The 56,701-nt window shown below is 67.6% G+C and carries 51 protein-coding genes (2 of these 51 only partly in view); 26 read left to right on the top strand and 25 right to left on the bottom strand.

Annotated features, from left to right (window positions below):
- From ACSSVZ_RS21225 to ACSSVZ_RS21200, 6 genes are all read right to left on the bottom strand, one after another.
- Positions 1 to 632, bottom strand: the 5' portion of a protein-coding gene (locus ACSSVZ_RS21225; RefSeq protein WP_453972750.1) for an enoyl-CoA hydratase/isomerase family protein. Its footprint begins 127 nt before the window's first position; the window shows 632 of its 759 coding nt (coding positions 1–632); the start codon lies at positions 630 to 632; its stop codon lies off the left edge, out of view.
- A gap of 106 nt (positions 633 to 738) precedes the next feature.
- Positions 739 to 1,494 carry an ABC transporter ATP-binding protein gene (locus tag ACSSVZ_RS21220; RefSeq protein ID WP_453972749.1) on the bottom strand — a complete coding sequence of 252 codons (756 nt, stop codon included), beginning with the start codon at positions 1,492 to 1,494 and terminating at the stop codon, positions 739 to 741.
- A 1-nt stretch (position 1,495) separates the two neighbouring features.
- Positions 1,496 to 2,713: an ABC transporter substrate-binding protein gene (locus tag ACSSVZ_RS21215; protein WP_453972748.1), complete on the bottom strand. Its 1,218-nt coding sequence runs from the start codon at positions 2,711 to 2,713 to the stop codon at positions 1,496 to 1,498.
- A gap of 40 nt (positions 2,714 to 2,753) precedes the next feature.
- On the bottom strand, positions 2,754 to 3,797 hold the full coding sequence (locus tag ACSSVZ_RS21210) for a branched-chain amino acid ABC transporter permease (RefSeq protein WP_453972747.1): 1,044 nt from the start codon (positions 3,795 to 3,797) through the stop codon (positions 2,754 to 2,756).
- Positions 3,794 to 4,666, bottom strand: a complete 873-nt coding sequence (locus ACSSVZ_RS21205) for a branched-chain amino acid ABC transporter permease (protein WP_453972746.1) — start codon at positions 4,664 to 4,666, stop codon at positions 3,794 to 3,796. Before ACSSVZ_RS21205 ends, ACSSVZ_RS21210 begins: the two co-directional genes overlap by 4 nt.
- A gap of 4 nt (positions 4,667 to 4,670) precedes the next feature.
- Positions 4,671 to 5,444 (bottom strand): ABC transporter ATP-binding protein, encoded by a 774-nt coding sequence (locus tag ACSSVZ_RS21200; protein WP_453972745.1) that lies wholly within the window; start codon positions 5,442 to 5,444, stop codon positions 4,671 to 4,673.
- Between the two features lie 265 nt (positions 5,445 to 5,709).
- Here ACSSVZ_RS21200 and ACSSVZ_RS21195 point away from each other — a divergent pair, with 265 nt between their 5' ends.
- The gene (locus ACSSVZ_RS21195; RefSeq protein WP_453972744.1) at positions 5,710 to 6,588 is read left to right on the top strand and encodes an MBL fold metallo-hydrolase; all 879 of its coding nucleotides are present in this window, start codon (positions 5,710 to 5,712) and stop codon (positions 6,586 to 6,588) included.
- A gap of 14 nt (positions 6,589 to 6,602) precedes the next feature.
- Complete coding sequence (locus tag ACSSVZ_RS21190) at positions 6,603 to 7,370, top strand: alpha/beta fold hydrolase (protein WP_453972743.1); 768 nt, start codon at positions 6,603 to 6,605, stop codon at positions 7,368 to 7,370.
- A 13-nt stretch (positions 7,371 to 7,383) separates the two neighbouring features.
- Here ACSSVZ_RS21190 and ACSSVZ_RS21185 read toward each other — a convergent pair whose 3' ends face one another.
- Positions 7,384 to 8,301 (bottom strand): LysR family transcriptional regulator, encoded by a 918-nt coding sequence (locus ACSSVZ_RS21185; protein ID WP_453972742.1) that lies wholly within the window; start codon positions 8,299 to 8,301, stop codon positions 7,384 to 7,386.
- A 201-nt stretch (positions 8,302 to 8,502) separates the two neighbouring features.
- Here ACSSVZ_RS21185 and ACSSVZ_RS21180 point away from each other — a divergent pair, with 201 nt between their 5' ends.
- The 14 genes from ACSSVZ_RS21180 (at position 8,503) to ACSSVZ_RS21115 (ending at position 24,176) form a co-directional block, all read left to right on the top strand.
- Complete coding sequence (locus ACSSVZ_RS21180) at positions 8,503 to 8,949, top strand: FAS1-like dehydratase domain-containing protein (RefSeq protein ID WP_453972741.1); 447 nt, start codon at positions 8,503 to 8,505, stop codon at positions 8,947 to 8,949.
- A 14-nt stretch (positions 8,950 to 8,963) separates the two neighbouring features.
- Positions 8,964 to 9,419, top strand: a complete 456-nt coding sequence (locus tag ACSSVZ_RS21175; protein WP_453972740.1) for a MaoC family dehydratase — start codon at positions 8,964 to 8,966, stop codon at positions 9,417 to 9,419.
- 37 nt (positions 9,420 to 9,456) lie between these two features.
- Positions 9,457 to 10,677: a CaiB/BaiF CoA transferase family protein gene (locus ACSSVZ_RS21170; protein WP_453972739.1), complete on the top strand. Its 1,221-nt coding sequence runs from the start codon at positions 9,457 to 9,459 to the stop codon at positions 10,675 to 10,677.
- 117 nt (positions 10,678 to 10,794) lie between these two features.
- A complete protein-coding gene (locus tag ACSSVZ_RS21165; protein WP_453972738.1) occupies positions 10,795 to 11,958 on the top strand; it encodes an acyl-CoA dehydrogenase family protein in 1,164 nt (387 codons plus the stop codon).
- Between the two features lie 15 nt (positions 11,959 to 11,973).
- Positions 11,974 to 12,987, top strand: coding sequence for an acyl-CoA dehydrogenase family protein (locus ACSSVZ_RS21160; protein WP_453972737.1), 1,014 nt, complete (start codon positions 11,974 to 11,976; stop codon positions 12,985 to 12,987).
- A gap of 22 nt (positions 12,988 to 13,009) precedes the next feature.
- A complete protein-coding gene (locus ACSSVZ_RS21155; RefSeq protein ID WP_453972736.1) occupies positions 13,010 to 13,762 on the top strand; it encodes a carboxymuconolactone decarboxylase family protein in 753 nt (250 codons plus the stop codon).
- Between the two features lie 7 nt (positions 13,763 to 13,769).
- Complete coding sequence (locus ACSSVZ_RS21150; protein WP_453972735.1) at positions 13,770 to 14,573, top strand: alpha/beta fold hydrolase; 804 nt, start codon at positions 13,770 to 13,772, stop codon at positions 14,571 to 14,573.
- Positions 14,570 to 16,231 carry a GMC family oxidoreductase gene (locus ACSSVZ_RS21145; RefSeq protein ID WP_453972734.1) on the top strand — a complete coding sequence of 554 codons (1,662 nt, stop codon included), beginning with the start codon at positions 14,570 to 14,572 and terminating at the stop codon, positions 16,229 to 16,231. Before ACSSVZ_RS21150 ends, ACSSVZ_RS21145 begins: the two co-directional genes overlap by 4 nt.
- 376 nt (positions 16,232 to 16,607) lie before the next feature.
- On the top strand, positions 16,608 to 16,799 hold the full coding sequence (locus tag ACSSVZ_RS21140; RefSeq protein ID WP_453972733.1) for a hypothetical protein: 192 nt from the start codon (positions 16,608 to 16,610) through the stop codon (positions 16,797 to 16,799).
- 12 nt (positions 16,800 to 16,811) lie between these two features.
- On the top strand, positions 16,812 to 17,987 hold the full coding sequence (locus tag ACSSVZ_RS21135) for a TolC family protein (RefSeq protein WP_453972732.1): 1,176 nt from the start codon (positions 16,812 to 16,814) through the stop codon (positions 17,985 to 17,987).
- Positions 17,988 to 18,024: 37 nt separating this feature from the next.
- Entirely contained in the window at positions 18,025 to 19,206 is a 1,182-nt protein-coding gene (locus ACSSVZ_RS21130) for an efflux RND transporter periplasmic adaptor subunit (protein ID WP_453972731.1), read from the top strand.
- A gap of 15 nt (positions 19,207 to 19,221) precedes the next feature.
- Positions 19,222 to 22,359, top strand: coding sequence for a multidrug efflux RND transporter permease subunit (locus ACSSVZ_RS21125; RefSeq protein ID WP_453972730.1), 3,138 nt, complete (start codon positions 19,222 to 19,224; stop codon positions 22,357 to 22,359).
- 76 nt (positions 22,360 to 22,435) lie between these two features.
- The gene (locus tag ACSSVZ_RS21120; RefSeq protein ID WP_453972729.1) at positions 22,436 to 23,119 is read left to right on the top strand and encodes a response regulator; all 684 of its coding nucleotides are present in this window, start codon (positions 22,436 to 22,438) and stop codon (positions 23,117 to 23,119) included.
- Positions 23,112 to 24,176, top strand: coding sequence for an ATP-binding protein (locus ACSSVZ_RS21115; protein WP_453972728.1), 1,065 nt, complete (start codon positions 23,112 to 23,114; stop codon positions 24,174 to 24,176). The genes ACSSVZ_RS21120 and ACSSVZ_RS21115 overlap by 8 nt, the downstream gene beginning before the upstream one ends.
- A gap of 227 nt (positions 24,177 to 24,403) precedes the next feature.
- On the opposite strand, the gene ACSSVZ_RS21110 is transcribed toward ACSSVZ_RS21115, so the two are convergent.
- The 13 genes from ACSSVZ_RS21110 to ACSSVZ_RS21050 form a co-directional block, all read right to left on the bottom strand.
- On the bottom strand, positions 24,404 to 30,358 hold the full coding sequence (locus tag ACSSVZ_RS21110) for a hypothetical protein (protein WP_453972727.1): 5,955 nt from the start codon (positions 30,356 to 30,358) through the stop codon (positions 24,404 to 24,406).
- A 228-nt stretch (positions 30,359 to 30,586) separates the two neighbouring features.
- Entirely contained in the window at positions 30,587 to 31,036 is a 450-nt protein-coding gene (locus ACSSVZ_RS21105) for a tetratricopeptide repeat protein (RefSeq protein ID WP_453972726.1), read from the bottom strand.
- 107 nt (positions 31,037 to 31,143) lie between these two features.
- A complete protein-coding gene (locus tag ACSSVZ_RS21100; protein WP_453972725.1) occupies positions 31,144 to 32,055 on the bottom strand; it encodes a type II secretion system F family protein in 912 nt (303 codons plus the stop codon).
- A gap of 12 nt (positions 32,056 to 32,067) precedes the next feature.
- On the bottom strand, positions 32,068 to 33,033 hold the full coding sequence (locus tag ACSSVZ_RS21095; RefSeq protein WP_453972724.1) for a type II secretion system F family protein: 966 nt from the start codon (positions 33,031 to 33,033) through the stop codon (positions 32,068 to 32,070).
- Between the two features lie 3 nt (positions 33,034 to 33,036).
- On the bottom strand, positions 33,037 to 34,464 hold the full coding sequence (locus ACSSVZ_RS21090; protein WP_453972723.1) for a CpaF family protein: 1,428 nt from the start codon (positions 34,462 to 34,464) through the stop codon (positions 33,037 to 33,039).
- The gene (locus ACSSVZ_RS21085; protein ID WP_453972722.1) at positions 34,461 to 35,615 is read right to left on the bottom strand and encodes an AAA family ATPase; all 1,155 of its coding nucleotides are present in this window, start codon (positions 35,613 to 35,615) and stop codon (positions 34,461 to 34,463) included. The genes ACSSVZ_RS21090 and ACSSVZ_RS21085 overlap by 4 nt, the downstream gene beginning before the upstream one ends.
- Positions 35,615 to 35,974 (bottom strand): hypothetical protein, encoded by a 360-nt coding sequence (locus ACSSVZ_RS21080; RefSeq protein WP_453972721.1) that lies wholly within the window; start codon positions 35,972 to 35,974, stop codon positions 35,615 to 35,617. The genes ACSSVZ_RS21085 and ACSSVZ_RS21080 overlap by 1 nt, the downstream gene beginning before the upstream one ends.
- A 4-nt stretch (positions 35,975 to 35,978) precedes the next feature.
- The gene (locus tag ACSSVZ_RS21075) at positions 35,979 to 37,523 is read right to left on the bottom strand and encodes a type II and III secretion system protein family protein (protein ID WP_453972770.1); all 1,545 of its coding nucleotides are present in this window, start codon (positions 37,521 to 37,523) and stop codon (positions 35,979 to 35,981) included.
- A 5-nt stretch (positions 37,524 to 37,528) separates the two neighbouring features.
- A complete protein-coding gene (gene cpaB / locus ACSSVZ_RS21070; RefSeq protein ID WP_453972720.1) occupies positions 37,529 to 38,374 on the bottom strand; it encodes a Flp pilus assembly protein CpaB in 846 nt (281 codons plus the stop codon).
- 340 nt (positions 38,375 to 38,714) lie between these two features.
- On the bottom strand, positions 38,715 to 38,963 hold the full coding sequence (locus tag ACSSVZ_RS21065) for a Flp family type IVb pilin (RefSeq protein ID WP_453972719.1): 249 nt from the start codon (positions 38,961 to 38,963) through the stop codon (positions 38,715 to 38,717).
- A 51-nt stretch (positions 38,964 to 39,014) separates the two neighbouring features.
- Positions 39,015 to 39,209, bottom strand: coding sequence for a Flp family type IVb pilin (locus tag ACSSVZ_RS21060; RefSeq protein WP_453972718.1), 195 nt, complete (start codon positions 39,207 to 39,209; stop codon positions 39,015 to 39,017).
- A 488-nt stretch (positions 39,210 to 39,697) separates the two neighbouring features.
- The gene (locus tag ACSSVZ_RS21055; protein WP_453972717.1) at positions 39,698 to 40,231 is read right to left on the bottom strand and encodes a pilus assembly protein TadG-related protein; all 534 of its coding nucleotides are present in this window, start codon (positions 40,229 to 40,231) and stop codon (positions 39,698 to 39,700) included.
- The gene (locus ACSSVZ_RS21050; RefSeq protein WP_453972716.1) at positions 40,228 to 40,650 is read right to left on the bottom strand and encodes a TadE/TadG family type IV pilus assembly protein; all 423 of its coding nucleotides are present in this window, start codon (positions 40,648 to 40,650) and stop codon (positions 40,228 to 40,230) included. The genes ACSSVZ_RS21055 and ACSSVZ_RS21050 overlap by 4 nt, the downstream gene beginning before the upstream one ends.
- A 53-nt stretch (positions 40,651 to 40,703) precedes the next feature.
- Between ACSSVZ_RS21050 and ACSSVZ_RS21045 the strand changes: the two genes are divergently transcribed.
- Together ACSSVZ_RS21045 and ACSSVZ_RS21040 are read left to right on the top strand one after the other, a co-directional pair.
- Entirely contained in the window at positions 40,704 to 41,270 is a 567-nt protein-coding gene (locus tag ACSSVZ_RS21045) for an A24 family peptidase (RefSeq protein ID WP_453972715.1), read from the top strand.
- Positions 41,271 to 41,768: 498 nt separating this feature from the next.
- Positions 41,769 to 43,076, top strand: a complete 1,308-nt coding sequence (locus ACSSVZ_RS21040; RefSeq protein ID WP_453972714.1) for a putative bifunctional diguanylate cyclase/phosphodiesterase — start codon at positions 41,769 to 41,771, stop codon at positions 43,074 to 43,076.
- A 178-nt stretch (positions 43,077 to 43,254) separates the two neighbouring features.
- Here the strand turns inward: ACSSVZ_RS21040 and ACSSVZ_RS21035 are convergent, their stop codons facing one another.
- Both ACSSVZ_RS21035 and ACSSVZ_RS21030 read right to left on the bottom strand, forming a co-directional pair.
- Positions 43,255 to 44,055, bottom strand: a complete 801-nt coding sequence (locus ACSSVZ_RS21035; protein WP_453972713.1) for an IclR family transcriptional regulator — start codon at positions 44,053 to 44,055, stop codon at positions 43,255 to 43,257.
- Positions 44,056 to 44,366: 311 nt separating this feature from the next.
- Complete coding sequence (locus ACSSVZ_RS21030) at positions 44,367 to 45,281, bottom strand: hypothetical protein (protein ID WP_453972712.1); 915 nt, start codon at positions 45,279 to 45,281, stop codon at positions 44,367 to 44,369.
- Between the two features lie 207 nt (positions 45,282 to 45,488).
- Between ACSSVZ_RS21030 and ACSSVZ_RS21025 the strand changes: the two genes are divergently transcribed.
- From ACSSVZ_RS21025 to ACSSVZ_RS20990, 8 genes are all read left to right on the top strand, one after another.
- Positions 45,489 to 46,487: a TRAP transporter substrate-binding protein gene (locus ACSSVZ_RS21025; RefSeq protein ID WP_453972710.1), complete on the top strand. Its 999-nt coding sequence runs from the start codon at positions 45,489 to 45,491 to the stop codon at positions 46,485 to 46,487.
- A 73-nt stretch (positions 46,488 to 46,560) separates the two neighbouring features.
- Positions 46,561 to 47,142 (top strand): TRAP transporter small permease, encoded by a 582-nt coding sequence (locus ACSSVZ_RS21020; protein ID WP_453972709.1) that lies wholly within the window; start codon positions 46,561 to 46,563, stop codon positions 47,140 to 47,142.
- A 4-nt stretch (positions 47,143 to 47,146) separates the two neighbouring features.
- Entirely contained in the window at positions 47,147 to 48,427 is a 1,281-nt protein-coding gene (locus tag ACSSVZ_RS21015; protein WP_453972707.1) for a TRAP transporter large permease, read from the top strand.
- Between the two features lie 44 nt (positions 48,428 to 48,471).
- Complete coding sequence (locus ACSSVZ_RS21010) at positions 48,472 to 49,269, top strand: HpcH/HpaI aldolase family protein (RefSeq protein WP_453972706.1); 798 nt, start codon at positions 48,472 to 48,474, stop codon at positions 49,267 to 49,269.
- Positions 49,270 to 49,282: 13 nt separating this feature from the next.
- Complete coding sequence (locus ACSSVZ_RS21005; RefSeq protein WP_453972705.1) at positions 49,283 to 50,227, top strand: DUF6282 family protein; 945 nt, start codon at positions 49,283 to 49,285, stop codon at positions 50,225 to 50,227.
- A 35-nt stretch (positions 50,228 to 50,262) separates the two neighbouring features.
- Positions 50,263 to 51,189 (top strand): 3-keto-5-aminohexanoate cleavage protein, encoded by a 927-nt coding sequence (locus ACSSVZ_RS21000; protein WP_453972704.1) that lies wholly within the window; start codon positions 50,263 to 50,265, stop codon positions 51,187 to 51,189.
- A complete protein-coding gene (locus tag ACSSVZ_RS20995) occupies positions 51,189 to 51,929 on the top strand; it encodes an NAD(P)H-dependent oxidoreductase (protein WP_453972703.1) in 741 nt (246 codons plus the stop codon). Before ACSSVZ_RS21000 ends, ACSSVZ_RS20995 begins: the two co-directional genes overlap by 1 nt.
- Before the next feature lie 26 nt (positions 51,930 to 51,955).
- On the top strand, positions 51,956 to 52,702 hold the full coding sequence (locus ACSSVZ_RS20990; RefSeq protein ID WP_453972702.1) for an SDR family NAD(P)-dependent oxidoreductase: 747 nt from the start codon (positions 51,956 to 51,958) through the stop codon (positions 52,700 to 52,702).
- Positions 52,703 to 52,797: 95 nt separating this feature from the next.
- Here the strand turns inward: ACSSVZ_RS20990 and cofH are convergent, their stop codons facing one another.
- The 3 genes in view from cofH to cofD are tightly spaced (each overlapping or abutting the next) and all read right to left on the bottom strand, a layout consistent with a single transcriptional unit that may run on beyond the window.
- Positions 52,798 to 55,251 (bottom strand): 5-amino-6-(D-ribitylamino)uracil--L-tyrosine 4-hydroxyphenyl transferase CofH, encoded by a 2,454-nt coding sequence (gene cofH / locus ACSSVZ_RS20985; RefSeq protein ID WP_453972701.1) that lies wholly within the window; start codon positions 55,249 to 55,251, stop codon positions 52,798 to 52,800.
- Positions 55,251 to 55,865 (bottom strand): 2-phospho-L-lactate guanylyltransferase, encoded by a 615-nt coding sequence (cofC, locus tag ACSSVZ_RS20980; RefSeq protein WP_453972700.1) that lies wholly within the window; start codon positions 55,863 to 55,865, stop codon positions 55,251 to 55,253. The genes cofH and cofC overlap by 1 nt, the downstream gene beginning before the upstream one ends.
- Positions 55,862 to 56,701, bottom strand: partial view of a 2-phospho-L-lactate transferase gene (cofD, locus tag ACSSVZ_RS20975; RefSeq protein WP_453972699.1) — the 3' portion only. The gene runs 129 nt beyond the window's last position; 840 of the gene's 969 nt are visible here — the last part of the coding sequence; its start codon lies beyond the right edge, outside the window; its stop codon occupies positions 55,862 to 55,864. Before cofD ends, cofC begins: the two co-directional genes overlap by 4 nt.

Genomic DNA, 56,701 nt, shown 5'->3' with positions numbered 1-56,701 from the left:
AGCGAGCGCTTGATCCAGCGCACCGCCTGCGGGTTCTTCGCGGCGATCCCGCGGGCGATCTGCATCGCCTCGTCCATCAGCTGCTCGCGCGGCACGCAGGCGGTGATGATGCCGAGCCGATGGAGCTCGGCGGCCGGCACGTCGCGGCCGGTGAAATAGATGTAGCGCGCGTTGGAGCGGCCGAAATGGTCCATGATAAGGCGCCCGCCGCCCGCCAGCCCCACGTCGATCTCCGGCATGCGGATGTAGGCGTCGTCGCTGCAGATCATGATGTCGCAGTAGAGCATCAGGGCGCATCCGGCGCCGATCGCCGCGCCGTGGACGGCGGCGATGACCGGCTTGGTGCAGTCGGCGACGGCGTAGAAGAACTCCCGAGTCACCCGGTTGTGGCTGACGTAGTCGCCGGGCTCCTGGACCAGGGTCCGCCGTTCTTTGATGTCGGCGCCGGCGGAGAAGACCTTGCCTTCGGCCGTCAGGATGACGACGCGGACGTCGTCGCGGTCGCTCAGGGCATCGAACACGCGGATGATCTCGTCGCGCATCTGCCGGTTCTGCGCGTTGACCGGTGGGCGCGCCAGCGTGACGGTGGCAATGCCGTCCGACACCTCCAGGCGGCAGGTCTCCAGATCCATGTCTCGTTTCCTTCCATGTGGCTTGGGGACGGGCGCAGACCGATCAACCGCGGCCGACGACGGACCGCCGGTCAGGTGCCGCAAGCCATCCGTGCCGCCCGGTTCCTCAGTGCGTGCGGTCGCCGCCGCCCAGATAGCGCTTGGAGAGGCTTTCCCGGTTGGTGAGGGCTTCGGCGCTGCCTTCCTCGACGATCCGGCCAGCCTCCAGCACGTAGCCGTAGTCGGCGCGGCGCAGCGCCAACGCGACGTTCTGCTCCACCACCAGGATCGACAGGCCCCGCTCTTCGTTGATCTGCCGCAGGATCGTGAAGATGTCCGCCGCGATCTTCGGCGCCAGGCCGAGCGAGGCCTCGTCGACCATCAGGAGTTCGGGCTGGGCGAACAGCGCGCGGCCGATCGCCAGCATCTGCTGCTCGCCGCCGGAGAGATAGCCGGCGGCGGAGTGCCGGCGCTCTTTCAGCGCCGGGAAGTAGTGGAAGATCTCGTCGTAGGTGCGCCGCGCCACCGCCGGGCCGCGCTTGCCGCGGGCGAACAGCGCCGCCTCGAGATTCTCCTCCACCGTCATGGTGGGAAACACGCACCGCCCTTCGCGCACGTGCAGGATGCCCCGACGGGCGCGGCGGTAGGAGGGCATCGCGCCGATGTCCTCCCCCATGTAGCGGATGGTGCCCCGCCGCACCGAGCCGTTCTCGAAGCGGAGCAGCCCGGAGATCGCCTTCAGCGTCGTGGACTTGCCGGCGCCGTTGGTGCCGAGCAGCGCGACGAAGCCGCCCTGGGGCACACTGAGGCTGACGCCGTCCAGCGCTTCGTTGGACCCGCCGTAGACGACGCTCAGATCAGCGAGCTCCAGGGCTGCGGTCATCTCAGTCGACCTTCATCCAGGGCGCCGCCTCCGACACCGTCAGCTTGCCGTCCTTGATGGTGTAGCGGTAGATCACGCCGTAGGGGATGCGGTTGTCGACGAAGCTGATCGGCATGCCGAAGATGCCGCCGGCGTCGAAGTCCTTGATCGCGGAAATCTCCTTGATCAGGGTGTCGCCGTTCAGCTCCTCGCCGTTGCGGATCGCCGCGCCGATCGCCTCGCGCAGCACCATCGCCGTGGCCCAGCTCTGCATGTAGCCGATGTTGGCGTAGCCGGTGTACGGCTTGTCGGTCCACGTCTTCAGATACCCGTCGATGGTCTTCATCATCGGCGTATCCGCCTCGCCGACCAGCAAGTTGACCGACACGGTGCCGAGGTAGTCGTTGGCCGCGTCGCCGATGGTGCCGACCACGTCCGGATGCGACCCGAACAGGGTGCCCATGAACTGGGTCTCGACCCCGTAGTCGCGCACCAGCTTGACGATTTCCGGCCAGACGTTGGCGGCGTAGCCGTGAAAGATCACGTAGTCGGGCTTGGCCTGGCGGATGCGGATGGCGTGCGAGGTCACGTCGACCTCCACCCACTTGGTCTCCTGCTCGAGGACGATCTCGATACCCATCTCGTCGGCGAGCTTGCGGGCGTTCTCCAGCGGATCGCGGCCGAACTCCGACGCCGAGTAGACCAGCGCCACCTTCGGCTTGGCGTCGCCCTTCTGGTGGTCCTTGATGTAGTTGAACAGCATGTGGACCTGGTCGGTGTAGGTCGGCCCGACGAGGAAGTGATACTTGTACTTGTCGGTGTCGACGAGGTCCGACGCGGCCCCGGTGTTCGACATCAGCGTCTTGAAGGACTCGTTGTTCTCCGGCGAGATCGCGCGGACGAACGGGGTGCCGTCGCCGCCGGAGAAAACGACGTCGCCGCCGGAGACCGCCTTCTTGAAGCCGGCCACGCCGAGCTCGACCTTGTACTCGTCATCGTAGAACTCGATGTCGATCGGCCGGCCCTCGATGCCGCCTTCCTTGTTGATCCAGTCGACCGCGTGCTCCCAGCCGACCTGCTGGGCCTGGCCGGTGACCGCGAGCGGTCCGGTCAGGGGCAGCGGCACCCAGAACTTGAGCGCCTCGCTGCCCTGGGCCGCGGCTGGTCCGGCGCCGGCGGCCATCGCGAACGCGAGACCGGCCGCACCGGCGATGAAGCTTCTCCGATTCAAGTCGAACATGAGCGTTTCCTCCCGCTTCAGTCGTGATTTGTCGTTGTCGTCAGTGTTCCGTCTTGGCGTCGACCTCTTCGACCTGACCGAGAGCCCGGCGGAACAGCCCCACCAGCCCGCGCGGCTCGAAGATCAGGAAGCCGATGATGAGGGCGCCGAAAATGATCTCGCGCAGCGGCGACAGGAGCCCGGCGAGGTCCGCGCCGGGGCCCGCGGCGGTCTCCAGGCCGAAGCGCAGGAACTCCGGCATCAGCGTCATGAACAGCGCGCCGAGGATCGAGCCCAGCATGGAGGCCCGCCCGCCCACGACCACCGCGGCGAGGAAGAAGATCGACACCTGCAGGGTGAACTGGTCGGGATTGACGATCCGCAGGAAGACGGCGAGCAGCGCGCCGGCCGCCCCGGCATAGGCGGCGCCAAGGCCGAACGCCACGAGCTTGGTGGCGACGACGTTGATGCCCAGCACCTCGGAGGCGTAGTCCTTCTCGCGCACCGCGATGAACGACCGGCCGACCCGGGTGCGGAACAGGTTGCGCGCCGCCAGCGTGGTCAGCAGGGCGACGCCCGCGACCACGTAGTAGAAGCCGTCGTCGCCCATGCCGAAGACGTCGATCTTCGGCAGCGACAGGCCGCGGTCGCCACCCGTGACCGGCGTCCACTGCTGGAACACGAAATAGAGCATGTACTGGGCGGCGAGCGTCGCGATGGCGAGATAGACGCCCTTGATGCGCAGCGCCGGGATGCCGAAGACGAGCCCGACCAGGAAGGCCGCCACGGCCCCGCCGACGATGTTGAGGGCGAGCGGGGTCCCGAGGTGGAGCCACATGAGCGCGCTGACATAGGCGCCGACGCCCAGGAAGGCGGAATGGCCGACCGACAGGAGCCCGGTATAGCCGACCGTGATGTTGAGCCCCACGGTGGCGATGACGTTGATGCCGATCAGGCAGGCCATGTAGAGCGTGTAGACCGAGCCGAAGAACGGCAGGCCGACGATCGCCAGCGCCAGCAGGACCCAGCTGACGGCCTCCACCTTGCCCGCAAGGGCGGCGCGCGGCGCCGGGGCACGATCGATCGTGGTGGCGTGCTCGCTCATATGCGCTGCACCCGATTTTCGCCGAACAGGCCGGTGGGCCGCACGAACATGACGAGAAGGACGATCAGGTAGGGAATGAAGCTCTGCCAGGCCGCGCCCAGATAGGCGCCGACGATGGTCTCCAGCCAGCCGATGAAGAGCCCGCCGATCACCACCCCGCCGACGCTGGTGAGACCGCCGAGCATGACCACGGCCAGCACGTTGAGGGCGACCAGACCGAGCTGCGGCGTCACCCCGTTGACCGAGCCGGCGAGGATGCCGGACGTCGCGGCGAGCACGCCCGCCAGGCCCCACGACAGCAGGAACACGAAGCCGATGTTGATGCCGAGGCTTTCGGCGGTCACCTGGTCGGTGGACGTCGCCCGGATGGCGGTGCCGGCCCGGGAGAAGCGGTAGTAGGCAATGAACAGGGCGGCCACGACGCCCGCCGCGACGAAGCCCCAGGCGAGCTTGCCGGGGATCAGCACGTCGCCGAGGAACAGGGGCGTGCGTGGCAGCAGTTCGGTGAGCAGCTGGTTGTTCGGACCCCAGATCAGGCCCGCGATCCCCCGGAAGACGCTCGCCACGCCGAAGGTCACCATGACCAGCACGATGTGCGGCCGTCCGACCAGCGGCCGGAGCACGATGCGTTCCGTCAGCATCGCCACCAGCGCGGAGGCGATCAGCGCCAGCACCAGCCCGCCGGCCCAGCCGAGCCCGAGCTGGCGGTCGAAGAGGAAGAAGAGATAGGCGCCGAGCATCATCATTTCGCCGGTGGCGAAGTTGAAGACGTTGGTCGCCTTGAAGACGATGACGAAGCTGAGCGCCGCCAGGACGTAGATGCCGCCGGAGGCCAGCCCGACGAGGCTGAATTCGAGGAACAGGCTCACCGGCTCATTCCTCCTTGCCGAGATAGGCTTCGATGACCGCCGGATCGGCCTGGACCTCGGCCGGCGTACACGCGGCGATGACGCGGCCGAAGTTCAGGACCACCACGTGGTTCGACATCGTCATGATCGATTCCATGTCGTGGTCGATCAGGATCACCGTCAGGTCGGTCTGGGTGACGATCTGGGCGATGTACTTGGACATCCGTGCCTTCTCGCCGGTGTTCATGCCGGCGAACGGCTCGTCGAGCATCAACAGCTTCGGCTTGCTCACCAGGGCCCGCGCGAGCTCGATCCGCTTCTGGACGCCGTAGGGCAGGCCCGAGACCGAGCGGTCCCGCACGTCCTGGAGGTCGAGAAGCGGCAGGATCTCCTCGTCGATGCGCCGGTCCAGCGCCCGCTCCTCGCGCCGGGCCCGCCCCAGATAGAGGGCGGCGGAGGCAAGCCCGGTCCTGAGCTGGTGATGGGCGCCGAGCTTGATGTTCTCCGCGACCGTCATGCCGGGAAAGAGGGCGATGTTCTGAAACGTGCGGGCGATGCCCACGTCGCAGCGCTTGTGCGCGGAGAGCCTCAGAAGGTCGTGGCCGTCAAACGCCACCGAGCCTTCCCGGGCGGGATAGAAGCCGGATATCACGTTGAAGAGCGTGGTCTTGCCCGCGCCGTTCGGCCCGATCACGGCCGTCACAGCGTTCGCGGCGGCGGACAGGGACACCTCGCTGAGCGCGCGAATGCCCCCGAACGTGATACCCACCCCTGAGATGTCCAGAAGGCTCGTGCTCATGCGGCGTTTCAGATGACAGCCTCGCCGGATCCCGGTCTCGCCCAAAGCCACGTCCCGGTTCGCGGAGCGAACGGTCGGCGGCCGGAAAGGCCGGATCGTCGAAAGGCATCTCCCTATGGCTGATCTTGTTGTCGTTGCGGCAACACTAGCCAAGCGCGGGAGGCCGGATAAGCGTCCCGACTGCAAACCTTCGTTGCGGGATTTGCAATGATCCCCCCTCCTTTGGGCGATATACTCCCTCGAAACGAAACAATGGAGGAAGCACTTGATCGAGATCGGTGACTTCAGGATTTCGCGCGTCGAGGAGCTCGTCCTCGACGAGGACGTGAGCCTGCTGAAGCACTTCGGGGAGGCGACGGTCGCCGAACACGGCGACTGGCTGATCCCGGATTTCTACAACCCCGAGCGCAACTGCTTCTACTCGATGATCCACAGCTGGATCCTGCGCACGCCGGACAAGACGATCGTCATCGATACGGCCGGCGGCGACGACAAGGATCGGCCGCTGTCCCCGCGCTTCCATCACAACAAGACGGGCTTCCTGGAGCGGCTTGCGGCGGCCGGCGTCGAACCCGACGACGTCGACATGGTGCTGCTGACTCATCTCCACGTGGACCATGTGGGCTGGAACACCTGCCTGCAGGACGGCGCCTGGGTGCCGACCTTCCCCAACGCCGAATATGTCGCGACGGCGACCGAGCTCGAGGTGCGCGACCCCAAGCGGGGCGCTGCGGAGAAGCCGCCCCAGGCCTGGACCACCTACCTGGACAGCGTGCAGCCCATCGTCGATGCCGGCCAGATGCGCGTCGTGGAGGGCACCGAGACGATCGTGCCGGGCGTCGATCTCGTTCCGCTTCCCGGGCACGCGCCCGGCATGGTCGGGATCCGCGTGCGCAGCGGCGGCAAGGAAGCCCTGTTCATCGCCGACGCGATGCACCAGCCGATCCAGATCTCCCACCCGGAATGGAGCAGCAAATACTGCGAGAATCCGGACCTCGCCAACGAGACCCGGGCGAAGATGCTGAAGCACGCCGCCGACGAGGGCGCGCTGATCCTGCCGGCGCACTTCGTCGCGCCCTATTGCGGCTACGTGCGCAGCGGCCCGAACGGCTACGTCTTCGAGCGTCCCTCGGAAACGCCATAGGCGAGGCCCCGACCATGGCCCGTCTTCACGTCGTCACGCACGGCGACCGGTCGGCTCCGGCGATCGTGTTCGTCCATGCGCTCGGAACCGATCATCGCTTCTGGGACGAGGCGGTGGCGGACCTGTCGCGGGACTTCTTCTGCGTCACGCCGGACCTTCAGGGCGCCGGCGAAACGCCGCTGCCGGCCGAGCCGGTCGACGCGGAAGGTCATGCCGCCGATCTGGCGGCGATGATCGAAAACCTCGACCTCGGACCGGTCACGCTCGCCGGGTGCGCAATCGGCGGCATGGTCGCGGCCATCCTCGCGGCAAGGGAGCCGACGCTCTGCTCGGGCCTGGTGATGACCAACCCCGGGCTGCGCAACCTGTCGCACGTGAAGGAGATGCTCCGGGCGCGCACCGAGGAGGTGCGCAGGCACGGCATGGCGGTCCTGATGCCCAAGGCACCGGAGACCTCGTTCCACGAGATGCCGCGCGACGCGCGCTACGCGCGGTTCGCCGAACGCTACGCCGCCCAGTCGGCGGAAGGCTACGCCCTGTCCGTCCTCGGCTTTCTCGACATCGACATCCGGCCGATCCTGCCGCAGCTGACGTGTCCCGTGATCCTGATGCCGGGCGGCAAGGACGTCCTGATGCCCCCGGACGGGGCGCGGGAGATTGTCGAACTCGTGCCGCAGGCCGAGATCGTGCCGGTGCCCGAGGCAGCCCACTTCGTGCCCTATCAGGCGCCGGAGCGGTTCGTGGCCGAACTGCGACGCTTCATGGCCGCGACCGGGTCCTAGGACCCGGTCTCGATCAACCGGTGGATTCCAGCTCGCGCTTGAAGACCCCGGCGATGAAATCGATGAACAGGCGCAGCTTCACCGACGTCTGCCGCGCCGCGGGAAACACGGCGTAGACCCCGTTGTCGAAGTCGATGTGGCTCACCTTGTAGTCCGGCAGCAGCCGGACCAGCCGGCCGCGCTTCAGGTCCTCGTGGACCGACCAGTCCGGCAGCAGGCCGATGCCGACCCCGTCGCGCACCATGGTCACCAGCGCGAAGCCGAAATCCGTGCGCACGTTGCCGCGGATCGGCACCTCCTCGATCCGGTCGGCCGCGTCCAGGAACCGCCAGACCGGCGTTCCGAGATTGATCCGGTAGGTCAGGCAGTTGTGGTGCCTGAGATCCGCCGGTTCGGCGATCGCCGGCCGCTCCGCGAGATAGCCGGGACTGGCGCAGACGACCCGCTCGCTGGAGGTCAGCTTGCGGGCGATCAGCGCGGAGTCCTCCAGCCGGCCGATGCGGATGTCCACGTCGGTTCCCTGGTCCATCACCGGGGCGATGGAGTTGGACATCATCAGATCGACGGTGATGTCGGGATAGATCGACAGGAATTCCGGGAGGTAGGGCAGGATCATCAGCTGCCCGACCAGCATGCGCGAATGCACGCGCAGCACCCCCTGGGGCTTGGCCTGCAACTGGCTGACAGAGCGGTTGGCCTCTTCCAGCTGCGCCAGGATCTGCTCGACGCGGGAGTAGTAGATCTCGCCGGCTTCCGTCAGCGCCAGGTGACGGCTCGAGCGCTTGAGGAGCTGCGTCTCCAGACGGTCCTCAAGCGACGAGATGTGCCGCGAGATGGAGGCGGGGGACAGGCCGAGCAGGCGTCCGGCGCCGGACAGGCTGCCCTCCTGCACGGCCGTGGTGAAGGACCGCAGCGTCTGGACCCACTCCAACTCACCCTCCCGGGAACCGCCTGATTCTGAGGACTTTGGTAGCTCAAAGCCGCCACCTTTACAAATTCTGCAAAGAAGGCCCTTGCCTCATCGCCGTTCAGGCGCCCCGCGCCCCGTGCTAACTCGACTGTCAAGACAAAACGCGGGGTGCGCGGCGCGGACGGTTCAGGCGCCGACCGGCCCCCAGGGAGTAAACGGTTCATGGCGGTCGGCGGCTACGTATCCGATCTCGACACCGGCGACGTGCTCGGACCGGTGGATTACACGCTGAGCTCCTTCGTCGTCCGCGAGTACAGCCACGCAGTCGAGATGCACCATCCCTGCTTCCAGGGAAGCGAGGGGCAGGTGATGCCCCCAACGCTGATCCACCTCGACAAGCTGCGGCTCTACCGCCACGCCTGCCCGAAGGGCACCGGCCCCTCCGCCCGCATCCATTTCGAGTACGACGCGGAGGTCTTCGCCCCGGTCCGCGTCGGCGACCGGCTGACCGTCTCCGGGCTCATCACCGAGCGCTACCAGAAGAACGGCCGCGACTACGTGGTGCTGAAGATGGAGCTGCGCCGGACCGACACGGACGAGCTGCTGGTGCGCTATTTCGATCGGGTGATCCTCTCCTACGCGCAGTCCGACGACAGCGAAGCATCGTGAGCGAGGGCGCGACCATGACCCCTTTCCAGCCGTCCGTTGGCACCGAGTTCCGCCTTCCGCCCCGCCCGATGACCCGCGAGCGCATGCGCTGGTACGTCGATGCCCAGCCGACCATCGCGGCTGACGACGGGCGCATCCACACCCAGGAACCGACCATCCACGACGACGACGCCTATGCCCGCTCGCAGGGGCTGCCCGGCATCATCGCCGACGGCATGGTGTCCACCAACTGGATCCTGTCGCTGCTGATCGACCTGTTCGGGCGCAGCGTCGCGGAACGCTGCAGGCTGCGCACGAAATATGTCGCTCCGATCTACGAGGACCAGGTGGTCATCACCTGCGCGCGGATCGCCCATGTCGCGCCGGTGGCCGGCCAGCGGACCGAGATCACGCTGGACGTGTGGTGCGAGGACGACGGCGGCACCCGGCTGACGATCGGCGAAGCCACCGTCTTCGTTTCCGAGTCCTGAGCCGGCTCATCGACGGACGCAAACCGACGGGTAGGAAATGACCGCCGTACTGGAAGGCATCAAGGTCCTCGACTTCTCCCGCGTCTTCGCCGCGCCGGATTCCGCCCAGCTCTTCGGGGATCTCGGCGCCGACGTCGTGAAGATCGAGAACCCGGTCAAGGGCGACGACTGCCGCTATCTGGGCGCCACCACCCAGGAACTGCAGGCCCTCGGCGGGCCGAGCCCGTCCTTCCGCGCCTTCAACCGCAACAAGCGCTCGATGGAGCTCGACCTCGCCAGCGAGGCGGGCCGCGACGTGGCGCGGCGGCTGATCGCCTCCACCGACATCCTGGTGAACAACTTCCGGCCCGGGACGATGGCGCGCTGGGGCCTCGGCTACGAGGACCTGCGCGAGACCCACCCGCGCCTGATCTACTGTGATTTCCACGCCTACGGGGGCAAGGGCCCGCTCGCCGGCGTCGGCGCCAACGATCTGGCGCTGCAGGCCCATTCGGGCTTGATGAGCATCACCGGCGAGGAAGGCGGCGAACCGGTGCGCGCCGGCTCGGCGATCATCGACCTGCACGCCAGCCTCGCCATCGTCAGCGGCGTGCTGGCGGCGCTCTATCACCGCGAGCGCACCGGCAAAGGCCAGAAGGTCGAGACCTCGCTGCTGATGAGTTCGGCCCATCTGATGAGCTACTTCTACCAGGACTACTGGCTGACCGGACACAAGCACCGCCCGATGGGCACGGCGAACCATCTGAGCGTGCCCAACCAGGCCTTTCCGGCGAGCGACGGCCACGTGGTCATCATCGCGCCGAGCGACGAGATGTGGCAGCGCTTGACCCATGCACTCGACCCTGAGGCGCTCGACCGGCCGGAGTTCAGGACCGCCTCGGAACGCCTGCGCCTGCGCCACGACGTGGTCGCCGCGATCTCCGACGTCACCCGGTCGCTCTCCAAGCACGAGATCCACGCGCGCCTGAGCGCGGTGAAGGTGAACGTGTCGATCGTCCAGGATGTCGGCGAAGCGGCCGAAGATCCCCAGCTTGCGGCGATCGGCGGCATCTTCGCGTTCGACGGCGACGAAGGCCCGGCGCGCTACGTCGCCACGCCGTTCCACCTCTCCGACACGCCGGGCGAGATGCGCACGCCGCCGCCGGCGCTCGGCGCCCACACCGACGCGGTGCTGCGCGACTCCGGGTTCGCAGAGGATGAAGTCTCGGACCTGCGCGCGCGCGGTGCGTTCGGCAAGGCGCGCAAAACGCCGCAATAAGCGCAGATGCGCACCCAAAATGCGCACTTTGGTCCGCGCACGCGCCGCCTGGTGCGCAGACCCGGCGCGCGCGCGGGGCGACTTGAACCACCCGGACCACCGGGGAGAGGGCACGCCATGGACGTTTCCTTCACCGCCGAGCAGGAGGCCTTCCGGCTCCGCCTGCGCGACTGGATCGGCCGGGAGCTGCCGGCCGACTGGGCGGGCCCGCGCTTCACCGGCCCCGCCGACGAGGACGAGAACGCGCGCTTCCAGACGTGGTGGGAGCGCAGGCTCTACGACGCGGGCTACCAGGGCATCCATTGGCCGACCGCCTATGGCGGCCAGGGTCTCGGCATCGTCGAGCAGCTGATTGCCGCGGAGGAGTTCGGCCGCGCCTCGGCGCCGGAAGGCATCAACACCATCGGCAAGGAGCTGGTCGGGCCGATCGTGCTCGCGGTCGGCTCTGAGAAGCAGAAGCGCGAGCTGATCCCGCGCCTCCTGCGCCTCGACGACATCTGGTGCCAGGGCTTTTCCGAGCCCGAGGCGGGCTCCGATCTCGCCGGGCTGCGCACCCGCGCCGTGCTTGAGGGCGACCATTGGGTCGTCAACGGCCAGAAGCTGTGGACCAGCTTCGCGCGCTTCGCCAACAAGTGCATCCTGCTGGCCCGCACCGACCCCGATGCGCCGAGGCACAAGGGGCTGACCCTCTTCGTCCTCGACATGCAGACCCCCGGCATCACCGTGCGGCCGGTGCGGCAGATGACGGATCGCCGGGAGTTCAACGAGGTTTTCCTGGACAATGTCCGCATTCCGGCCGGCATGCATCTCGGCGGCATCAACGAAGGCTGGCATGCCGCCGTCGGCGTGCTCGGCTTCGAGCGCGCCACGGCGCGGCTCTACCGTCAGGCCCGCTTTCAGGCCGAGTTCTCGGAGCTCCTGAGGTTGCTGGCGGTGCAGCCGGAGAAGGCCCGCGACGGCTGGTTCCGCCAGACGGTGGGCACGCTCGCCGCGGAGCTTCGCATGCTGCGGCTCCTCAACCTGAAGACGGCGAGCCGCATCGCGACCGGCAGGGAGATCGGCTCGGAGGCGAGCATCGTGAAGCTGTTCTGGAGCGAGCTGCATCAGCGCATCACCGCGTTCGCGCTGGAGGTGCTGGGCGAGGACTTCGCCGCCGGTGCGCCGGGGGTGGAACGCTTCCGCTACCTCTATCTGCAGGCGCGCGCGGAGACGCTCTACGCCGGCACCTCGGAGATCCAGCGTAGCATTATCGCCGAGCGGATGCTCGGCCTGCCACGCTGAGCGGAGGGCGACACGGTGGATTTCGACTTCTCCTTCGAGCAGCGCCTTCTCGGCGAAAGCGTCGGCCGGATGCTCGCTGCCTTTCCCGTTGCCGAGGAGCCTCCTTTTCCCTACCCGGCGTCGGAGGCGACCCGGGCGGCGGCGGATCTCGGCCTGTTCGCCAGCGAGGGCGGCGCCCCAATGCTGAGTGCCGTGAACGCCGTGGCGGCGGCGCTGGAGATCGGCCGTGCGCTGCCCGCCGCACCGCTGACGGAGATGCTGGCGGCAAGCCTCGCCCTGGCGGGCTCGCCGGCCCTCGCCGACGCCCTTGCCACCGGCGAGCCGGTCGGCGTGGCGGTGGCCGGAGCGCTCGCGCCGAACGGCGGACGCGCCCTCGTCCCGTTCGCCGACGAGGCACGGCTGTTCGCCCTGCCGGCGGTATCGGAGGGACGCCGCACCTGGCACGTGGTGGAGCGATCCGGCGTCACGCTTGCCCCCGCCGATATCTTCGACGTCGCCAGCACGGCAGCCTGGGTCGAGGCTTCCGCCGTGCCGGCCGGCGGGCTTCCCACGTCCGCTGGCCCCCGCCTAGACGACCTGCTCGCGCTGCTGGCGCTCGCCGAGATGACCGACGCCGCGGCGCATGCCCTCGATCTCACGGTGGGCTATGCGAAGGAGCGCCGGCAGTTCGGCCGGCCGATCGGCCAGAACCAGGCGATCAAGCACATGGCGGCCGACGCCGCCGTTTCGCTGGAGACCATGAAGGCGGCCGTCGAGTATGCCGCCTGGTGCATCGACACGGCGCCGGAGGGGCTGGACGAGCCGGCGGGCGAGGCGCACCTGGCGCTGCTTTCGGCCCGGTCTCATGTCGGCGACCACGCCAGACGCGTCGCAGAGGCCTGCACCCAGATGCACGGCGGGATCGCCTTCACCTGGGACTACGGCCTGCACCGCACTCTCAAGCGCATCGTCTATCGCCAGACCACGCTCGCCGCGCCGCATCCGGCCCGGGAGGCGCTGGCCGACGTGTTGATGGCGGCGGACGCATGAGGCGAGGAGGGAGGCACCGGAGATGACCGAGGACGAGAAGGCGGAGCTGAAGTCCGAGATCCTGCGGGCGCGGGGCTACTGGTCGCGCTTCCATGAGGTGCTGCTGGAGCGCTCGCCCGCGTTCCTGAAAGCCTATCTGGCGTTCCAGTCGGCGCCGTCGCAGTCGGGCGAGCTTCCCCAGAAGCTCTGCGAGTTCGTCTACATCGCCATCGATATCTCGGTGAACCACATGTACGAGCGCGGCGGGCGGCGGCACATGGAGTACGCCCTCAAGGCCGGCGCCAGCCCGGAGGAGGTGCTGCAGGTCATCCTCCTGACGACGGCGGTCGCCGCCCAGCAGCCGCTCGCCATGGGGATGCGGGTCCTTGCGGAGGAACTGGGCGAGGCGGCGGACCGGTCGCCACTCCCGCCGGCGTTGAGCGAGGCGATCGAGGACTACCGGGGCCTCACCGGCGCCTGGCCGGAAGCCGGCGACTTCATGGCCCGCACCGCGCCGGAGATCGCCACGGCCTACATGGACTACGGCCGGGCTGCCTGGGAGGCGGGCCCGCTGTCGCGCAAGCACAAGGAGCTGATCGCGCTGGCGATCTCGGCCGCCCCCACCTGCCTGTTCGAGGAAGGCGTGCGCCGCCACGTCCGCGGCGCCCGCGCCGCCGGCGCGACGCCGCGCGAGATCGCCATGGTGATCCAGCTCTCCGCTGCGCTCGCCGTCCACACCTGCACTATCGGCGTTCCGGGCTTCGACGACGTGATGAACGGCATCTACGTGGAGTGACCCGACGATGAAACCCGCCTTCGCCGTCCTCAACGGGGCCGCCTGCCGCTATGCCGTCGACCGGCGCGGCCCGCGCACGCTCGTGCTGATCCACGAGCTCGCCGGCTGCCTGGAAAGCTGGGACGATCTCGTGCCGCTGCTTGCGCCCGATCTCGGCATCCTGCGCCACGACCTGCGCGGGGCCGGCCTGTCGCAGAAGGTGCGGGGCCGCCTGGACCTCGACGTTCTCGCCGACGACGTCGCCGCCCTGCTGGACCATGTCGGCGAAGCCCATGCCGTGGATGTGACGGGAGCGGCAGCCGGGGCTGCGGTCGCGGTGCGGTTCGCGACCCGCCATACCGCGCGCTGCCGCCGCCTCGTCCTGCTGGCGCCGGCGCTGGGCGTTCCGGCGGAGCGCCGTGAGGCGGCGATGGCGACCGCCGACCTCCTCGACCGCGACGGCATGAAGGCGATCGCCGGTGCCGTGCTGCCGAAGGCGTTTCCCGAGGCGCTCTGGACGGACGAGACGGCCAAGGCACGGGCCATCGCCCGCTGGTACGGCGCCGACCCGGAGGGCTACGCCGCCATGTACCGCGCGATCGCCGAGACCGGCGTGCTGGACGAGATCGACGCCATTGCGCAGCCGACGCTGCTGATCGCCGGAGCGCAGGACCCGTTCAATCCGACGGAGCGGCTGCGCGCCATCGCCGCGACGATCCCCGGCTGCCGCTTCGAAATCGCCGAGGCGGGCCATTTTCCGGCGGTCCAGTCGCCGCAGGCGGTGGCGCCCCTGGTGACGGCCTTCCTCGACGCACCGGAGGCCGGGTCATGAGCGACCAGGGCGAGACCTACGACTACATCGTCGTCGGGGCAGGATCGGCCGGCTGCGTGCTCGCCAACCGGCTGTCGGCGGACCCGGACACCCGCGTGCTGGTGCTGGAGGCCGGCGGCAAGGACGACTGGATCTGGTTCCACATCCCCGTCGGCTACCTGTACGCCATCGGCAATCCGCGCTCCGACTGGTGCTTCCGCACGGCGGAGGAAAAGGGCCTCAACGGGCGCGCGCTCGCCTATCCGCGCGGCAAGGTGATCGGCGGGTCGTCGGCCATCAACGCCATGATCTACATGCGCGGCCAGGCGGCCGACTACGACCACTGGCGCCAGCTTGGCCTCGAGGGCTGGGGCTGGGACGACGTGCTGCCGGTCTTCAAGCGCCACGAGGACCATTTCGCCGGCGCCTCGCCGTTCCACGGGTCGGGCGGCGAATGGCGCGTCGAGGAGCCGCGGATCTCCTGGCCGATCCTCGACGCCTTCCGCGAGGCCGCCGAGGAGCTGGGGGTCGCGAGGATCCCGGACTTCAACCGCGGGGACAACGAGGGGTCCTCCTATTTCCAGGTGAACCAGAAGCGCGGGGTACGCTGGTCGGCGGCGCGGGGCTTCCTGAAGCCGGTGCTGAACCGCAAGAACCTGACGCTTGCAACCGGCTGCACGGTCGAGCGGCTGGTCGTCGCGGAGGGCCGCGCCACGGCGGTCGAATGGCTGCAGGACGGCGTCCGCCGCCGCGCCAGCGCCAAGGCTGAGATCGTCCTCGCGTCCGGGTCGATCGGATCGGTCCAGGTGCTGATGCGCTCGGGGATCGGTCCGGGCGAAACGCTGCAGGTGCTTGGTCTGCCCGTGCTGGCGGACCGGCCAGGGGTCGGCGAGAACCTGCAGGACCATCTGCAGCTCAGGACCATCTACCGGGTGCACGGCGCACGCACGCTGAACCAGGACTACGCCAACCTCTTCAAGCGGGCCTGGATGGGGGTCGACTACGCCCTGTTCCGCCGGGGCCCGCTGACCATGGCGCCCTCCCAGCTCGGCATCTTCGCGAAGTCCGCTCCCGGCGTGGAGCGCGCCGACCTGGAGTATCACGTCCAGCCGCTCTCGCTGGACAAGTTCGGCGAGCCGCTGCACGCCTTCCCGGCCGTCACCGCCAGCGTCTGCAACCTGCGGCCCTCCAGCCGGGGTCACGTGCGCATCACGTCGCCGGAGCCGGGCGCGGCACCCGACATCGCGCCGAACTATCTTTCCACCGACGACGACCGGGTGACCGCCGCCAACGCGATCCGGCTGACGCGGCGGCTCGTCGCCGCCAACGCGCTGGCGCGCTACCGGCCGGAGGAAATGCTGCCCGGCCCGGAGGTCGGCGACGACGACGCGGCGCTGGCCCGTGCCGCCGGCGACATCGGCACGACCATCTTCCATCCCGTCGGGACGGCGAAGATGGGCCTCGCCTCCGATCCGATGGCGGTGGTCGATGCGCGCCTGCGCGTCTTCGGGGTCGAGGGCCTCCGGGTCGCGGACGCCTCGGTGATGCCGACGATCCCCTCCGGCAACACCAACTCCCCCACCATCATGATCGCCGAGAAGGCCGCGGAAATGATGCTGGCCGACCGGAGATCGCCCCCGTCGGCTCCGAGCTCGGCGATGAGCTGCTCGGCGGCATAGGCCTTCTGGCCGAAGCAGGTCTTGAGGGCGCGGTCCGGACGACGGGATGCACCCGCTCCAGCGGATCAGCCCGGATATCGGCATCGGTGGCGGTGCCGAAGGTAGCCGAAGGGGGCTCCATGCCAGTTTACCCCGGCCTTCTTTGCGGGCTCAGGTGGCAAAGACCGGTGGCGGACTGGCAAGAGTTGGCTCCCGTCGCCAGAGCGCGAGCATCTGAACTTAGGTTCAAATGCAGGGCGTGCCCCAACCGGACTGGCCCGCTTTTCGGCTTTCTGCACGCAATCTGCACGCTTCATCGACGCTGGCTGCACTCGTGCCGGGTGGGTAGCGCTTGGACCTGAGATCGGTTCCGCGCCCTCACCCCGCATAGCGATGCATGACCTTGTTCCGCGTTGGTATCCTTCTTCCCGCCGTTGCTGTCCTTCTGGCGAGCTGTTCAAGCCTCACCACGCAATATGTGCGGGCCCCCCTTCCCAACGCGCCGGCCTGGCAGGAAGACAGGGCGACGAGCACGCCGGCCGCTGCGGCCAAGTGGTGGCAAAGCTTCGGCGATACCAAGCTCGATTAGCTGGTTGAAGCCGTGCTGCAGAACAACAACGACATCCTGGCCGCAACCTTGCGAGCCAGGAGAGCCCTGTTGCAGGCGGATCTGGCCGGCGTAGCCAGAATCCCGGTCCTCAGCGGCGACAGCAACGCCCAGACAGGCGTGGCTCTGGGCGAGGGCACATCGAGCAACAGCTTCACTCCGGGCTTGGGTGCCGCCTATGAGCTCGATCTCTGGGGGCGGCTGGCCAGCGCACACGACATCGCAGTGCTCGAAGCGGAGGCGACTGCCGAGGAGGTGGAAAGTGCGCGAACCACGATCATAGCTTCGACCATCGAAGCTTACTGGCGCCTTGCCTTTACGAGTGAGGACCGGGCGATCGCGCAGGCCGGCCTCGATGCGGCTCGGGAGATTGAGAGGCTGGTCAAGAGCCAGGCAGCGGTCGGCGCCGCAACGGATCTCGAGCTGGCGGAGGTGCGTCAGTCGGTGGAAAGCCAGGCGGCGCAACTGTCAGACTTCGAGCAAAACCGTGTGGTCCTGCGCAATGCGCTGGCTGTGCTGCTCAATGGATTACCGAACCCCGTTCCCGAACCGCAGCGTCTGCCGCGGCGTACTCCAGTTGAGATCACCGCCGGGCTGCCCGCCGAACTCCTGGCCCGTCGTCCGGACCTTCGGGCCGCTGAACAGCGCCTGCGCGCCAGTCTGCGCAAGATCGACAACACGCGCGCCAGCCTCTACCCGCAGATCAGTCTCACCGGCAATCTCGGCGCAAGCAGCGCGGATCTGTTGAGCATCCTGGCCAATCCCGCCGCCACCTTGGGCGTCGGGCTGGTGCTGAACTTCCTCAATTTCAAGGAAGGCCAGCTCCGCGTGAAAGTGTCCCAGGCCGACTATCAGATTGCAGTCTCAGAGTTCCGCGCGTCGCTGCTGACCGCCTTCAGCGACACCAGCAGCGCGCTGAGCGCACGGAGCACGCTCAATGAAAAGTCCCGTCGGCTGCGCGCTGCGCTCGAAGCGGCGCGGGCTGCCGATCGGCTGACGGAAGAACGGTATCGCGCCGGGACCGTGGCCCTACGCGTCTGGCTCGACACCAAGGAGCGGAGTCGCCTCGCCGAGCGGACACTGGTCGCCAACCGGCTGCAGCAATTGCTGACCGAGGTGCAGATCTTCCGCGTACTCGGCGGCGCGCCGAGCCCTTCCAAAGCGCCTTAACCGCCTGCCTTCCAGCGTTGGCTCTCAGGATCACCCGATGTGTTTTCGTATTCCTCCCGTCCTTTCGGTCGTCCTCGTCGCGGCACTGCTCGCCGGTTGCTCCGATACTTCTGAGCCTGCCGCCACGGAAAGTGCTGAGGCCGTGACCCAACCCCCCCTCGTGTCGGTCATGATCGTCGAGGCCAAATCTGTGACGGTCTGGGACGAACTCCCCGGCCGCGTATCGGCATTTCGTACCGCCGAAATCCGGCCCCAGGTCAGCGGCCTCATCATTGAACGGTTGTTCGAGGAGGGCAGCAACGTCACTCGGGGACAGGCCCTGTTCCAGATCGACACGGCGTCCTTTGCCGCCGATGTGGCCAGCGCCGAGGCGATGCTGCAGAAATCCGAGGCCGCGCTGGCACAGGCTGTTGCCGAATTAGAACGCGCAAAGGGCCTGCGGAAGAGCAACAACATCAGCGACCAGACCTACGATCAGATCGCCTCGCAGAGGGCCCAGGCGGAGGCCGACGTCGCGCAAGCAAAAGCGGGGATGAAAAAGGCGCGCCTGTCGCTCGATTTCGCCACCGTCAGGGCGCCGATCGATGGGAAAATCGGGGCTGCCAAGGTTGGAGAAGGCGCGCTGGCGGACGCCACCAGCACCACCAGCCTTGCCACCGTCCAACAGATCGACAAGGTCCATATCGATATCCGGCAGCCGGCGTCCCGGCTCGACCACCTGCGGGCCCTGGCTCGCACCGGGGGGCTCCAGCAGGCGGGCACCATCCCGATCGAGGTGGTTCTCGGTGACGGCGACGATGATGTTCTCGCCGCCAGGGCGTTGTTCTCCGACATCAGCGTGGATGAAGGCACGGGCAATGTGCGTTTGCGGGCCCTGGCCGACAACCCCGATCGCCGTCTGCTGCCCGGCATGTATGTGCGCGCGCGGGTGCCGCGCGGCACCTATCCCGATGCCATCAGCGTGCCGCAACAGGCCGTGGTGCGCGACGCGCTCGGCGCCCCCAGCCTGTATCTCGTGGATGCTGAGGGCAACGCGGCCGCCAAGTCCGTGCAACTGGGCGAACTGGTGGAGGGGAAATACATCATCCGCGAGGGCTTGGCGGCCGGTGATCGCATCGTCGTCGAGGGGCAGGAGAGACTGGTCGCGCCCGGACCGGTGCGCACCGTGGAATTCGGCACCAATCCCGCCGAACCGTCTTCCGCCGCGCAAAAAACCTAATCGGAGCGACAGGGCATGCCCCAGTTTTTCATAGATCGCCCCGTTTTCGCGTGGGTTGTCGCGGCGTTCATCACGCTTTTCGGCGTTATCGCCATCCCGCAGCTGCCGGTTGCGCGCTTTCCCTCCATCGCGCCGCCGAGCGTCAGCGTCTTTGCCAGCTATCCCGGCGCTTCGGCCGCGACGGTCAGTGAGAGCGTCGTCATTCCGATCGAGCGCGAACTGACCGGCGTCAAAAATCTGCTCTACTTCAGCTCGAGCGCCGACAGCACGGGCAGTGCCAACGTCACCCTGACCTTCGCCCCGGGCACCAATCCGGAGTTGGCCATGGTGGATGTTCAAAACCGCCTCAAGAGCGTCGAACCGCGGCTGCCTGCACTCGTTCGCCAGGGTGGTCTGTCGGTTGAATCGGCTTCGGCGGGATTTCTCGCCATCGTGACGCTGACCGCCGAGGGAAACCGGTTTTCGGCGCTCGATCTCGAGGACTATCTCTCCAAGTACATCGTGCCCGAGCTGAAGCGCATCAAAGGCGTGGGGCGCCTGCAGTCCTTCGGCACCGAGAAGGCGATGCGGATATGGGTCGATCCGCTGAAGCTCGAAATGCTCAATCTCAGCATTGCCGACGTGACCGCAGCCATCCAGGGGCAGAACCTGCAAATTGCGCCGGGACAATTGGGGGCGGGCCCCACCGTGCCCGGTCAGGCAATCACCGTGCCTCTGTCGGTAAGCGGTGCGCTTTCGACGCCAGAGCAATTCGGCAAGATCGTGGTCAAGGGCGACCGCAACGGCGCCATGGTGCTGCTGAGCGATGTGGCGCGGGTTGAAATCGGCGCGCAGACCAGCGCATTCGCGATGCTGCAGAACGGCAATCCGGCGACGGGGGCGGCAATCCAGCTGTCGCCCGGAGCAAATGCCGTGGCAACTGCGGACGCGATCAAGGCGCGCCTTGCCGAACTCAAACTCTCCATGCCCGAGAGCATGTCCTATTCGCTGCCCTTCGACACCTCACCGTTCGTCAAGGTATCCATCGAAAAAGTCATCCAGACCCTCCTCGAGGCCATGGCTCTCGTCTTCCTGGTGATGTTCATCTTCCTGCAGAATATTCGCTACACCATCATTCCCGCGGTCGTGGCGCCGGTCGCCCTGCTCGGCACTTTCGCGGTGATGTACCTGGCGGGCTATTCCATCAACGTGCTCACAATGTTCGGCATGGTGCTCGCCATTGGTATCATCGTCGACGATGCTATCGTGGTCGTCGAGAATGTTGAGCGCCTGATGGCGACCGAAGGGCTCTCGCCCAAGGAAGCGACGCGCAAGGCCATGAAGGAGATCACCGGTGCGGTGATCGGCATCACGGCCGTGCTGGTGGCGGTGTTCATTCCGATGGGCCTGGCCAGTGGCTCGGTGGGGGCGATCTATCGGCAGTTCACCCTCTCCATGGCTGTTTCGATCCTGTTTTCGGCCTTCCTGGCTCTCTCATTGACGCCGGCGCTCTGCGCCAGCCTGCTCAAACCTATCCAGCACGGAAAGAAGAAATGGGCACCGTTTGCCCTCTTCGACGAGGCCGTCGACAAGATAACGCATGGCTATGGCAAGATAGTCGGAGCACTGCTGCGGCGTGGCGGCCGCATGATGGCGCTTTATGTCGTGCTCGTTGGCGCTCTGACCTACTGGTTTCCGCTCATTCCCACCGCCTTCATGCCGGACGAAGACCAGGGGAATTACACGGTGTCCTTCACCCTGCCGGCGGACGCCACCGAGGAACGCACGGCCAAGATTACGGATGTGTTCAACACCGCGGTGGCCAAGCGGCCGGCGACCGAGGACAACCTTCTCGTCAATGGCTTCAGCGCGATGGGTTCGGGCGCCAATGCAGCCATGGCCTTCGTAACCCTCAAAAACTGGAAAGACCGGGCGGAGCTTCCCGCGAATGAGGAAGTTGCCGCGATGACCGAGGCGATGGCCGATGTGCCGGAAGGCTCGATCATGGTCTCACTACCGGCCGCGATCGAGGAACTCGGCGGCGGGTCGGGCTTCAGCTTCGTGCTGCAGGACCGCGGCGGCAAGGGGCTGGATGCACTGATGGCGGCTCAGAAGCAGTTGCTCGAAGCCGCCGCGCGCAGTCCCAAGCTCTCCAATCTCTACCGGAACAGTCTGCCGAACGGTCCCAATGTGGAACTTGAGGTCGATCGCAACAAGGCGCAGGCGCTTGGTGTCTCGTTGCAGGCGATCAGCGACACGCTGAGCACGGCGATCAGCTCGAGCTATATCGGGGATTTCCCCAACGCCGGTAAATTGCAGCAGGTGATCGTACAGGCCGAGGCACGCTACCGCATGCAGGTCGATGACGTGCTCAAGCTCTTCGTGCGCAATGACCAGGGCGGCATGGTCGCCCTGGGTGAAGTGGTGACGGCCAAGTGGAACAGTGCGCCACGTCAGATCTTCCGCCACAACGGCTATCTCGCCGAGAACCTGGGTGGTGAGGCGGCAAAGGGTGTGGCCAGTGGCGACGCCATGGCCGAGGTCGAGCGGCTGGTGCAGCAATTGCCGGATGGTTTCGGTTTGGAGTGGACCGGCGAATCGCTCCAGGAGCGCCAGGCCGGCGCGCAGATGCCGAAGCTCCTCGCGCTGTCCATGCTGGTCGTCTTTCTGGTGCTCGCCGCACTCTATGAGAGCTGGACCGTGCCCATCGCCGTCTTGCTGGTGGCGCCGCTCGCTATCATCGGATCTGTCGCCGCCGTATCGCTCGGCGGACAGTCCAACGACGTCTTCTTCAAGGTCGGCTTGATTACGGTTATCGGACTCTCCGCCAAGAACGCCATCCTGATCGTCGAATTTGCCAAGGCGAAGCTCCACGAAGGTTGGGCCTTGCGCGACGCCATCATCGAAGCCGGACGGTTGCGTATCCGCCCGATCGTCATGACCTCGTTGGCCTTCGCGCTGGGCGTCATGCCGCTCGTCTATGCTCAGGGGGCCAGCGCGGAAACGCAAAAGGCCCTGGGCACCGGTGTCTTGGGCGGGGTGATCGCCGCAACGCTCTTCGCTCTGCTCTTCGTGCCGATTTTCTACCATGTCGTGATGTCGATCTTCGGCCCGAGCAGAGCTGCGCCAACCGGCGACGTCATCGCCACACCAACGAATCCCGACCATGTGTGATCCCCGATCGGATAAGGGCTTTATTGACGTATCAAGCCGGCGTTGATGATTTTCAGATCCAAAGCGTGCAGCGAATATGACCAATCAACTCATTCTGATCATCGAAGACGACATCGAAATCGTGCGCATTCTCCAAGCCTATTTTGAGCGGGAAGGTTATCGCGTCGTCGCCGCGACCGATCCGCTGACGGGCCTTGCGCATCATCAGAGCCTCAAGCCGGACCTCGTCGTGCTCGACGTCAAGATGCCCAAGATGGACGGGTACGAGACGCTCGCCACTCTGCGAAGGACAGATGACACGCCGGTGATCATGGTGACCGCGTTGGCGGAAGATCTCGACAAGCTCCAGGCGTTGCGCCTGGGCGCGGACGATTATGTCGTCAAGCCTTTCAACCCGCTTGAGGTCGTGGCGCGCGCGCGCGCCATACTCCGACGGGTGCACGGCGGCCAACAGAGTTCGGTCTTGCGAGCAGGGCGTCTGAGCATTGATACCGAGGCGTATGTGGTCCTCGTCGACAAAGAGCCTCTGGCGGTGACGCGCACGGAATTCCGCCTCCTGGTCCATATGGTCAGGTCACCCAATCGGGTATTTGAAAGGGGAGAGTTGATCGACACCTGCCTGCCAGAGGGTGAAGCGATGAACCGGACGGTCGACAGCCACATGAGCAATCTTCGGCGCAAGCTGACGACGGCGGGGTTGCCAGACTTGCTCGTCGGTGTGCGCGGGGTGGGCTACCGTCTGGATGTGCCGCATGGCTAGAGAGGCCGGCACGGCGTTGCAGATCGTCCTCGTGGCGGTCGCGCTCGCCGCGGCCGTTGCTGTAATCGCCTATTTCGGCTTTCCCGCCTATTACGATCTGGCGGTCCGCATCTGGCCGACCGTGCCAGAGAACGACGCACTCTGGACCTGGGTAGACTGGGGCTTTCTGCTCCTCACCCTGATTATCAGCATCCCACTTGCGGTCTTGGGGGGCTGGTGGCTGTCCCAGCGTATCGTTGTGCCGCTGCTTGAAGTCGCCGCAGCAATCCGCGCCATTGCCTCGGGTGATCTGAAGGCCCGGGCCAATCCGAGCATCCGTGGCTTCGGCGAATCGGCGCGGCTGGTGGAGGACTTCAACTTTATGGCCGCGCGCCTGGAGCGAGCGGAGGCCGAACTGCGCTACTCCAATTCCGCCGCAGCCCATGAATTGCGCACGCCACTCACCATCCTCAAAGGGCGGCTGCAGGGTGTCTCAGACGGTGTGTTCACGCTCACGCCGGAGTTGGTGACGTTGCTCCTGCGGCAAGTGGACGGTTTGACCCGCATCGTCGACGATCTTCGCACCCTGGGGCTGTTCAATGCTGGCTCCCTCCAGCTCAGCACAATGACAATCGATCTGGCCGATATGGCGCGCGACGTCATCGCTCTCTCCGCCGAAGATCTCGACAAGCGGTCCATGCCGGTGTCGTTGAGACTGAGCCCCGCCTGGGTGCGTGCCGATCCGGACCGCATTCGACAGCTTCTGCTCGTGCTCGTCGACAACGCCATGCGCTACGCGCCAGAGGGCGCACTTGTCATCGAGACGGCGGTGGAGGGCGCGACCGCGATCATCCGCTGCCGCGATCATGGGCCAGGACTTTCGCCCGAGGCGCTGCTGCACGCCTTCGAACCGTTCTGGCGCGCCGAGGAATCGCGGGCGCGCGACCAGGGGGGCAGTGGCCTCGGCCTCTCCGTCGTAAGGGCCATAGCACAGGCGCATGGCGGCCGTGTCCATGGCGCGACCCTGGCGGATGGAGGTGCGTGCTTCTCTGTTTTCCTACCGATGAATGGGAAATGATACGCCGGATCAAGGCAGACAATCCGAGCCGCCTCATGATGCGGCCAGCTGGCAATGGGCGGTTGCCCTCGACTTGACGGCACACCGAACGCCGGCGGTTCTCCCCTACGCGGGAACGTCACCAAGGCCGCTATTGTCGCCTGCCAGCTGCCCGGCAGGAAATCATTCCGAGAAAGTGTCGCGCTGGATATTCTGTAGATACCCGTGGCAGGGCCGACGATACGCGATCAGAACTTGATTGCGAACTTGATGCTGCCGGCTTGGCTCATCGTGTCGCTTCCCAAGGCGCCCTCGTAGACCAGACGGGCTTCGTAGCCGCCCCAGTCGATGGCGGTGCCGATTGCCAGGGTGCCCATCACCTCGTCCTGATCGAGCGCCAGCGGGACGCTCGCTGACGGGTTCGGACCATTCGGCAGCGACACATCTATCGAGCCCTCGTTCAGCCTGAACAGCGCGCCAGCCTCGATGTAGCTGGTGACAGAGGCCTCGCCGACCTGCATCGTGCCGCCAATTCGCAGCGCCGGCCGCAGATCGAACAGCACGTTGGTGGATGGCGCAACGCGCAGCGCAAGGTCGCCCAAGCCCTGTTCCGTGTAGCCGCTGTCGAAAATGCCAAGCATGTCGAGATCGACCAGCGGCATCAGCTGCAGTCCGCCGGCCTTGAACGCGTAGCCGGTCCGCAGGCGTCCGGTCAGGCCCCATGTTTCCGGATCGGAGGAGGCAATGCCGTCGACCCAGGGAAGCGACGAAGAGCGCGTCCCATTCGCCCAGCCATAGCTGCCCACCATCGAGGCCGATGCGTAGAGGGGCCCGTCGATATACTTCACGATGCCACCGAGACTGACCCGGTCGCCATCGCTGGAGCTGCCAACCCCGTCGAAGCTGGTCGTCTCGTAGGCGAAGCTGGCGCCGCCGTAGAGGGTGTCGGTGATCTGGTCCTGCCGGCCGAGGCTGATGCCGACGGAGGTGTCGCGCTGGTCCCCGTCCCGCAGTCGGGTCACGCTGTAGGTCGCCTTGCCCCAGTTGCACTGCCCCTGGTCGATCAGCGAATACGCCCCCGCCGGATCACCGCAGCTCTGCATGTTGTTGTGGGCCCCTCCCGCCGCGTTCGCACTCTGCTGAACCGAGGCGAAGTTGGCCGTCGCATCGAGATTCTGCAGATACTGCGAAAGGTCGGGGGAGGTCGTGGCGTTGGCCGCATTGACGAGCAGGGTATAGAGCTCGGTCTGCGACCCGGGCGCAGACGCCGGCCAACCGGTGAGGTGGCTGTTGGCCAGCACCGCCAGCTGCTGGGTATTTCCCGAGAATCCGCCGCGCGTGTAGTCGATCGAGACATCGGAAATGGCGGCCGTGGATTTGGTGTAGTCGTAGCTGTACTGCGTTGCGACGGTGCCGCCCGAAAGACCGAAATAGATCTCCCCGCCGGCCGGCATGGCGCCGGTGTTGGTACCTCCGGCCACGGTTATGATGCGCGTTGCCGTCACATTGCCGTTCGGCAGCGCCTTCAGCGTCGGAGAAATGCTGTTCGCGGGGACTTCCAGGCTCTGCACCGAGAGAGCGTCGCTGCCGAGGGTCGCCGTCGGATCGAAACGCAGCACATGCGCGCCGCCAGCGATGGTGTAGTCATCTGCCCCGGTGACCGAGCCGACCATCAACCCCAGATTCTGAATGTTGAAGATGCCGCCGGTGGCCACGATGTCGCCCACCGCCACGCCCCCGCTGCCGACCAGCAACCCGCCGGCCGCATTGCTCTGCAGCGCCACGGCATTGGGCGCATTGAGCGTTCCCATCACCTCGACGAGGGCACTGCCATTCCAGTCGTCGATGTTGACCGCGCCGGAAGCGCTGCCCGTCGCGTCGACCGTACCACCAGCGAGAATCCGCACGTAGGTGGTCGTTGCGTTGGTGAAGGGCGTGGCGGTGGCCGATTGTCCGTTGGTGGTCTGGACGCCCCAGGTCTGGGGGCCGGAAACCGAGACATGACCCGCGATGTCGACGACAGGCGTTCCGCCGGTGTCCCGATCGCTGTTCATGTAGGTGGCAATGCCATGGGCCCCGCTGCCGCTCGTGACGACCGAGCCGTTCAGCGCCACCTGGATCGATCCCTGCCGCGACGGTGCCGGCTCCTGCACGACCTGGGGGCCGTCGGTGCCGAACAAGACGATGGCGTTCGTCAGGCTTTGGGCGACGATCCCGTAGGCGTTGGAGCCGGACGTCGTGATGCTGCCGTCCAGCGTGACCTGAACGTCGCCGCCCTCTCCGCCCGGCGCCGCTCCGCCGGTTCGGTTGACCTGGAATTGTGCCGTGGGCTGATCGGCGATCTGTGCGCCACCGCCGCCGCCGATGGATTGCGCCACGATGCCGTGCGATCCGGCTCCGGACGTCGAGAGAGCGAGCGTCCCGCCCTTGTCGGAGACCGTCACCGACCCGCCATTCCCGGCTGCGCTGCTGAGCGTCGACACCAAGGATGCGCCTGAAACGCCGCTGACCTTCACGTTGTCGGCCAGGATCAGACCGCCGCCGCCACCGACCGACTGGGCGAAAATGCCCATCGAGACGGCACCGGAGGTGTTGATGGTCCCCGACCACTGCGCCGTGACGTCGCCGCCCTGTCCGGAGGTTCCGGCTTCCCCACCGATGCTGACATGCAGGCCGGCCTCCGTTCCGAACAAGGTCGTGTCGGAGATGCCCCCGACCCCGCCGCCGGCGCCGACGGACTGGGCAACGATTCCGGCACTCGTCGCACCGGAGGTCGCAAGGACCGAGCTTCCTTCGACCAGGACCGTGCCGCCGTCGCCGTTGCCACCGCCGGACCCGCCCAGAGCGAAGCCGATAAGGCCGCTGGTCGAACTGCCCCCGCCCAGACCGCCACCGCCGCCGATCGACTGCGCGAGGATCGCGGCCGAACCGCCACCTGACGTGACGATGTTCGGAGCATCCCGGACGGTGACGTCACCGCCGTGCCCCTGGGCGCCCCCGGAGCCGCCAAGGGCGATCTTGATGGACTGCCTGCTGAGACCGGGGACGCTGTAGTTCGCGCTGTCCGCGCTGGCGCCGAAACCGCCGCCGCCGCCGACCGACTGGGCGAGGATACCCGCCGATTGCTTGCCGCTCGTCGCGATGCCGACTGTCGTGCCGTCAGGCCCCTGACCGACGACGGTGGCCGCGCCGCCGTCGCTGCCGCTTCCGCCTTTGCCGCCGATGCTGAGGTCCACCGCATATGCGCCGAAGCCGGCAAAGCCATTGCTGGTGGCGGTGGCGCCGATACCGCCGCCGCCGCCCACCGACTGGGCGTGCACGCCGGGGGAGTGCCCGCCACTCGTGCGCACGGACGTGCCGGAGGCGAGACTGACTTTGACATCGCCCCCCAATCCAGCCGTCCCGCCGGAGCCGCCGACACTGACGGAGACGCCCAGACCGCTCTTGTAGTGGCCATCGGGCTTTCCGGATGTGCTCCTGTTGTCGAAGATTCTCTGCGCGTACTCCATCCAACTGCCGATCTGGTCGGTCACCCGCTGAGGGCTCGTCGGCACCGGCGTGGAAACGGCGAAGCTGTGGGCGATGCCGCCGGCGCCACCGCCGCCGCCGATCGACTGGGCGACGATGCCAGCGGCATGTGCGCCCGATGTGGAGATCGACGCGCCGGACTGAAGATCGACGGCGACCGCGCCGCCCTGATTGCCGCTACCGCCACTGCTGCCAACCGAGACAGCCGCCGAAACGTCACGGCCGCCCAGCGTGTCGCCTTTTGCATCCTTGGCATCGAGGGAGGCTGCCACCGACAATGCGAACACTGACCCGCCGGTGCCACCGCCGCCGCCGACCGACTGGGCGAACAGGCCTGTTGCGTGGTCGCCCGCCGTCGTGATCGCCCCGCCATGCGAGACCACTACGTCGCCTCCCGCGCCGCCAGCTCCGCCCGTGCCGCCGACGCCGACATCGGCGGCGGCGGCAAGGCCGCTGCCGATGATCGCGGAGATCGCGTAACTGTTGACGGTTCCCCCGGCGCCCCCGCCCCCGCCGACCGACTGGGCAAGCACGCCGTCTGAGAGATGGCCAAGGGTGGCGATCGTGCTGCCGGTGCCGGTCGTCACCGAGACCGGTCCGCCCGACTGCCCGCTGCCACCCGAGCCGCCGACGGAGACACCGATATTCGCCGCATTCCGGCCCACCGCGGCGTCGACGTCGATGATGTTCCCGCCGCTGCCTCCGCCGCCGCCCAGCGACTGGGCAAGGATGCCCCGGGACTGGCTCGAGAACGTCTCGATCGAGCCCCCGAGTTCGGCCGAGACGGAACCGCCCGTGCCGCCGCTGCCGCCCGTGCCGCCCAACGTCACCGACAGATTGCCGCTGTATTCGCCGATCGAAGCATCGACGTTGACGGAAGAGCCGCCCTTGCCGCCGCCGCCGCCGATCGATTGTGCGAGGATGCCGTCGGCGAGGCGCGCATGGGTGACGATCGAGCCGTCGGATGTCACGCTGACCATGCCGCCATTGCCGCCGGATCCCCCGGACCCGCCGAGCGACACGCCAAGCGACAGGCTGGCAACTCCGCCCGAAGCTGCGACGCTGATCGTCTGCGCGCCATGCCCGCCACCCCCGCCCAGCGATTGCGCAAGGATGCCGCTGGCATGGTCGCCGGGAATGGGACTGTTGCCTGCATCCTGTGGTGTGTCATCGGCTGGCGCACCGGTGACGATGCTGCCGCTGGACTGATTGGCAACGGTAACGTCGCCACCCGTGCCGCCCATGCCACCGCTGCCACCCAGGGAGACGTTCCAGGCAAGGCTGAGCCCGTAGGTGACGTTGGTGACGGCGTTGGCGTCGCCGCCGCCGCCGCCGATCGAGGACGCGACGATCCCCTTGGCACTGGTCCCCGCCGCGACGATGCTGCCCGCATTGGTGACCGCGACCGGCCCGGCATCGCCGCCGCCGCCGCCGGAGCCGCCAATGGCGACCCCGATGAACGCGCCCGCGGTCAGGGCCGACCCGCCGTGCCCGCCGCCGCCGCCGATCGAGTAGGCCATCACCGCATCGGCATAGTCGCCACGGGTCTGAATGGTGCCGCTGTTGGTGAACTGGATCTCACGGCCATTTCCGCCGCTTCCGCCGTTGCCGCCCTGGGAGAAGAACGCCCCTTGACCGCCGCCGCCGGCGCCGCCGTTGCCGCCGACGCTTTGCAGCACGATCGCCGCGGAATTGCCGGCACCGGTGGAAATCGTTCCCGAATTGGTGGCCGTGATGTCGGCGCCGGAATTCCCGCCGGCCCCGCCCGAGCCGCCATTGCCGAAGAAGGTCTCGGCCGGCTGTCCGGCCCCGCCGGCCCCGCCGTCGCTATGGGCGAAGATGGCGGAACTGTAGGTTCCCGTGGTCTGCAGCGTACCGCTGTTGGTGATGTCGATATCGCCGCCGTTGCCGCCCGCCGCACCATTCCCGCCGCCCAGGCCGCCATCGGCATCGTCGCCGCCTGCACCGCCCGTTCCCCCGCTGCTGATGGCGTAGACGGCGTCCGCGTTGTAACCGGTTGTGGTCACCGTGCTGCCGGCTTCGATCGTAATGGTGATGACGCCGCCATCGCCGCCGGGGCCACCGTTGGCGGCATGGCGGGCCACAGCACCTCGGCCACCCTGGCCGCCCGTGCCGCCGCTGCTGCTGAAAGAGAGGCCGGTGCCCTGATCAGCCGATTGAAGCAGTTGTGATGCGGACAGCAGGTGGAATGTTGCGGCCGGGCCGGTGGCGCCTGGGCCGCCAGGATCGGCGCTGTCGAACAGGTCGGCGGCTGATCCAGCTGGGCCGGTCGCCCCAGTGCCGGAAAGCCCGATCAGGCTGGGTGAACTCGCTTGGCAGGAAGTGGCGAAGGTGAAGCCGCCGGCACCGTCAGATGTTGCCACGCAGGTTCCGGTTTGCGTCTGCGCCAGGGCTGGTGACGGGACGATGAGCGCCAAAGCGGCAAGAAGGCAGGCGAAACACGACCTTCCGCCACGGCCGAAGCCGCGACGCCCGAAACGACCCATCTGCAACTCCCCCAAACTCGGCCTGAACAGCGTCTCCTGTCGACCGCCAGATGTTTGTAATTCGTCGGCCCCCGCCGGGTCGTCTGGTATAGGTCTTAATGCACGACGCGCTATGGTGACAAGGCTGGCGCGGCCGGCGAAATCGGTCCGGATGGCGAAGTCGACCATTGCCCGATCTGCGGTGCCCCGGCGGTAAAATCGTATACCAGCAGATTTCCGCAGGCAGAGGCCGCAGATTCGAACCCTGTCTGGAAATCAAATAATTTCAAGAGGCTGCGCGGAATCATCAGAGGCGGGGCGATGAGACGTGGATGTTGACCCGGAACGCGATGTATCGGCGGAGTCAGGGACGCGCCGGCGCGGCAGATCCGTCGGGGGACCCGGCGCCACGGCCCGTCAGTCGGCGCCCATGAGGGTCAGATTGTTTCGGGCGGTCTCGTTGCCCGGCTCGGCGAACAGCGCCCGGCGCGTCATCTCCTCGGCCCGCTTCAGGTCGCCGCGCAGGAAATAGGACATTCCCAGGTTGTTGAGGTAGGTCGCGGTGCTGCCGATCTCGGCCGAAAGGCTCCGGTAGAGGATGTCGGACTGGTCGAAGCGCCGGAGACAATCATAGGCGGCAGCCAGCGCCAGCCGGGCGCCCACGTCGGCCGGGCGCAGGTCCACGGCGCGCTGCAGCGCCACCTGGGCGTTTCCATAGTTTCCCGCTTCCATGTCCCGGCGCCCGCGTTCGAGACTGGCTTCGAAACCGGTCGCCGACGAGACCGCTGGAACCGTCGCCGGAGCTGCCGGCGTGCTCGGGCTGGACGGCGACTGGCAGCCGGCCATGGCCGCGAGCAGACCGGTCACCAGCAGCAACCTCCCGGCGCGCCATCCGGCAGGCGAGGGCCCCGCGATGGCGTCCATCCGGCTGGCGCTTGCGGTGTGGCGACGCATCATCGGGCGAAAGCGCTCATCTAGGTGGCGGACAGGGTCTGCAGGATACTCACCACGACGGGCGCAAGCAGGACCACCAGCAGAACCGGGAAGATGAACAGGCCGATGGGGAACACGATCTTCACCGGCAAGGCGTTTGCCCGTTCCTCCGCGGCAAGCAGTCGGTCCTTTCGCAAGCCGCTGGCGAACGTCCTGAGCGTTGTGACCACGCTCGACCCCCACGCCTGGGACTGGCGAAACAGCGCGACCAGCGAGTACACCTCGTCCAGCCGCGTCCGCTCCGCCAGGGCGTGAAGCGCGCGATGCATGGGTACGCCGGCCTGCATCTCCAGCACCATGGCTTCGAGGTGCAGGCCGAACCGGGGGTGAGAGGCGGTGAACTCCCGGCTCAGTCGCTCGAACGCGGCGTCGACGTTCTGGCCCGCGTCGACGCACACCACCACCATCTCGATGAGGTCGGGCAACAGCCGTTTGTAGGCGCGCCGGTTGGCGCTGACCCGGCGGTTGACGAGGAGGCCGGGGGTACCGCCGCCGACCGCCGCCGAAACGACGACCGCGACCAGGCTCGGCGTGTCCGTTGCTGTGGCCCCCAGCATCAGCAGCGCGCCGAACAGGAGGGCCCCAGTCGTTGCTGCGGCGCCCGCGCTGACCAGCCAGAACGTGGGCTTCGCCGGCGACCAGGGCCAGCCCACCTCCAGAAGATGCAGCGAGAGCGTGTCGTCCGCAGCCGTCTGCCACGCCAGCCGGAACGCATCGACCCCTGCGGTGCGCGCCTGCTGCAACGCGTGCTGGGCCTCCCCTTGGGTGCGAGGGGCGGCCTTCGGCAGCAGCCGGTGCGCCAGTCGGAGATCGCCGCGGCGGATCTCGACGATGACGACCACCAGGAGCGCGATCAGCATCGGCAGCCCGATGGAGAGGCTGATGTCGCGCACCGGGTCCCTCCGTCAGCAATCGATGTCGATGAGATGCTGGACGACGAGATAGCCGCAAGTCATCGACACGCAGCAGCCGACCAGCAACGGAAGCCAGATCGACGAGGCGAGGATCGTCGAGAAGTAGGTCGGCGACAGGACCTGGAGCATCAGGATCAGCAGGGCCGGCAGCGACAGCAGGAACCGCGATGTCAGCCGTCCCTCGGCGGTCAGCGACCGCAGCCGCTTGCGGAACCACGTGCTCTCGCGAATGCTCTGGGCCAGCGTGCCCAGGGTGTCGATGATGTTGCCGCCCGCTTCCGTCTGGACCGCAATGGCAATGCTGAGATACCGCAGCTCCGGACAGGGCAGCCGGTCGTGGAGCCGCTGCATGGCGAGCGGCAGGGGAAGCCCCATCTGCACCTCGCTCGACAACTCGCGGAACTCCCGAGCTGCCGGCTCTCCGATCTCGTCTGCCACCCGCGCCAGGCCGGCACTCACCGGGTGGCCGGCGCGCAATGTGCGCACGACGACGCCGAGCGCGTTCGGCAGTTGTTCGACGAAGCGGGTGCGCCTGCGCTTCCGGGCGTGGCGAAGCGCTGCGACGACGAACCCGACCGTTGCGATCGGCGCTGCGGCGAGCTGGACCGGAAGGGGAACGCCGAACCTGCCAAGGACGAGGGCGAAGACCAGCGCTGCCGCGGCGGCCAGCGCGCACACCGTCAGAAGCGGGGTCGTCAGCCCGCTGTCGCGGTGGAGCCGGCGCACGCCGAAATCCCGGCTGAACGAGATCGTCGCGGCAGACCCAGGCGCCCGCTCCCCGCCGTCCGGTGTGGGAAGCGTCGACGCCGGCCGGCCTCCCGCGGTGTCCTCCAGACGTCTGCGGATCGCGGCGTTGCGCGACTGCACGCCCTGGAGCATGTCCCAGAGGATCAGCGCGAGCACTGCGGCCACAGTCACGCTTGCCAGTTGAACGAGGGTGGCGAGACTGATGCCCATGGCTCAGCGCGCTCCCGTCAGATGGGCATCGAGCGCCGCGGCATCGGCGCCGTGGACCCGGCTCGCGAAGTTCGGCCGGACGCCGCTGTAGACGTAGCGGCCGTGGATACGCCCGGTCTCGTCCCGCTTGCTTTCGCGAAAGCGGAAGATCTCCTGCATCTTGAACGTATCGCCGGTCAGGCCGAGCAATTCGGAGATGGAGGTGATGCGGCGGCTGCCGTCGGACAGGCGCGCGATGTGCACGACCAGCCGGACGGCGGCGGCCACCTGTGCGCGGATGCTCTCCGCCGACATCGGCAATCCGGCCATGCCGATCATCTGCTCGATCCTCGCCAGCGTGTCGCGCGGATTGTTGGCGTGCACGGTGGTCATCGAGCCTTCGTGGCCGGTGTTCATCGCCTGCATCATGTCGAAGGCCTCTTCGCCACGCACCTCGCCGATGATGATCCGGTCTGGGCGCATGCGCAGGGCGTTGCGCAGCAGTTCCCGCTGACGCACCTCGCCCGTGCCCTCGACGTTCGGTGCGCGGGTTTCCAGGCGCACCACATGCGACTGCTGCAGCTGCAGTTCGGCGGCGTCCTCGATGGTGATCAGGCGCTCGCCATCTTGGATCTCCGAGGAAAGCGCGTTGAGAAGCGTCGTCTTTCCCGATCCGGTGCCTCCGGCGATGACGATCGAAACCCGCGATCGGACGGCAACCGCGAGCAGCGTGGCCATTGCCGGGTCGAGGGTTCCGGATGCGACGAGGTCGTCAAGAAGAAGCAAGCGGCGCGAGAACTTGCGAATCGAGACCAGCGGCCCGTCGATTGCCAGCGGCGGGATTGCGGCATTGAAGCGCGAGCCGTCCGGCAGCCTGGCATCGGCCATCGGGTTGGCCTCGTCGATCCGACGGCCGACGCGCGCGACGATCTTCTGGATGATCTGCAGGAGATGGGCATCGCTGTCGAAGCTGACGGTGCTGCGTTCCAGGAGGCCGTTGCGCTCGACGAAGACGCGGTGCGGGCCGTTGACGAGGATGTCCGACACGCTCTCGTCCTTGAGCAGGGGTTCCAGCGGACCGAAGCCGACAAGTTCGTCCGTTGCGGCGACGGCCAGCGCGTCGAGCTCGGCACTGGTGAGGGCGTATCCGTTGATCCGGACGAATTCGCGGACGAGAGGCGCAGCCTCACGCAGGATCTTCGGCCGGTCGCCGCTCTGGACCAGGCTCAACGGGATCCGGTTCACCAGGAAGTGGTGGGCCGCGACACGCATGGCCTTGCCGGCGTCTGCGGACGGTGAGCTTGTCGCCTGTCCATCGAAGCCTGCGGGGCGACGGTGCAGGACCGCCCGGCCTCGAGTGACCTTCGCCGCTGCCGTATCCCCGGCCGCGGCGTCCGCGGGCGTCAGCGCATCGGCCATCGCCTGACGGGTGAAGGTGAAGCGGCTGCTCATAGCCGCAGTTCCTGCAGGATCCTGCGGAGATCGGCGATGGCTTTGCCACTCCCCACCGACTGGGGGAGAACACCCAGATTGGCGGCCTCCTCGAAGCCGGCGGGCTGGTCGCGAACGGTCGCGAACGCATCGCTGCCGAGGGCGCGCGCGATGTCCTTCCGGTCGAGCGTGCCGCCCTGCCAGCCGGATCGGACGCGGTTGACGATCAGCTGCATCTGCCCCGGATCCCGGCCTCCCGCCAGGAGGTTGTCATAGCGCGCTCGGGCCAGCCGCAGGGACGGCACGGTGGGCCGCGTCACGAGGACGATGTCATCGGCCGCGGCGAGGATGGGCATGGTCCATGGCCGGGCGTGGGCCGGGAGATCCACCACGATGTGGGCGTGACCGGGTTCCAGCAGTTCCATCACGCGCACGAAGAGATAGGGAACGCGGGGATCGTCGGCGTGGGCGGCATCGCCGAAGGAGAACAGCCGCAGCCCCTGGGTGACGAGAAGCACCGACGCCAGGTACTCGGCGTCGAAGCGCTCTGCCGCATCCAGAAGCTCTGCCAACGCATGACCGCCTGGCGCATCGAGATAGAGCCCGGCCGCCCCCGTCTGCACGTCGAGGTCGACCAGCGCCACCTTGCCGGGAACCGTGGTCGCCCGGCCGGCCAGCTCTCCGGCCATCATCAGGGCAAGCACGGTTGCGCCCACACCTCCCGCCACGCCATGAACGATGGTGATGCGACAGCCGGGTCCAGCGGGTGCGAGGGCCGCCCGATCCAGCGCATCTGCCACGGCGCCGGGAGCAAGGGGCCTTTCCAGAAGGTCCGCCGCTCCCGCCCGCACGGCGAACCGGGCGGCCAGGGCATTCGATCCGGAGGAGATGACGATCACCCGTGGTGCCGGGCCGGCGTGGGCGAGGCGCCTCAACACCTGTTCGTGCGTGTCCGCGAGGTCCGGCAGATCGAGCAGGATCACGCTGGCGTCCGCTCCCTTCGGCAGGGAAAGGAAACCGGTGATGTCGTGGGATGCGTGGTTGCCGTGCCCGGCTGCCGCAAGCTCCGCCTCCAGGACGGCAATCGTATCGGTGTCGTCGCTCACGACGAGGCAGGGCCCGGCGGTCGGCACGGCCGCTGCGTCTTCCCGTTTGCCGCGCCTGCCGAACATCAGCGCCTCAACGGGGCGTTGAGCACGGGCTCGGTAAGGCCGTCGACGGTGGTGACCAGGTCAGCCGTCTCGACACTGTCCGCCGACGGACGACCCGATCTGTACCTCCCCATGACGCGTGCTGTCCGGGCGCCGTCCGAGGTGAAACGCACCCGATCCGCGCCCGGATGCATCGGGTGAACCGCCATGATCGCGGCGTTGGCGTTCTGTGCATCGCCTGCCCAGGACACGACGCTGTCCTGATGGTCGAGATAGGGGCTGCATGCGGCGGCTGCCAGAACGAGCCAGACCCCGGTGATGGCTCGAAATCGGTGGGCCAGGGTCCGTGCGAAGCGGCTCAGCTGAAGGGCAAATGGCATGGCTTCAACGCGCTGGCGGATAGAGGATATAGCCGACGGGACCGGTGATCCCCTTGCGCCGGGCCATGGCCGCGATCGGCTCGGCCGGGGTCTCGAGTTCGCCCGTGAGGAAAAACTCCGGATCGTTGGAGGGGACCGACGAGGTCAGCGGATCGTGGAGCGGCGTGCCCGGGGCTGCCGGCTGAACGATCGACGGCGTCACGATGACCACCAGGTCCGTCTGCTTCTTGGCGAAGGACTGCGAGCGGAAGAGCGCGCCCAGAACCGGCACCTTTCCGATCCACGGGATCGCCCGCTGGTCCTTCTCGGAGATCTCCTGCAGGAGCCCCGATATCGCGAAGCTCTGACCGTCCCGCAGTTCCACCGTCGTCTGGGTCCGGCGGGTGGTGAGGCCGGGCACGCCGTCGACCGAGACCGTTCGGTCGATCTGGCTGACTTCGGGCTCAAGCTCGAGATTGATCAATCCGTCGCCCAGTACGATGGGAGTGAACGTCAGCCGCACGCCGAACTCGCGGAACTGCACCGTCACCTCTCCATCGGTGCCGCGGACCGGGATCGGAAACTCACCGCCGGCGAGGAAGCTCGCCTTGGCGCCCGACATCGCGACGAGGTTTGGTTCGGCGAGGCTCCGGCCCAGCCCGTTCTGTTCCAGAGCCCGAATGAACAGGTCGACGTTGATGCCGCCGGAGATGACGCGGGCGACCAGCGTCGCGAAGGCGCTGTTGCCGGTGAGAGGGAAGAAGAACGAACCGTCCGAAGAGCCCGCGTCTGGGGAGGTCACCCCGGCTGATCCGAAGCCGAGGTCGCCGGTGAGCAGCCCACGGCCCGTCGAGCCGGAGTCCGTCACGGCGAGATTGACGCCGAGCTCCCGCCCGGCATTGCGATTCACCTCCACGAACCGGACCTTCAGCAGAACCTGCTGGCTGTCCTCGACCTTGATGGCGTTGATCAGGTCGTCGCTGCCGACGTACTGACGCGCCAGATCGAGGATGCCGGCCAGCGTCTGGCCGTTGTCGACGGTGCCCCCCAGCCGCAGGCGCCCGTTCACCGTGTTTGCGTTCACTTGGGCCCTGGGGAAGTTCACCCGGATGGCCTGGCTGAGGTCGCTGACGTCGATGCCGACCTCGACCTGCAGCACGCCGAGTGGGATGCGGTCGGGATCGTAGAGGGTGACAGTGGTGCGGCCGGCCGCCTTGCCGAACAGATAGAGGCTGCGGATCGTCAGTGGCGCCACGTCGGCAACCGAAGGATCGGCGACGCGGATATCGCCCAGCGGGCCGGGAGCGTTGATGGTGGCGGCCTGTCCCGCCGGCAGCTTGATCTGCTGGGCTGTTCCCCGCGCCAGACTGACCGTGTAGCCCGACTGGGCCTGCGCCGCCCCGATACGAGCAAATGGCAAGGCGGCGACAGCCACCAGCAGGGCAGCCGCTGCGGCGCGGGCGAGGCGGCCCAGCGGTCGCCTCCGCCGGAACCGGGACACGCTGGCCTGCTTCGGCGTGCGGATGCAGATGGGCCGGCAGCCCGCAAAGGAACCTGGCTGGTCTGTCACCTGCTTCAATTGGTCATCTCGTGGACTTCGGCGACGCTGCCGCGATAGATCGTCACCTGCGGCGTGAACGGTTCCGGCAGAGCGGTGGCGGGGGAGGCTCCCGGATCTTCCCGCCGGCGGCGGTGGATCCCGAAGAGTTGGTCGGCGGTGACGGTCCGGCTGAGTTCGGCGTCGTCGCCCTCCTCGCCGTTGCCCCTCTCCAGAAGGGCCAGCGCGCCGAGCTGCTGCGCCAGGGCGATGCGCTTCGCCGCTTCGATCCCGACATCGAGCGTGAATGTGCGGCTGGACTTGCCGTCCTCGGTGACCGCGAGAACCGGAACCTTCGTGGCAAGTGCGTAGACGGCGCTGGGCGGAAGACCTTCGGCGCTTCCTGGCGCCTGCGATGGGAAGGCTCCGGCGTTGGCGAGCAGAAGCACGTCCACGACGCTGCCTGGAACGATCTGGCGGTCCTGCCCGGACAGGGAGGATGACGGTACCGAGATCGCGCGCCGACCCGGCTTCAGCGCATAGGCGATTGGCCGGGGCGCGTCCTTCGCGCTGACGTTGCCGCTGGTGAGGGTGCCGCCAGCAGGGATGTCCACCAGTGCGTAGCGCGGGGCGCCGGCGAGCCCGCCGGGGGGCAGAGGGGTGCCTCCCGACCCGAGGCTCGGTTCGCGGAGGGTCTCCCGACTGACGTCGGCTTGCCCGATGAACGCGCCGGCGGCAATCGCGCGGCGGGCAACCAGGACGACCTCAGGCGGAAGGGCGTGCTCACCTGCCGCAGGGGCAGGCGCCGGCTGCCGAACCAGCATCAGCGCGATGAACGCCACGAGGAGGACGAGCAATGGCACGAGGCGGCGGGGCGAGAGCATGCGGCGAACTCCTTGCAAGCGGGCCGATGGGTCCGGAGGCACGGGATGTCGGCAGGGGGTTGCCGACACGCCGATGTCGTCATCGAGGGCTCAGGTGCGCGATGCGCCCACATGGTCGCGTGAGCCGCCCGGACCGGCTTGGCCGTCGCTTCCGGCAAAGATCGCGCTCACAGACCCGAAGCGTCGCATAGGTGGTCGAAATTCATCCTATCCGTCAGCCACTTGGCGACTTATCCACCTTGGCGGTGTTCGATGAAACGACGATGACGCTTGCCCGCATCTGTTCGGCAATGCGCATTGGCTCTTCGCTTGACGCCGGCTCCGACCCGCAGGCCCGGCCTCACTCGACACGGTCGAGAATGCCGTCCTTGTTGGCGATGAGGTCCCCCAGGCCGTCGATGTGACCATCGCCGTCGACGTCGCCATCGTGTTCGATCAGCAGTCCCATCAGCACGAACACGAAGCTCTTTGCGCCAAGCGACCTGACACCGCCGATCGAGGCAATGGCGATCAGGGCGACGATGAGCGCGTATTCGACGAGGCCACCGCCCCGTTCATCCGATGCAAGGCGGGCAACGCGCTTGGTCATGTCGGTCTCCCGGAAGAGTGCGGCGCCCCGATTGCTCGGGGCGCCAAAGCTTTAGGGCTGGGCGGCGGGGTCGGTATTGACGCTCGTCAGCGTCGTGCCGATGTCGGCGAACTTGCTGTTGATGTTGCCGCCGAGCGTCGTCATCGCGGTGATCGAGCCGAGAGCGATGAGCGCGACGATCAGCGCGTATTCGACCAGGCCGCCACCGGTTTCGTCGGAAGAAAAGCGAGCGAAGAACTTGTTCATGATGAGCCCCTTGAAGCATCGTGACTTTAATCTTCACCCCGGACGGATGACGAAACGTTCGATCGCCCGTTTTTCCGAGGGTTAACGGCCCGCCAAGGCCTTGCTAACGAACGCTTATTGCTCCGGTTTTCTGAGGTGTGTCCAGCGTCATATGCACTCTATGGGTGCGGTGCCGTCGCGATTTGCGACGCGTGATGCGGGGATGACAACCTAAGTTCGTGCCAGATATCGGGTTTCGTTGAGTGAAGGCCGAGAAATCGAGTTTGTGAAATTTCGAACATATTATTCTAACAAAACGAATTCCATAAAATTAAATAACATGTTTAGCATTTCCGCGATTTGATATAAGAAGTACCTAATGAATACATGATGAGTTCGCTGTTGATGAGGTGGCTGTGTCCGGAAACGGCCATCTTTGTGGGCAAATGCGGCGGCCTCCAATCGAGCCGACAGCATCAAGCCCGGCGCCACCGCCCGTTCCGCCGCGCCTAGTCGGCAGGATCGACCAGGCGCGCGCGACAGGCGGCGACCGCGCCGCACGCTTCGCCGTCGAAGGTGGCAACCGATGTGGCCGACACGTCCACCTGTCGCAATCCACCAACCGTCAGGACGATCAGCGCAACGGCATTGCCGTGGGCGCGCGTGCGCGAGAGGCGGACGAGGACCGCGGTCTCCGGTGCGGCGTTGGCTGCGAAGCTGCGTGCGGTCTCGTCCCAGGCGCCGAACACGATCTCCTCGCCCGGACCGCCGAAATCGCTTGGTAGAGCCGGGTGGTTTGCGACGAGCATCTCGTTTGCCGCGGTGGTAGCTGCGCTCCGATCGGGCAACTGGCGTGCCGCTGCAAGGGCTGCGGCGTCGGCGGCGACCGAGAGCCGGGTGCGCGTGACGTCGATCGTGAGGAGATCTACCCCGGTCAGGCAAAACAGCAGAAGGGGCAGGGCAAGCGCGGTGAACACCAGGATCGCCCCCCGCTCGTCAGCCGCAAGCGTGCCGAGGCGGCCTGTCGCCACGGTGCGCTTCATGGGGCGCTGGGCTCCGCGCGCATCGTCACCTGCACGACCAGCGGGTGCTGTACGAGGCCGAGCACTCCGGTGATGGTGGCCTTGTCGAACGGGATGGAGACCGCCACAGCCACATCGTCCGATGTGGCGTCCGCCGTCTGGGTGTCGATCGTATAGGGGCCGCTCCCGTAGAGGCGGCTGCGGGCGAGCTGTTCCGCCTCGGCGGCGGTCCCGGATCGCAAGGCCAGCATCCGTGCTCCGTCCCGCGCGCCGGCGAGCATCGAGGCATAGGTGGCGTGCAGCTGCATTACGTCGATCGCGCCGAAGATCAGCATCAGGAAGACGGGCAGCACGATCGCGAATTCGACGAGTGCTGCGCCGTCCTCGTCCCGTGCGAGCCGCCGTCGGGCGCTTTGGCATCTCTTCCAGGCCGGTGACATGACGAACCCTCCGGGCGATCGCCTTGGTTTAACCCGTCACATTGATGTGCTGAATGACAGTCGGATCATGCGGGGTCGGCGATGGGCACATGCACGTGATGAACGCGGTGGCGGTGCACGGCCCGGACTGGGGATTTGCCTGCGCGCTCGTGGTGCAGCTTCTGATCGTCGCATGGCGCGATTTTCGCCGCTTCACGATCTCCAATCGCGCATGTCTCCTGCTTCTCGCGACGGTCGCCCTGGCCGTTCTGTGGGGCCTGTTCGGGCCGCCCGTGCTCGGCTTCGGTCTGTCGAGCGTGTGGGTCGCCGCGCTCTACTTCGCCGTCGTTTTCCCTCTTTGGCTGTGGGGCAAGTTCGGCGGCGGCGACGTCAAGTTCATGGCCGTCTGTGGAGCCATCGCGGGCCCGTCCTACGGCGGGCCCTTCGTCCTCGTGGCCTCGGTGCTGTGCCTGGTGACGGTCGCCTGCATGCTGCTGGTCCGTAGCTGGCCGACACGGTTGCCGGCTCGGCCGGAAGGTCTCTGGCACACCTACCGCACGACCCGCCACCTGCCTCTCGGCGTTCCGCTCGGTCTCGCCTCAATCGCAATAGTGGTCGTGCGTGTTCTCGCGCCGTCTTGAGGGTTTGCTCTGCCCGGTCGGTCGCAGCGATGGGTGGAACTTGCCCGAGGTGTGCGCTTCTGCAGTTCTGCTCGGGCGGCAAGGACTGCCTGTCAGCCACGCGTTGGGTGCCGACCCAGATAGAAATCCTTTTTCAATTTCGGCCGCGCAAGGCCGTTTTCAGCATCTGTGTCGTCACAGCTCTGTTGCCTTTTTGATCTATAAAATTCAATTCCTAAGCAATCGAACCAATTTAGAATCTCTGGCAGTGAATAATCTCGAAATATTCTCAGTTATGTTGAATTTGTGATTAATGAATTTGGCTTTCATCAACATTATTGATTCTGATTTTGGGGCGCCTATTCTGTCAAAGCCAAACTGGGTATGGTCGAAGAGTGGGCGTGAGTGGTGGCCGATGAAAGTCGGGCGTGTTGATGTGAGCAGGCAAGATGATCCGTCGCCTGTCCGATCGGCGAAGTGGGGACCACAACTTTCGGGCGTCCGAGGATGAGACCTTTCTTGGACGGCAGCCAGCGCGACCAGCTCACTGGCCTGCCGACACGCACCGGCTTGATCTTGGCGGCGGCGGCGTCTGACTGGGATCGCGGTGCCACGTGCATTCTGCTGGACCTCGATGGTTTCAAGCACCTGCGGGATGCGTTCGGCGAGATCCTTGGGGCGCGTGCGTTGGAAGCCATTGCGCGCAACCTCCAGCAGCAGCTCAGCCCACCGATGATCCTGGCCCGTGTCGGCCACGACGAATTCGCGGTCCTGCTGCACGCTCTGAAGGACGACGCGATGACCAACGCGTTTGCCGAGCGGCTGGTGGCGGCGATCGAGACGCCGATCATCTTCGGCGATCATGCGATCGTCGTCAGCGCGACATACGGCGTTGCCACCAATCCTCGGGGCGCGCCGCGGATCAAGCGCCTGCTGAAGGGCGCGTCGCTTGCGCTGTATCAGGCCAAGGCGCACCGGCGGCGCCTCGTTCGGTCCTACATGCCGGAAATTCGCCACCTGGCGGCGGAGCGATTAAAGGTCGGTGCGGATCTGAAAGAGGCTTGGGACCGGGACGAGTTCGAGCTCTATTTCCAGCCCCAGGTCGAACTGTCCACAGGCAGGGTGGTTGGCGCCGAGGCGCTGATCCGCTGGAATCACGCCGAGCGGGGGCTGTTGGCTCCCGCCGCATTTCTTGCCGCTCTCGAGGAACATCAGGACGGGACACTCGCCCTCGCGGTGGGGGATTGGATCCTCCAAACGGCCTGCCGGCACGGGGCCACGTGGCGCGCGCTGGTGCCGGGGTTTCGGATTGCGGTGAACCTCTTCGCAGTCCAGCTGGAAACGGCCGGGCTGGCGGCGGCGATCGGCCGGGCGCTGGAAGCGAGCGCCCTCGCGCCCGGCGCACTGGAGATCGAAGTCACCGAGAACATCATCCTGCGCAGCGAACGCCTCGTTCCGACGGTCCTCACGGAGATCGCCCGAATGGGCGTTGGCATCGCGTTCGATGATTTCGGCACCGGCTTCGCCTCGCTCAGCCTGCTCCGGGATTATCCGGTCAACCGGCTGAAGATCGACCGGTCCTTCGTGCAGAGTATCCTGGCGAACCCCCGCGACCAGGCGATCGTGCGCGCGATGGTCGTGCTGGCCGCGGGACTCGGGCTGGAAGTGGTTGCGGAAGGCATCGAGACCAAGGAGCAGGCGACGTTCATGGGCGACGAAGGCTGTCGTATCGCCCAAGGGTATGCGTTCGGGCGGCCGATGCCGGCGGATCGGTTCGACGCGCTGCTCCGGCGCCCGGAATCGGTGCCGTGGCCGGTGCCGCGGTGAACGGGACCGACGGGGCGGTTGACCCTCGAACGGGGCGGGCCGCTTGCCGAGACGCCAGGTGGCTGGCCGCGCGGTCGACCGGATATGCGGTGCTGCCCGCCCAAGGTGCGCGGCCGTGCTCGAGAGGTCCGCCGCGGACCTCCCAGGCGTCGGCTTCAACCGCCCTGTCCGTTGCCGCTCAGTGCGTTTCCAGCGCGGCCACCGGCGGCGCGGCACGCTCGCGAAAGCCCAGATTGGCCGAGATCTTTCGCGCCGCCTCGCGCAGGTGCTGGAGCTGTTCGTTGGTCGGGGTCTCGCCGAGGAACTGCACGGAGTCGGTCATGGCGAGGGCGCCGGCGTACTTGCCGAAGGCGTCGAAGATCGGCGCGGCGAGGGCGTTGAGGCCGATCATCGTTTCGTTCGGCGACACCGCCCAGCCGCGGCTGCGCACCGACGCGATTTCGTCGCGCAGGCGGGCGGGGTCGGTGACCGTGTAGGGGGTGTGCATGGCCAGCCCCTCCGACAATGCCTGCTGCAAGAGGTCGGGCGGGCCGAAGGCGAGGCTGACCTTGCCCTGGGCGCTGCCGTTGAAGGTCAGGAGCGAGCCCGGCTTGACCGCGATCTCGATGTTGGAACGGCTTGGCATGATGAGCAGGATGCGGTTGCCTTCCCGTTCGGGCTGGCTGATGGCCACCGCGTGGCCGAGCGCATCCCGCAGCTCGCGGACGATCGTGCGGGCGGCGGTGGCCAGCTCGAAGCTCTCGCTGACCGCCTGCCCGAGCGCCATCAGGCGCGCGCTGATGCCGTAGCGTTCGGTGTCGTCGTCGCGGATCAGGTAGCCGGCCGACACGAGCGTCTGAAGGTGCCGGTGGATGCGGCTCTTGTTGGTGTCGAAATGGCGGGCGAGCTCGGTTACGCCGACCGAGGTCTGGCACTGGGCGACGTATTCCAGGATGTGAAGGGCGAACTCGACTGCCTGGATGCCTGAGGGTCGCGTCATCTCTCACTTCCGCCTGTGCGGTCCGCCGGATCGCGGTGACCGCGGGTCTCGGCGACCCGACGTCATCGGGATCGGGTCTCGTCTCTCAAACCGGATGCGGAACGCCGGTGCCGGCCTCTCCGCATTCCGCTCTGGATCGCCTCCCGTTCAGACCGGTCTGAACGAAAAGGTACTGCTCAAGTGGCGAACCCGGAGCCATGCCCTGTCGGTCGGGTGTTTCCGCCCGCTCGGATTCGGCGCCGCGCGAACCGCAGGCCGCGCGGTGCCAGGGCGGCCGGATCCCGGGCCACCCCGGGCCGGGCCCGTGCTGCTCAGTTGGCGGGGCCTTCGTCGGGCATGGGATACTCGTCGGCATTGAGCACCCACCCGGGCTGTCGGGAGAAGTCCTGGCGCGGCGGCGAGAAGATGTCGACAAGCTGGTTGAGACCCTGGTCCATGCCGCGCGAGGTGTGGATCGCCGGCGGCGGGATGACCGTCAGCGACGGCGACCCGCAGCGCGCGTGCTGATCCTCGCGCCAGGCGCTGAGATCGGTCGTCCACGGCCAGCGGAGATGATGCGTATACGATCCCTCCAGCGCAAGCGAGCCCTGCTCGAAGTCGTCGTGATGATGCGGCGACAGCTTGGTGGTGTCGCGCGGGCCTTCCTGGGGATCGAGATAGTTCACCATCAGCGTCGTGCAGCGGAAGATGCGGCCGAAGCGGCCCTTCGTCGGCGGAACGTCGAGGCTGTAGACCCGGACCTTGTAGCCGCCGCGCGGCTCGGGCCAGGGCTCGAAGGGCGGAATGTTCGGATGCGGCTCGGCATAGGACGCGGCGTTGGAGCAGAGCGCGTTCAGGTCATCCGACTGCGTGGAGAAGATTCGCTCGGCGCGGCCGCCCTCCGGCAGCTCGATCCGGCTGTCGCCCGGCGGCACGATGACGAGCGAGAAGCCGGGCACGTCGTGGGTCGTTCCCCCGGCAGAAACGCGTGCCGAGGTGTCCCTGTCCGGCAGGATGAAGACGTACTCGTCCACCTGGCCGCGGCGCTCCAGTGCGGCACCCGCCTGCGCGTGCGTGTGGGCGACGAGGAAATTCTGACCGCGGGTCAGCCACGTCCTGGTGCCCGCCTCCTCGAGCTGCGGCGCCGTCTCGTAGAACAGCCCGAAGTCCGCGCCAACGAAGGCTTTCGCAGCCGGCTTGGCCGCGCCCGCAGCCAGGCGCGCGCGCGGATCGCTTTGGTCGTACATCGAAAGACCTCCCGTTCATGACCGATTGTTCGTAACCGTTCTGCCAGAAAGAACGTATGCATCAAAAATGAGATGAGATAGCGGGCGCCTGTCAAGGGCATTGTGGGCGCCTTCGGGTCACAATGACGCTTGACAGCGTCGATGTCACGTCAAACAATCGATAAATAATAATACTGTTCTGCAGAACAAAACACAGGGAGGAGCCCAATGCCAACTCGTCGAGAGGTTCTCGCCGCCTCGGGTGCCGCCGCCTTTGCGCTGGCGATGCCGAGCATCGCCAAGGCATCGCCGATCAAGATGCGCCTGGCGCATGCCGCCAACGAAATCCACCCCGGCCACATCGCGGCCGTGGAATTCAAGAAAGCCCTCGAAGGGCTGCTTCCGGGTCAGGTCGAGGTCACGATCTTTCCCAACCGCCAGCTCGGCGACGACAAGCAGAACCTCGAATCGGCGATGACCGGCACGAACGAGCTGGTGGGCGCGAGCGGCGTCCTCTATCCGCTCGTCACCGGCCGCCCGGCGCTCGACGCCTACCAGCTGCCGTTCCTGATCAAGGACTACGAGCAGTTCGGGAAGCTCGCGACAGGCGAGATCGGCCAGAAGATCCTCGACGATCTGGCGCCGGCCGGCCTGATCGGGCTGCAGACGACCGACATCGGCCAGCGCAACTTCGCCACCGTCTCCAAGCCGGTCCGCAAGCTGGACGACTTCGCCGGCCTGAAGACCCGCATCGTGCCGGTTCCGCTGCACAAGCAGATCTGGGAAACGATCGGTGTCGCGCCGGTCGGGCTGCCCTACGGCGAAGTCTACGGCGCGCTGGAAACCGGCGTCATCGATGCCTGCGAGATCAACGTCTCGTCGATGCTGGGCGAGAACCTCTGGGAAGTTGCCAAGCACTTCACGCTGACCGGGCACTATCCCTGGCACAACGTCATTTCCGCCAACAAGGCGTTCTTCGACGGGCTGTCGCCCGAGGTTCAGGCCGCCATGCGCAAGGCCGGTCGGGACTCCATCATGCCGACGCTCGCCTACACCAAGAAGCAGGACTTCGACGGCCGCGACGAACTGCGGGCGAAGGGTGTCGAGTTCTATGAACTCGAGGACCTGCCGGCGATGAAGGAAAGGGTGGCGCCGCTGATCGCCCAGTGGAGCGAGAAGTCGCCGCTGATCGCCGAGTTCGTGGTCGCCGCACGGGCCGACTCCTGACCGTCCTCGGGCGGGCGCAGGCTGCTGCGCCCGCCATCTCCACGGCAACGCCTTTCTCAGGGATGAAGGTCGCATGAACGCGATGCCGGCCCGGATCGGGCCCCTGGCATGGATCTACGCCACCTACGCGCGCCTCATCAACGTCCTCGCAGGAACGTCCATGGCGGTGGTGGTGGTGATCATGATCACCCAGGTCGTCGCCCGCTACGTCTTCAATTCCTCGCTGATCTGGGCGGAGGAGCTCTGCCGCTACATCCTCGTCTGGCAGACCTTCCTGTTCATCGGCATGGCCTACCAGCGCGGCGAACTGATCGCCGTCGACGTGCTGCCGCTGATGTTGAAGCCGGGCTGGCGCCTCGCCCTGAAGCTGGTGGTCAGCGTGCCGATCCTGATCTTCCTCTGGCTGATGATGGTCAACGGCTATGTCTATGCGGACCGCTTCCAGAACCAGGGCCTGCCGGCCATCGATTTCATCTGGATGTCGATCGCTGGCCGCGGCACCCACATCTCGGTGTTCTGGGTCTACGTTTCGGTCTCCGTCGGCAGCGCGCTGCTTGGCCTGCACATCATCGGCGCGGTCGTCTTCGACGCCGTCGCGCTGCTGCGCGGTCGGGACGAGGGGACGGAAGCCAGGGTGACCGGGGGCGTGGTTTAGCGCGATGAGCGGGTTCTTCGGCGTCTTCTTTCTCCTGCTTGCGACCGGCGTGCCGATCGCGCTGGCGCTCGGCGTCGGCGGCATGGGCTACCTGTTTCTCAGCGGCAACGGGGCGGTGCTGCTGGCGCTGCCGCAACGGATGATGGCCGGCGTCGACCAGTTCATCCTGCTGACGATCCCGCTGTTCCTGCTGGCCGGCATGCTGATGAACGTCGGCGGCATCACCGACCGCATCGTCGAGTTCGCCCGCGCCATGGTCGGCCATCGGCGCGGCGGCCTGTCGTCGGTCACGGTGCTGTCGGCGGGCTTCTTCGCGGGCATCTCCGGCAGCGCGACGGCCGAGGCATCGGCGCTCGGATCGATCCTCATCCCGACCATGGCCCGCCAGGGCATTCCGAAGGCCTACGCGGCCGCGCTGGTCGGCGTGAGTTCCGTCATGGGGCCGATCATTCCGCCCAGCATCACCATGATCATCTTCGGCGTGCTGTCGGGCGTGTCGATCGGTCAGCTGTTCATTGCCGGCGTCATGCCGGGCATCCTGCTCGCCCTCGGACTGCTGATCTATGCCGGCTGGCGCGCCCGCCGCGACGGCTTTCCGATCACCGAGAAGATGGGCTGGGCCGATCGCCGCCGGGCGACGGTGCGCACGATGCCGGCCCTGATCCTGCCGCTGATCATCATCGTCGGCATCAAGGCGGGCATCTTTACCCCCACCGAGGCCGCAGCCGTGGCCGTGGTCTACGCGCTGATCATCGGCTTCGCCTACCGCGACCTGACGCCGGCGCGGGTGTGGCAGTCGCTCGTCGCCACGACCTTCGTCAGCGCGTCGATCCTGTTCATCACCGCGATGGCCAGCATCGTCTCGTTCGTCTTCACGCTGGAGCAGGTGCCGGCCGAGATCGCGTCGATGGTGCTCAGCATCACCGACGAGCCGCTGCTCGTGCTGCTGCTCCTGAACCTCGTGCTGCTGGTGCTCGGCATGTTCCTGGAGCCGATCTCGATCCTGATCCTGACCATGCCGATCCTTCTGAAGTTCATGACGATCATCGGCATGGACCCGGTCCAGTTTGGCGCGATGGTCGTCCTGAACGTGGTGATCGGCATGGCGACACCGCCTGTCGGCATCCTGCTGTTCATCGTCTGTGCCACCTCCGGGGAATCGCTGTCGGCGGTCTCCAGGGAGGCGATCCCGCTCATCCTGATCTGCCTCGCGGTGCTGGCCCTCGTCGCCCTGGTGCCGCAGGTCGCGCTGTTCCTGCCGCATGCATTCATGCCGATGCACTGACCTCAGACGGTGCGCGCCGACACACTCTCAACGGAAGGCTTACGATGACCACACAGACCACGAGCCCGCGCAGCGGCTTCCGCGAGCGGTTCGGCTCCCGCCAGCATCTCGTCGGCACCTTCGTGAAGACGCCCGACGCGCATCCGGTGGAGATCCTCGGCGACGTGGGGTTCGACTTCGTCGTCATCGACGAGGAGCACGCCCCCTGGGACCGCGTGACCATCGACCACGCGCTGCTCGCCGCGCGGGCGAGTGGCACGGCCGGCGTGGTCCGGATCTCCGAGCCGACCGCAGCGCGGGTGCTCTCGGTCCTCGACGACGGAGCCGCAGGCATCCTGGTGCCGCATGTCTCCTCCGCCGCCAAGGCGCGCGACATGGCGGCCGCCTGCCGCTACCGCGGCGGCAGGCGCGGCTTCTCCAACACCAACCGCGCCGGCCGCTACGGCCAGACGGGTATGAAGGACCACATCGCGGCGTCCGACGCCTCGATCGCCTTCATCGCCATGATCGAGGACCCGGAAGCGCTCGACGAAATCGACGCGATCCTCGCGGTCGACGGGCTCGACGGCGTGTTCATCGGGCGCGGCGATCTCACCGTCGCCTACGGCGCCGACTCCGCCACGTCCCCCGAGGTGGAAAACGCCTGCACGCGCATCTGCGAGGCGGCAGGCCGGGCCGGCAAGGCGGTTGCCGTGATGGTGCCGAATGCCGAGGAGGCCCGGCGGTTCCAGGCGATGGGCGCCTCGGCGTTCATCGTCAGCTCCGACCAGGGCTTCATGCACCAGGCGGCGAGCCGGGCCTATGCGGACCTTTCGGCCGTCGGCGCGCCCAAGAACAGATAGAGGATCAACGCTCATGGCCGATACCACCACCGAGTACCCCACCATCGTGCCGCTTCAGGACATGACGGACGACCGCGCTGCAGAGGTCGCCGACCTGCTGGTCGACGCGGTCGATCTGCACTGCCACTCCGGCCCTGCGGCGATGCCTCGGATCCTCGATCACGTCGATGCCTTCCGGCAGGCCGAAGCGGCGGGCTTCCGGGCGCTTCTCTACAAGGACCACTACTACGTGGGGATGCCGCATTGCGCGGTGCTGAAGGCCATCTATCCGGAGTCCAAGGTCGAGCTTTTCTCCGGCGTGGCGCTCAACAGCGCCTCCGGCGGCCTCAATCCGCATGCCGTCGACCATGCCATCAAGCTGGGCGGCAAGATCGTCTGGATGCCGACCTTCGCCGCCCAGAACCACATCCGCTCCTACCAGTCCCAGAGCTTCCCGAAGACCGCGCGGGCCATGCTGCCGCCGATCCCGCTGACCGTGATCGACGCGAACGGCCGGCTGGTCGACGAGGCCAGGCAGATCCTCGACCTCATCGCCGAGGCCGACATCATCCTGGCCGGCGGCCACCTTCACGCCAGCGAGCTGCTGGTGCTGTTTGAGGAGGCCGGCCGACGCGGGGTGCAGAAGATGATGGTGAACCATCCGACCTACGTGATCGGCTGCTCCGACGACGACATCCGCCAGCTGGTCGCGCTCGGGGCATACATGGAACACTCGATCTGCATGTTCGTGCCGGGGCGGGCGAAGATCCACGACACCCAGGATCTGCTGCACCTGGTCGAGGTGGCCGGCGTCGACCGGACGGTGCTCGGCTCCGACCTGGGCCTCACCCAGGCGCCGCTGCCGGTCGACGGCTATCGGTGGATCGTGTCGGATCTGCTGGACCTGCAGGTGCCGCCCGCCGACATCCGCAAGCTGGTGTCGACAAATGCCTCCAGGCTGCTGAACCTGGACTCCTGAACGGGCTCACCCGCACCTTGGAAGGGAGACGCGCCTTGTCGCGAAAAGTCATCATCACCTGCGCCGTCACCGGCTCGATCCACACGCCGTCGATGTCGCCGTACCTGCCGGTCACCGCCGAGGAGATCGCCGATGCGGCAATCGGCGCGGCGGAGGCGGGGGCGGCGGTCGTCCACCTGCATGCGCGCGATCCGGAAACGGGCGCGCCGGACCAGTCGCCGGAACGCTTCGAGCCGTTCCTGCGGGTGATCAAGCAACGCTCGGACGTGGTGGTGAACATCACCACCGGCGGGGCGCCGACGATGTCGGTGGAGGAGCGGCTGCGGCCGGTGGCGACGTTCAAGCCGGAAGTCGCCTCGCTCAACATGGGATCGATGAACTTCGGGCTGTACCCGATGCTCGGCCGCTTCAAGGAGTTCAAGACCGACTGGGAGCGGCCGTACCTGGAAGGCTCGAAGGACCGGATCTTCAAGAACACCTTCCAGGACATCGAGAACATCCTGACCACCTGCGCCGACAACGGTACCCGGTTCGAGATCGAGTGCTACGACATCGGCCATCTCTACACGCTCGCCCATTTCGTCGAGCGTGGCCTGGTGAAGCCGCCGTTCTTCGTGCAGAGCGTCTTCGGCATCCTGGGCGGCATCGGCTCCCACCCGGAAGACGTGATGCACATGCGCCGCACCGCCGACCGGCTGTTCGGGGATGGTTATCGCTGGTCGGTGCTGGGCGCCGGGCGTCAGCAGATGGCGATCGCCGCCATGGCCGCCTCGATGGGCGGCAACGTGCGCGTCGGGCTTGAGGACAATCTCTGGATCGGCCCGGGCAAGCTCGCCACCTCCAACGCCGAGCAGGTGACCAAGGCGCGCGGCATCATCGAGGGCCTCGGCCTGGAGATCGCGACGCCCGAGGAGGCCAGGGAGATCCTCCAGCTCAAGGGCGCCGACAAGGTGGCGTTCTGATGGATACGCCCGGCCCGCACAAACGCAACGTCCTGATCGTCCACGCCCATCCGGAGCCGACGTCTTTCAACGCCGCGCTGACGGATCGGGCACGGCGGACGCTCGAGCGGGCCGGCCACGAGGTGACCGTGTCGGACCTCTACGCCGAGGGCTTCGATCCGGTCGCCGGCCGGCACGACTTCACCTCCGTCGCCGACCCCGCCCGCTTCCACTACCAGGGCGAGCAGGCGCATGCCGCGCGGCTGAACGCGTTTTCGCCCGAGCTCGCGCGCGAGCAGGCGCGCGTGGCCGCCGCCGATCTGGTGATCCTGCAGTTCCCCCTGTGGTGGGGCGGCGTCCCGGCCATCCTGAAGGGCTGGTTCGAGCGGGTTCTCGCCTACGGCTTCGCCTATGTGGACGGCGCCCGCTTCGAGGCCGGCCTGTTCCGCGGACGCCGCGCCATGTGCTCGCTGACCACTGGCGGGACCACGGCCCGCTTCGGCCCCGACGGCGTCTACGGCGAGGTCGATCGGGTGCTGTGGCAGGTCCAGCACCTGACGCTGGAATACATGGGCTACCAGGTGGAGGAGCCGTTCATCGCCTACGGCACGCCGCGCGCCGGCGACGCGGAACGGGCGGGCTATCTCGATGCCTTCGAGGCCCGCGTGCTCGCCTTGGCGGCGAAGCCGGTCGAGCGTGGGCCTGGCATCGACAATCCGCTGGATCTCGTTGCGGACAACGCCTGGGCCAAGCCCCGCTAGACAGCATTTTGAGCATGGGAGCGAAGATGGACGGCAACAGACAGTTCAGCGGCAAGGCCGTGCTGGTGACAGGAGGCTCGCGCGGGATCGGAGCGGCAATCGCCCGCCGCTTCGGCGCGCTCGGAGCGGACGTGGCGGTCGTCTACCGCTCGAACGCGGACGAGGCAGGCAAGGTCGTGGGCGACCTCACGTCCGCCGGCGGACGCGCGGTCGCGATCCAGGCGGACGTGGCGAAGCCCGCCGACGTCGCCCGGATGGTCGAGGAGGCAATGGCGTTCCTCGGCCGGCTCGACATCGTCGTGAACGCGGCCGGGGTGAGCCCCTATCTGCCGCTCGGCCAGATCGACGAGGATCACTACCGGGAGATCTTCGACGTCCACGTGCTCGGCTCGATCATGGTGACGCAGGAAGCCGCGCGGGTGCTGCCGGAAGGCGGGCGCATCGTGCACTTCTCGTCGCGCCTGGCCACGGCGCCGCTGCCGAGGGGCGTCGTCTATTCGGCCTCCAAGGCGGCCGTGTCGACGCTCGTGCACGGGTTTGCGAAGGAGCTCGGGCCGAAGGGCATCACCGTCAACGCGGTCGCCCCCGGCGTCATCGAGACCGACATGACGGAGGCGGCGATCCGCGAGCGCGGCGAGGCGATCGTGGCGGGCACGCCGCTCGGCCGGATCGGCCAGCCCGACGACATCGTCGGCATCGTGACGTTCCTCGCCTCCGACGAGGCCCGATGGATCACCGGCCGCACGATCCTCGCCGACGGCGGCTTCAACTGAAGCAGGCCTTCCAGTTCATCTGCCGTGCGGACAGGCAGGCGCAATCGGCAAGCACGAGCGCCGAAAGCCCCGCTCCCGAACTATTTTGTGTGGTTTCAGGCTTCAGCGGATGCCCTTGCGCTTCCGATTCTGGCGTGTTTGCCGGCGGGGGTGTTGATGACGTTGAGGAGGGGCGGGGCTTGGCGGGCGCGTTCGGTCTGGCGGGCTGGGGCGTCGGCGTAGAGGGTGGTGCGCTGACGCGGTGTGCGGCCGGCGGCGCGGGCGATCTCGACCATGCGGTGGGGCGGCAGCTCCTGGCCGTGGTCGGCGCCGGCGGCGCGGCTGATGGATTCGTCCATCAGGGTGCCGCCGAGGTCGTTGACGCCGCTGGCGAGTGCCGCGGCCATGCCGGCCTCGCCGAGCTTCACCCAGGAGGCCTGGATGTTGACGATCACTGGGTTGAGGGCGAGCCGGGCGACTGCGTGCATGGCGATCGCCTCGCGCAGGCTCGGGCCTTGGCGGGCGCCGTCGCCGGCCAGGTAGATCGGCGCCTCCATGTGGACGAATGGCAGCGGCACGAACTCGGTGAAGCCGCCGGTCTCCTCCTGCAGGGCGCGTATGCGCATCAGGTGGCGGGCCCAGTGGATGTAGCGTTCGATGTGGCCGAACATGATGGTGGCGGTGGAGCGCAGGCCGACCCGGTGGGCGGTGGCGACGGTGTCGAGCCACGGCTGGGTGCGGATCTTGTCGGCGCACAGCCGCTCGCGGACTTCGTCGTCGAGGATCTCGGCGGCGGTGCCGGGCAGCGAGCCGAGGCCGGCTTCCTTCAGCGCGATCAGGAATTCCTCCACCGACAGGCCGAGGGTGCGTGCGCCCTGGGTCACCTCCAGCGGCGAGAAGGCGTGGACGTGCATCTCCGGCACCGCCGCCTTCACCGCCCGGCAGATCGCCAGGTAGGTCTCGCCGGTGTAGTCGGGGTGGATGCCGCCCTGCATGCAGACTTCGGTGCCGCCGCGCTGCCAGGCCTCGACGGCCCGGCGCTGGATCTCGTCGAGGGAGAGGTCGTAGGGGGTGCCGCGCAGGTTGTTGGCGAGCTTGCCCTTGGAAAAGGCGCAGAAGCGGCAGCGGTAGCCGCAGACGTTGGTGTAGTTGATGTTGCGGGTGACGACATAGCCGACGGTGTCGCCGACGAGGCTGCGGCGCACCGCGTCGGCGGCGTCGCGCACGGCGGCGGCCTCGAGCCCGCGGGCCCGGAACAGGGTGACGATCTGGCCTTCGTTCAGCGCGCGGCCGGCAACGGCCGCGTCGATGGCGGCGCCGAGCGTGGCGTCCCGGGCGATCGGCGGGGCGTGCAGGGCGGTCTCGAGATGCACCAGCTCCTTTGAATGGCCGACGCGCCAGCCGGTCTCGTGGGCGAAGCCCTCAGTGTCGGCGCGGGCGGCGACGGGCGCGCGCAGCGCCGGGGCGAGCCAGGTGTCGGCGTCGCGCACGTAGGCAGGATAGGCGGTGAGGCGCGGCACCAGCGTCTTGCCGGCCGCCGCGGTGTCGGCGGCGAGGCGGGCGAGTGCCGGCCAGGGCGCCTCGGGGTTGACGTGATCGGGGGTGACCGGCGAGACGCCGCCCCAGTCGTTGATGCCGGCGCCGATCAGCTCGGCCAGGCCGTCGTTGCGCAGGTTCGGCGGCGACTGGATTGACATGGCCGGCCCGAACACGAAGCGCGCCAGCGCAATCGTCCACAGCTGGTCGGCGAGGTTCGGCTCGGGGGCGGTCGCCATGCGGGTGCCGGGCTTGGCGCGGAAGTTCTGGACGATAATCTCCTGGATGTGGCCGTGGCGCTCGTGCAGGTCGCGCAGCGCCAGCAGCGAGGCGAGGCGATCGGCGCGGGTCTCACCGATGCCGATCAGGATGCCGGAGGTGAACGGCACCCTGGCGCGCCCGGCCGCCTCGATGGTGGCGAGCCGGGCGGAGGGGAGCTTGTCGGGTGAGCCGAAGTGGGGGCCGCCGCGCGCCGACAGGCGCTCCGACACAGTCTCCAGCATGATGCCTTGCGAGGCGGAGACGCGCCTGAGGCGGGCGATGTCGGCCTCGTCCATGACGCCGGCGTTGACGTGGGGCAGCAGGCCGGTCTCGGCCAGCACCAGCCCGGCGACCTCCTCCAGGTAGTCCAGTGTGGTGGCGTGGCCGAGCGCGTCGAGGGCGGTGCGCGCGGCGCGGTAGCGCAGCTCCGGCTTGTCGCCCAGCGTGAACAGCACCTCGTCGCAGCCGGCGCGCGCCCCGGCCCGGGCGATCGCCAGCACCTCGTCGCGCGAAAGATAGACCGGTTCGCCGGGCTTGGGCGGATGAGCGAAGGTGCAGTAGGCGCACACGTCGCGGCAGAGATTGGTGAGCGGCACGAACACCTTGCGGGAGACGGAGACGACCGGTCCGTGGCCGGCGTCGCGGATTGCGGCGGCGCCTTGCAGGAGCGCCGGCAGGGCGGCTGTCCGGGCGAGAGGCCCGAGCTCGGCCGGGTCGAGCCGGCCGCCGTCGAGGAGGCGGCGCGTCCAGGTGTCGATCGACGGGGTGGGCATCAGGCGGTCTCCAGGCTCGCGAAGGGCCTTGCCAGCGCCGCGAGATCGGCCGGGCGGTCGAGGTCGCGCGCGAGCGAGGCAAGCGGAAACGGCCGGGCGTCGGGCTCGGCGAGGTGCCGGCGGAAACTGTCGGGGCCGAAGGCGAAGCGCGGCGGGCGGGCGACCGGGAAGACGAGACCGTTGGTGCCGGTTCCGGCAAGGTCGGGCACCACCAGGGTGGCACCGGTGGTCCGCGCTTCGCTGAGCGCCGCCGCGACGTCCTCGGCGGCGAGGTCCGGCAGGTCGGCCGGCACGACGGCGATCAGGCCGGCGCCGAGCGTGGCGAGCGCTTCGGTGCCCTGGCCAAGTGCCGGGTTGAGCCCCGCGGTGGTCTCGGCGATGAAGCGGGTGCCGGAGCGGGCGCAGATCGCAGCGACGTCCGGGTCGATGGAGACGACGGCGACGCCGTTGAGGCCCGGCGTCGCCGCGAGCACGGCCAGCACGTGCGCCAGCATCGCCTCCTGAAGGCGGCGCCGCGCCACCGGCGAGAGGCACGGCGCCAGCCGGCTCTTCGCCGCATCGAGCAACTTGACCGGAACGAGGGCAAAGGCGGTATCGCCGGGCCGGGTCGTCATCGCCGTCCCTCCGCGTGGGCCTCGCCGGCGACCCGCAGGGCCGTGCGGGCAAGCGCGATCCGGTCGTCGAGGCTGGTCATCAGGGTCTGGGCGACGCGCATGCGCGGATCGCCGGCGAGGCCGGCATCGGCGGCGTCGACGAGCAGCACGTCGACGAGCGGTCCGTAGTGATCGAGCACCGAGGCCGGCGTCAGCGGCTGCCCGAGCTCGCCCATGATCTTGGCGAGCGGCCCCTTGACCGCCTGGCCGCCGACGAGGGGGGAGACCGCGACGACCGGGGCCGAGGCTTCCTGGATGAGGTCACGCATGCCGGGGATCGTCAGGATGGGGTCGATGGACAGATAGGGGTTGGACGGGCAGATCACGATGGCAGACAGGCTGGGGTCGGCAAGCGCGGCTTCGACGGCCGGGCTCGGCCGGGCCGCATCGGCGCCATCGAAATGGATGGCGCGGACCGCCGGGGCGCACTTGCGCTCCACGAAATAGCGCTGGAACGGCAGCGTCCCTTCGTCGGTCTCCACCAGGGTGGCGAGGCGGTGGTCGGTGGCCGGCAGGATGGCCGGGGCGATGCCGAGGGCGGTGGCGGCGTCGCGGGTGATCGCCGTGAGGGTCTCGCCCCGGTCGAGCTTCGCGGTGCGGACGGCGTGAAGGGCGAGGTCTGTGTCGCCGAGCGCGAACCACGTCTGTCCGCCGATCTCGCCGACGGCTTCCATGAAGCGCCAGCTCTCGCCGGCGCGTCCCCACCCCGTCTCGGGATTGGCGCGGCCGGACAGGGTGTAGAGCACCGTGTCGATGTCCGGGCTGACGTGCAGGCCGAAGTGGCGGAAGTCGTCGCC

It is taken from the genome of Amorphus sp. MBR-141 (assembly GCF_053628695.1).
The sequence above is the reverse complement of the archived record's forward strand: the minus strand, read 5'-3'. Positions and strand labels throughout refer to the sequence as shown.

Excerpts from the sequence above, each read along its gene's own strand:
- ACSSVZ_RS21220 (WP_453972749.1), bottom strand. The coding sequence starts at position 1,494 with ATGACCGCAGCCCTGGAGCTCGCTGATCTGAGCGTCGTCTACGGCGGG.
- ACSSVZ_RS21215 (WP_453972748.1), bottom strand. The coding sequence starts at position 2,713 with ATGTTCGACTTGAATCGGAGAAGCTTCATCGCCGGTGCGGCCGGTCTC.
- ACSSVZ_RS21210 (WP_453972747.1), bottom strand. The coding sequence starts at position 3,797 with ATGAGCGAGCACGCCACCACGATCGATCGTGCCCCGGCGCCGCGCGCC.
- ACSSVZ_RS21200 (WP_453972745.1), bottom strand. The coding sequence starts at position 5,444 with ATGAGCACGAGCCTTCTGGACATCTCAGGGGTGGGTATCACGTTCGGG.
- ACSSVZ_RS21190 (WP_453972743.1), top strand. The coding sequence starts at position 6,603 with ATGGCCCGTCTTCACGTCGTCACGCACGGCGACCGGTCGGCTCCGGCG.
- ACSSVZ_RS21180 (WP_453972741.1), top strand. The coding sequence starts at position 8,503 with ATGGCGGTCGGCGGCTACGTATCCGATCTCGACACCGGCGACGTGCTC.
- ACSSVZ_RS21175 (WP_453972740.1), top strand. The coding sequence starts at position 8,964 with ATGACCCCTTTCCAGCCGTCCGTTGGCACCGAGTTCCGCCTTCCGCCC.
- ACSSVZ_RS21170 (WP_453972739.1), top strand. The coding sequence starts at position 9,457 with ATGACCGCCGTACTGGAAGGCATCAAGGTCCTCGACTTCTCCCGCGTC.
- ACSSVZ_RS21165 (WP_453972738.1), top strand. The coding sequence starts at position 10,795 with ATGGACGTTTCCTTCACCGCCGAGCAGGAGGCCTTCCGGCTCCGCCTG.
- ACSSVZ_RS21155 (WP_453972736.1), top strand. The coding sequence starts at position 13,010 with ATGACCGAGGACGAGAAGGCGGAGCTGAAGTCCGAGATCCTGCGGGCG.
- ACSSVZ_RS21150 (WP_453972735.1), top strand. The coding sequence starts at position 13,770 with ATGAAACCCGCCTTCGCCGTCCTCAACGGGGCCGCCTGCCGCTATGCC.
- ACSSVZ_RS21145 (WP_453972734.1), top strand. The coding sequence starts at position 14,570 with ATGAGCGACCAGGGCGAGACCTACGACTACATCGTCGTCGGGGCAGGA.
- ACSSVZ_RS21140 (WP_453972733.1), top strand. The coding sequence starts at position 16,608 with ATGACCTTGTTCCGCGTTGGTATCCTTCTTCCCGCCGTTGCTGTCCTT.
- ACSSVZ_RS21130 (WP_453972731.1), top strand. The coding sequence starts at position 18,025 with ATGTGTTTTCGTATTCCTCCCGTCCTTTCGGTCGTCCTCGTCGCGGCA.
- ACSSVZ_RS21125 (WP_453972730.1), top strand. The coding sequence starts at position 19,222 with ATGCCCCAGTTTTTCATAGATCGCCCCGTTTTCGCGTGGGTTGTCGCG.
- ACSSVZ_RS21120 (WP_453972729.1), top strand. The coding sequence starts at position 22,436 with ATGACCAATCAACTCATTCTGATCATCGAAGACGACATCGAAATCGTG.
- ACSSVZ_RS21115 (WP_453972728.1), top strand. The coding sequence starts at position 23,112 with ATGGCTAGAGAGGCCGGCACGGCGTTGCAGATCGTCCTCGTGGCGGTC.
- ACSSVZ_RS21110 (WP_453972727.1), bottom strand. The coding sequence starts at position 30,358 with ATGGTCGACTTCGCCATCCGGACCGATTTCGCCGGCCGCGCCAGCCTT.
- ACSSVZ_RS21095 (WP_453972724.1), bottom strand. The coding sequence starts at position 33,033 with ATGGGCATCAGTCTCGCCACCCTCGTTCAACTGGCAAGCGTGACTGTG.
- ACSSVZ_RS21090 (WP_453972723.1), bottom strand. The coding sequence starts at position 34,464 with ATGAGCAGCCGCTTCACCTTCACCCGTCAGGCGATGGCCGATGCGCTG.
- ACSSVZ_RS21085 (WP_453972722.1), bottom strand. The coding sequence starts at position 35,615 with ATGTTCGGCAGGCGCGGCAAACGGGAAGACGCAGCGGCCGTGCCGACC.
- ACSSVZ_RS21080 (WP_453972721.1), bottom strand. The coding sequence starts at position 35,974 with ATGCCATTTGCCCTTCAGCTGAGCCGCTTCGCACGGACCCTGGCCCAC.
- cpaB (WP_453972720.1), bottom strand. The coding sequence starts at position 38,374 with ATGCTCTCGCCCCGCCGCCTCGTGCCATTGCTCGTCCTCCTCGTGGCG.
- ACSSVZ_RS21065 (WP_453972719.1), bottom strand. The coding sequence starts at position 38,963 with ATGACCAAGCGCGTTGCCCGCCTTGCATCGGATGAACGGGGCGGTGGC.
- ACSSVZ_RS21060 (WP_453972718.1), bottom strand. The coding sequence starts at position 39,209 with ATGAACAAGTTCTTCGCTCGCTTTTCTTCCGACGAAACCGGTGGCGGC.
- ACSSVZ_RS21055 (WP_453972717.1), bottom strand. The coding sequence starts at position 40,231 with ATGAAGCGCACCGTGGCGACAGGCCGCCTCGGCACGCTTGCGGCTGAC.
- ACSSVZ_RS21050 (WP_453972716.1), bottom strand. The coding sequence starts at position 40,650 with ATGTCACCGGCCTGGAAGAGATGCCAAAGCGCCCGACGGCGGCTCGCA.
- ACSSVZ_RS21045 (WP_453972715.1), top strand. The coding sequence starts at position 40,704 with ATGACAGTCGGATCATGCGGGGTCGGCGATGGGCACATGCACGTGATG.
- ACSSVZ_RS21035 (WP_453972713.1), bottom strand. The coding sequence starts at position 44,055 with ATGACGCGACCCTCAGGCATCCAGGCAGTCGAGTTCGCCCTTCACATC.
- ACSSVZ_RS21030 (WP_453972712.1), bottom strand. The coding sequence starts at position 45,281 with ATGTACGACCAAAGCGATCCGCGCGCGCGCCTGGCTGCGGGCGCGGCC.
- ACSSVZ_RS21025 (WP_453972710.1), top strand. The coding sequence starts at position 45,489 with ATGCCAACTCGTCGAGAGGTTCTCGCCGCCTCGGGTGCCGCCGCCTTT.
- ACSSVZ_RS21020 (WP_453972709.1), top strand. The coding sequence starts at position 46,561 with ATGAACGCGATGCCGGCCCGGATCGGGCCCCTGGCATGGATCTACGCC.
- ACSSVZ_RS21015 (WP_453972707.1), top strand. The coding sequence starts at position 47,147 with ATGAGCGGGTTCTTCGGCGTCTTCTTTCTCCTGCTTGCGACCGGCGTG.
- ACSSVZ_RS21010 (WP_453972706.1), top strand. The coding sequence starts at position 48,472 with ATGACCACACAGACCACGAGCCCGCGCAGCGGCTTCCGCGAGCGGTTC.
- ACSSVZ_RS21005 (WP_453972705.1), top strand. The coding sequence starts at position 49,283 with ATGGCCGATACCACCACCGAGTACCCCACCATCGTGCCGCTTCAGGAC.
- ACSSVZ_RS20995 (WP_453972703.1), top strand. The coding sequence starts at position 51,189 with ATGGATACGCCCGGCCCGCACAAACGCAACGTCCTGATCGTCCACGCC.
- ACSSVZ_RS20990 (WP_453972702.1), top strand. The coding sequence starts at position 51,956 with ATGGACGGCAACAGACAGTTCAGCGGCAAGGCCGTGCTGGTGACAGGA.
- cofH (WP_453972701.1), bottom strand. The coding sequence starts at position 55,251 with ATGCCCACCCCGTCGATCGACACCTGGACGCGCCGCCTCCTCGACGGC.
- cofC (WP_453972700.1), bottom strand. The coding sequence starts at position 55,865 with ATGACGACCCGGCCCGGCGATACCGCCTTTGCCCTCGTTCCGGTCAAG.